The organism is Streptomyces sp. NPDC001530 (genome assembly GCF_042894545.1).
GTDB lineage: Bacteria > Actinomycetota > Actinomycetes > Streptomycetales > Streptomycetaceae > Streptomyces.
In genome coordinates, this window is the sequence record NZ_JBIAVS010000034.1 from 1 (window position 1) to 54,987 (window position 54,987).

General features: G+C 70.2%; 58 protein-coding genes and 2 pseudogenes (1 of these 60 only partly in view). 41 read left to right on the forward strand and 19 right to left on the reverse strand.

What is annotated here, in order from left to right; translation table 11 throughout:
- Positions 1-203 precede the first annotated feature (203 nt).
- From ACFY0T_RS44670 to ACFY0T_RS44685, 4 genes are all read right to left on the reverse strand, one after another.
- Positions 204-1,667 (reverse strand): ATP-binding protein, encoded by a 1,464-nt coding sequence (locus ACFY0T_RS44670; protein WP_388884285.1) that lies wholly within the window; start codon positions 1,665-1,667, stop codon positions 204-206.
- Positions 1,664-2,395: a response regulator transcription factor gene (locus tag ACFY0T_RS44675; RefSeq protein WP_388884286.1), complete on the reverse strand. Its 732-nt coding sequence runs from the start codon at positions 2,393-2,395 to the stop codon at positions 1,664-1,666. The genes ACFY0T_RS44670 and ACFY0T_RS44675 overlap by 4 nt, the downstream gene beginning before the upstream one ends.
- A 98-nt stretch (positions 2,396-2,493) precedes the next feature.
- Positions 2,494-2,769, reverse strand: coding sequence for a hypothetical protein (locus tag ACFY0T_RS44680; RefSeq protein WP_388884287.1), 276 nt, complete (start codon positions 2,767-2,769; stop codon positions 2,494-2,496).
- Positions 2,770-2,795: 26 nt separating this feature from the next.
- Positions 2,796-3,998: a S1C family serine protease gene (locus ACFY0T_RS44685; protein ID WP_388884288.1), complete on the reverse strand. Its 1,203-nt coding sequence runs from the start codon at positions 3,996-3,998 to the stop codon at positions 2,796-2,798.
- Between the two features lie 386 nt (positions 3,999-4,384).
- On the opposite strand from ACFY0T_RS44685, the gene ACFY0T_RS44690 reads away from it, so the two are divergent.
- Positions 4,385-6,136 carry a trypsin-like serine protease gene (locus ACFY0T_RS44690; RefSeq protein ID WP_388884289.1) on the forward strand — a complete coding sequence of 584 codons (1,752 nt, stop codon included), beginning with the start codon at positions 4,385-4,387 and terminating at the stop codon, positions 6,134-6,136.
- A 78-nt stretch (positions 6,137-6,214) separates the two neighbouring features.
- On the opposite strand, the gene ACFY0T_RS44695 is transcribed toward ACFY0T_RS44690, so the two are convergent.
- Both ACFY0T_RS44695 and ACFY0T_RS44700 read right to left on the reverse strand, forming a co-directional pair.
- Positions 6,215-7,237: a LacI family DNA-binding transcriptional regulator gene (locus tag ACFY0T_RS44695; RefSeq protein ID WP_388884290.1), complete on the reverse strand. Its 1,023-nt coding sequence runs from the start codon at positions 7,235-7,237 to the stop codon at positions 6,215-6,217.
- 23 nt (positions 7,238-7,260) lie between these two features.
- On the reverse strand, positions 7,261-8,079 hold the full coding sequence (locus tag ACFY0T_RS44700; protein ID WP_388884291.1) for a response regulator transcription factor: 819 nt from the start codon (positions 8,077-8,079) through the stop codon (positions 7,261-7,263).
- 252 nt (positions 8,080-8,331) lie between these two features.
- Between ACFY0T_RS44700 and ACFY0T_RS44705 the strand changes: the two genes are divergently transcribed.
- The 9 genes from ACFY0T_RS44705 (at position 8,332) to ACFY0T_RS44745 (ending at position 14,218) form a co-directional block, all read left to right on the forward strand.
- Entirely contained in the window at positions 8,332-9,183 is an 852-nt protein-coding gene (locus ACFY0T_RS44705) for an alpha/beta hydrolase (RefSeq protein WP_388884292.1), read from the forward strand.
- Positions 9,184-9,239: 56 nt separating this feature from the next.
- Positions 9,240-9,494: a MoaD/ThiS family protein gene (locus ACFY0T_RS44710; RefSeq protein WP_388884293.1), complete on the forward strand. Its 255-nt coding sequence runs from the start codon at positions 9,240-9,242 to the stop codon at positions 9,492-9,494.
- An 8-nt stretch (positions 9,495-9,502) separates the two neighbouring features.
- Complete coding sequence (locus tag ACFY0T_RS44715) at positions 9,503-10,684, forward strand: hypothetical protein (RefSeq protein WP_388884294.1); 1,182 nt, start codon at positions 9,503-9,505, stop codon at positions 10,682-10,684.
- 166 nt (positions 10,685-10,850) lie between these two features.
- Complete coding sequence (locus ACFY0T_RS44720; RefSeq protein WP_388884295.1) at positions 10,851-11,594, forward strand: DUF2993 domain-containing protein; 744 nt, start codon at positions 10,851-10,853, stop codon at positions 11,592-11,594.
- A gap of 210 nt (positions 11,595-11,804) precedes the next feature.
- Positions 11,805-11,885 carry a putative leader peptide gene (locus ACFY0T_RS44725; RefSeq protein WP_350310325.1) on the forward strand — a complete coding sequence of 27 codons (81 nt, stop codon included), beginning with the start codon at positions 11,805-11,807 and terminating at the stop codon, positions 11,883-11,885.
- Positions 11,886-12,029: 144 nt separating this feature from the next.
- A complete protein-coding gene (locus tag ACFY0T_RS44730) occupies positions 12,030-12,875 on the forward strand; it encodes a sulfurtransferase (protein WP_388884296.1) in 846 nt (281 codons plus the stop codon).
- A gap of 38 nt (positions 12,876-12,913) precedes the next feature.
- On the forward strand, positions 12,914-13,201 hold the full coding sequence (locus ACFY0T_RS44735; RefSeq protein WP_054232391.1) for a DUF1416 domain-containing protein: 288 nt from the start codon (positions 12,914-12,916) through the stop codon (positions 13,199-13,201).
- Positions 13,202-13,456: 255 nt separating this feature from the next.
- On the forward strand, positions 13,457-13,717 hold the full coding sequence (locus ACFY0T_RS44740) for a DUF3099 domain-containing protein (protein ID WP_388884297.1): 261 nt from the start codon (positions 13,457-13,459) through the stop codon (positions 13,715-13,717).
- 63 nt (positions 13,718-13,780) lie between these two features.
- Positions 13,781-14,218 (forward strand): VOC family protein, encoded by a 438-nt coding sequence (locus ACFY0T_RS44745; protein WP_388884298.1) that lies wholly within the window; start codon positions 13,781-13,783, stop codon positions 14,216-14,218.
- On the opposite strand, the gene ACFY0T_RS44750 is transcribed toward ACFY0T_RS44745, so the two are convergent.
- Positions 14,212-14,574 carry a DsrE family protein gene (locus ACFY0T_RS44750; RefSeq protein WP_388884299.1) on the reverse strand — a complete coding sequence of 121 codons (363 nt, stop codon included), beginning with the start codon at positions 14,572-14,574 and terminating at the stop codon, positions 14,212-14,214. The two genes, ACFY0T_RS44745 and ACFY0T_RS44750, sit on opposite strands and share 7 nt — an antisense overlap.
- A 234-nt stretch (positions 14,575-14,808) precedes the next feature.
- Here ACFY0T_RS44750 and ACFY0T_RS44755 point away from each other — a divergent pair, with 234 nt between their 5' ends.
- The 6 genes from ACFY0T_RS44755 (at position 14,809) to ACFY0T_RS44780 (ending at position 19,555) form a co-directional block, all read left to right on the forward strand.
- Complete coding sequence (locus ACFY0T_RS44755; RefSeq protein ID WP_388884300.1) at positions 14,809-15,501, forward strand: hypothetical protein; 693 nt, start codon at positions 14,809-14,811, stop codon at positions 15,499-15,501.
- A gap of 50 nt (positions 15,502-15,551) precedes the next feature.
- Entirely contained in the window at positions 15,552-16,388 is an 837-nt protein-coding gene (locus ACFY0T_RS44760) for a hypothetical protein (protein ID WP_388884301.1), read from the forward strand.
- Positions 16,385-17,239: a hypothetical protein gene (locus tag ACFY0T_RS44765; RefSeq protein WP_388884302.1), complete on the forward strand. Its 855-nt coding sequence runs from the start codon at positions 16,385-16,387 to the stop codon at positions 17,237-17,239. The genes ACFY0T_RS44760 and ACFY0T_RS44765 overlap by 4 nt, the downstream gene beginning before the upstream one ends.
- 235 nt (positions 17,240-17,474) lie before the next feature.
- The gene (locus ACFY0T_RS44770) at positions 17,475-18,050 is read left to right on the forward strand and encodes an FABP family protein (protein ID WP_388884303.1); all 576 of its coding nucleotides are present in this window, start codon (positions 17,475-17,477) and stop codon (positions 18,048-18,050) included.
- Between the two features lie 79 nt (positions 18,051-18,129).
- Positions 18,130-18,555: a Fur family transcriptional regulator gene (locus ACFY0T_RS44775; RefSeq protein ID WP_388884304.1), complete on the forward strand. Its 426-nt coding sequence runs from the start codon at positions 18,130-18,132 to the stop codon at positions 18,553-18,555.
- Positions 18,556-18,589: 34 nt separating this feature from the next.
- Positions 18,590-19,555 (forward strand): YgfZ/GcvT domain-containing protein, encoded by a 966-nt coding sequence (locus tag ACFY0T_RS44780; RefSeq protein ID WP_388884305.1) that lies wholly within the window; start codon positions 18,590-18,592, stop codon positions 19,553-19,555.
- 81 nt (positions 19,556-19,636) lie between these two features.
- Here the strand turns inward: ACFY0T_RS44780 and dtd are convergent, their stop codons facing one another.
- Positions 19,637-20,062: a D-aminoacyl-tRNA deacylase gene (gene dtd, locus ACFY0T_RS44785; protein WP_388884306.1), complete on the reverse strand. Its 426-nt coding sequence runs from the start codon at positions 20,060-20,062 to the stop codon at positions 19,637-19,639.
- A gap of 195 nt (positions 20,063-20,257) precedes the next feature.
- Between dtd and ACFY0T_RS44790 the strand changes: the two genes are divergently transcribed.
- Positions 20,258-20,923 carry a hypothetical protein gene (locus ACFY0T_RS44790; protein WP_388884307.1) on the forward strand — a complete coding sequence of 222 codons (666 nt, stop codon included), beginning with the start codon at positions 20,258-20,260 and terminating at the stop codon, positions 20,921-20,923.
- Positions 20,924-21,345: 422 nt separating this feature from the next.
- Complete coding sequence (locus ACFY0T_RS44795) at positions 21,346-22,386, forward strand: asparaginase (protein WP_388884308.1); 1,041 nt, start codon at positions 21,346-21,348, stop codon at positions 22,384-22,386.
- 432 nt (positions 22,387-22,818) lie between these two features.
- On the opposite strand, the gene ACFY0T_RS44800 is transcribed toward ACFY0T_RS44795, so the two are convergent.
- Complete coding sequence (locus tag ACFY0T_RS44800) at positions 22,819-23,004, reverse strand: hypothetical protein (protein ID WP_388884309.1); 186 nt, start codon at positions 23,002-23,004, stop codon at positions 22,819-22,821.
- Between the two features lie 215 nt (positions 23,005-23,219).
- On the opposite strand from ACFY0T_RS44800, the gene ACFY0T_RS44805 reads away from it, so the two are divergent.
- Positions 23,220-24,128, forward strand: a complete 909-nt coding sequence (locus ACFY0T_RS44805; RefSeq protein ID WP_388884310.1) for a FadR/GntR family transcriptional regulator — start codon at positions 23,220-23,222, stop codon at positions 24,126-24,128.
- Positions 24,129-24,179: 51 nt separating this feature from the next.
- On the opposite strand, the gene ACFY0T_RS44810 is transcribed toward ACFY0T_RS44805, so the two are convergent.
- Positions 24,180-24,368: a hypothetical protein gene (locus ACFY0T_RS44810; protein WP_388884311.1), complete on the reverse strand. Its 189-nt coding sequence runs from the start codon at positions 24,366-24,368 to the stop codon at positions 24,180-24,182.
- Between the two features lie 187 nt (positions 24,369-24,555).
- Between ACFY0T_RS44810 and ACFY0T_RS44815 the strand changes: the two genes are divergently transcribed.
- From ACFY0T_RS44815 to ACFY0T_RS44860, 10 genes and pseudogenes are all read left to right on the forward strand, one after another.
- The gene (locus ACFY0T_RS44815; RefSeq protein ID WP_388884312.1) at positions 24,556-25,434 is read left to right on the forward strand and encodes a GntR family transcriptional regulator; all 879 of its coding nucleotides are present in this window, start codon (positions 24,556-24,558) and stop codon (positions 25,432-25,434) included.
- Positions 25,383-26,174 (forward strand): HAD family hydrolase, encoded by a 792-nt coding sequence (locus ACFY0T_RS44820; RefSeq protein ID WP_388884313.1) that lies wholly within the window; start codon positions 25,383-25,385, stop codon positions 26,172-26,174. The genes ACFY0T_RS44815 and ACFY0T_RS44820 overlap by 52 nt, the downstream gene beginning before the upstream one ends.
- A gap of 52 nt (positions 26,175-26,226) precedes the next feature.
- Positions 26,227-26,391: pseudogene (locus tag ACFY0T_RS44825) on the forward strand (winged helix-turn-helix domain-containing protein); the annotation flags it as partial.
- Between the two features lie 66 nt (positions 26,392-26,457).
- Positions 26,458-27,045, forward strand: a complete 588-nt coding sequence (locus tag ACFY0T_RS44830) for a hypothetical protein (protein WP_388884369.1) — start codon at positions 26,458-26,460, stop codon at positions 27,043-27,045.
- An 89-nt stretch (positions 27,046-27,134) separates the two neighbouring features.
- The gene (locus ACFY0T_RS44835) at positions 27,135-28,001 is read left to right on the forward strand and encodes a GntR family transcriptional regulator (RefSeq protein ID WP_388884314.1); all 867 of its coding nucleotides are present in this window, start codon (positions 27,135-27,137) and stop codon (positions 27,999-28,001) included.
- 213 nt (positions 28,002-28,214) lie between these two features.
- Positions 28,215-29,345: a phosphotransferase gene (locus tag ACFY0T_RS44840; RefSeq protein WP_388884315.1), complete on the forward strand. Its 1,131-nt coding sequence runs from the start codon at positions 28,215-28,217 to the stop codon at positions 29,343-29,345.
- 154 nt (positions 29,346-29,499) lie between these two features.
- Positions 29,500-30,198 carry an HAD family hydrolase gene (locus ACFY0T_RS44845; protein ID WP_388884316.1) on the forward strand — a complete coding sequence of 233 codons (699 nt, stop codon included), beginning with the start codon at positions 29,500-29,502 and terminating at the stop codon, positions 30,196-30,198.
- A 63-nt stretch (positions 30,199-30,261) separates the two neighbouring features.
- On the forward strand, positions 30,262-31,239 hold the full coding sequence (locus ACFY0T_RS44850) for an ATP/GTP-binding protein (protein ID WP_388884317.1): 978 nt from the start codon (positions 30,262-30,264) through the stop codon (positions 31,237-31,239).
- Positions 31,240-31,299: 60 nt separating this feature from the next.
- A pseudogene (locus tag ACFY0T_RS44855) lies at positions 31,300-31,815 on the forward strand (phosphotransferase); the annotation flags it as partial.
- A gap of 55 nt (positions 31,816-31,870) precedes the next feature.
- On the forward strand, positions 31,871-32,509 hold the full coding sequence (locus tag ACFY0T_RS44860; protein ID WP_388884370.1) for a hypothetical protein: 639 nt from the start codon (positions 31,871-31,873) through the stop codon (positions 32,507-32,509).
- Here ACFY0T_RS44860 and ACFY0T_RS44865 read toward each other — a convergent pair.
- Positions 32,463-33,434, reverse strand: coding sequence for a zinc-binding dehydrogenase (locus ACFY0T_RS44865; protein WP_388884318.1), 972 nt, complete (start codon positions 33,432-33,434; stop codon positions 32,463-32,465). The genes ACFY0T_RS44860 and ACFY0T_RS44865 overlap by 47 nt on opposite strands.
- A 133-nt stretch (positions 33,435-33,567) precedes the next feature.
- Here ACFY0T_RS44865 and ACFY0T_RS44870 point away from each other — a divergent pair, with 133 nt between their 5' ends.
- Positions 33,568-34,173, forward strand: coding sequence for a TetR family transcriptional regulator (locus tag ACFY0T_RS44870; RefSeq protein ID WP_388884319.1), 606 nt, complete (start codon positions 33,568-33,570; stop codon positions 34,171-34,173).
- 78 nt (positions 34,174-34,251) lie between these two features.
- Positions 34,252-36,360, forward strand: a complete 2,109-nt coding sequence (locus tag ACFY0T_RS44875) for a HelD family protein (protein WP_388884320.1) — start codon at positions 34,252-34,254, stop codon at positions 36,358-36,360.
- A gap of 67 nt (positions 36,361-36,427) precedes the next feature.
- On the opposite strand, the gene ACFY0T_RS44880 is transcribed toward ACFY0T_RS44875, so the two are convergent.
- The 3 genes from ACFY0T_RS44880 to ACFY0T_RS44890 form a co-directional block, all read right to left on the reverse strand.
- Positions 36,428-37,096: an SDR family NAD(P)-dependent oxidoreductase gene (locus ACFY0T_RS44880; RefSeq protein ID WP_388884321.1), complete on the reverse strand. Its 669-nt coding sequence runs from the start codon at positions 37,094-37,096 to the stop codon at positions 36,428-36,430.
- On the reverse strand, positions 37,093-37,953 hold the full coding sequence (locus ACFY0T_RS44885; RefSeq protein ID WP_388884322.1) for a nitroreductase/quinone reductase family protein: 861 nt from the start codon (positions 37,951-37,953) through the stop codon (positions 37,093-37,095). The genes ACFY0T_RS44880 and ACFY0T_RS44885 overlap by 4 nt, the downstream gene beginning before the upstream one ends.
- Positions 37,954-38,331: 378 nt before the next feature.
- A complete protein-coding gene (locus tag ACFY0T_RS44890; protein ID WP_388884323.1) occupies positions 38,332-39,219 on the reverse strand; it encodes a sigma-70 family RNA polymerase sigma factor in 888 nt (295 codons plus the stop codon).
- A gap of 105 nt (positions 39,220-39,324) precedes the next feature.
- Between ACFY0T_RS44890 and ACFY0T_RS44895 the strand changes: the two genes are divergently transcribed.
- From ACFY0T_RS44895 to ACFY0T_RS44905, 3 genes are all read left to right on the forward strand, one after another.
- Entirely contained in the window at positions 39,325-40,122 is a 798-nt protein-coding gene (locus ACFY0T_RS44895; protein ID WP_388884324.1) for an SDR family oxidoreductase, read from the forward strand.
- Between the two features lie 200 nt (positions 40,123-40,322).
- Positions 40,323-40,730, forward strand: a complete 408-nt coding sequence (locus ACFY0T_RS44900; RefSeq protein WP_388884325.1) for a GNAT family N-acetyltransferase — start codon at positions 40,323-40,325, stop codon at positions 40,728-40,730.
- A gap of 89 nt (positions 40,731-40,819) precedes the next feature.
- Positions 40,820-41,425 (forward strand): DUF4240 domain-containing protein, encoded by a 606-nt coding sequence (locus ACFY0T_RS44905; RefSeq protein WP_388884326.1) that lies wholly within the window; start codon positions 40,820-40,822, stop codon positions 41,423-41,425.
- A gap of 60 nt (positions 41,426-41,485) precedes the next feature.
- Here the strand turns inward: ACFY0T_RS44905 and ACFY0T_RS44910 are convergent, their stop codons facing one another.
- The gene (locus ACFY0T_RS44910) at positions 41,486-43,897 is read right to left on the reverse strand and encodes an ATP-binding cassette domain-containing protein (protein ID WP_388884327.1); all 2,412 of its coding nucleotides are present in this window, start codon (positions 43,895-43,897) and stop codon (positions 41,486-41,488) included.
- Between the two features lie 363 nt (positions 43,898-44,260).
- Positions 44,261-45,481 carry an MFS transporter gene (locus tag ACFY0T_RS44915; RefSeq protein WP_388884328.1) on the reverse strand — a complete coding sequence of 407 codons (1,221 nt, stop codon included), beginning with the start codon at positions 45,479-45,481 and terminating at the stop codon, positions 44,261-44,263.
- Positions 45,482-45,549: 68 nt separating this feature from the next.
- On the opposite strand from ACFY0T_RS44915, the gene ACFY0T_RS44920 reads away from it, so the two are divergent.
- The 4 genes from ACFY0T_RS44920 (at position 45,550) to ACFY0T_RS44935 (ending at position 48,590) form a co-directional block, all read left to right on the forward strand.
- On the forward strand, positions 45,550-46,554 hold the full coding sequence (locus tag ACFY0T_RS44920) for an ArsR/SmtB family transcription factor (protein ID WP_388884329.1): 1,005 nt from the start codon (positions 45,550-45,552) through the stop codon (positions 46,552-46,554).
- Positions 46,555-46,891: 337 nt separating this feature from the next.
- Positions 46,892-47,419: a helix-turn-helix domain-containing protein gene (locus ACFY0T_RS44925; RefSeq protein WP_388884330.1), complete on the forward strand. Its 528-nt coding sequence runs from the start codon at positions 46,892-46,894 to the stop codon at positions 47,417-47,419.
- A gap of 90 nt (positions 47,420-47,509) precedes the next feature.
- Positions 47,510-48,133: a hypothetical protein gene (locus ACFY0T_RS44930; protein WP_388884331.1), complete on the forward strand. Its 624-nt coding sequence runs from the start codon at positions 47,510-47,512 to the stop codon at positions 48,131-48,133.
- Positions 48,134-48,257: 124 nt separating this feature from the next.
- On the forward strand, positions 48,258-48,590 hold the full coding sequence (locus ACFY0T_RS44935) for a DUF2516 family protein (protein ID WP_388884332.1): 333 nt from the start codon (positions 48,258-48,260) through the stop codon (positions 48,588-48,590).
- Positions 48,591-48,712: 122 nt separating this feature from the next.
- Here ACFY0T_RS44935 and ACFY0T_RS44940 read toward each other — a convergent pair whose 3' ends face one another.
- The 3 genes from ACFY0T_RS44940 to ACFY0T_RS44950 all read right to left on the reverse strand — a co-directional run bounded on the left by ACFY0T_RS44940 (position 48,713) and on the right by ACFY0T_RS44950 (position 52,488).
- Positions 48,713-50,044 (reverse strand): PP2C family protein-serine/threonine phosphatase, encoded by a 1,332-nt coding sequence (locus ACFY0T_RS44940; RefSeq protein ID WP_388884333.1) that lies wholly within the window; start codon positions 50,042-50,044, stop codon positions 48,713-48,715.
- A gap of 301 nt (positions 50,045-50,345) precedes the next feature.
- On the reverse strand, positions 50,346-51,443 hold the full coding sequence (locus ACFY0T_RS44945) for an NlpC/P60 family protein (protein ID WP_388884334.1): 1,098 nt from the start codon (positions 51,441-51,443) through the stop codon (positions 50,346-50,348).
- 232 nt (positions 51,444-51,675) lie between these two features.
- Complete coding sequence (locus ACFY0T_RS44950; protein ID WP_388884335.1) at positions 51,676-52,488, reverse strand: class I SAM-dependent methyltransferase; 813 nt, start codon at positions 52,486-52,488, stop codon at positions 51,676-51,678.
- A 376-nt stretch (positions 52,489-52,864) separates the two neighbouring features.
- On the opposite strand from ACFY0T_RS44950, the gene mshA reads away from it, so the two are divergent.
- The 3 genes from mshA to ACFY0T_RS44965 all read left to right on the forward strand — a co-directional run.
- Positions 52,865-54,202 carry a D-inositol-3-phosphate glycosyltransferase gene (gene mshA / locus ACFY0T_RS44955; protein WP_388884336.1) on the forward strand — a complete coding sequence of 446 codons (1,338 nt, stop codon included), beginning with the start codon at positions 52,865-52,867 and terminating at the stop codon, positions 54,200-54,202.
- Positions 54,195-54,695 (forward strand): YbjN domain-containing protein, encoded by a 501-nt coding sequence (locus ACFY0T_RS44960; protein ID WP_388884337.1) that lies wholly within the window; start codon positions 54,195-54,197, stop codon positions 54,693-54,695. The genes mshA and ACFY0T_RS44960 overlap by 8 nt, the downstream gene beginning before the upstream one ends.
- 131 nt (positions 54,696-54,826) lie before the next feature.
- On the forward strand, positions 54,827-54,987 hold the 5' end (the start) of the coding sequence (locus tag ACFY0T_RS44965) for a glycosyl hydrolase family 28-related protein (RefSeq protein WP_388884338.1). The gene runs 1,582 nt beyond the window's last position; the window shows 161 of its 1,743 coding nt (coding positions 1-161); it begins with the start codon at positions 54,827-54,829; its stop codon lies beyond the right edge, outside the window.

The following is a 54,987-nucleotide window of genomic DNA, read 5'->3' on the forward strand; positions in this document are numbered from 1 at the left end:
CAGAACACCGGCACGGAGGCCCTCATCAAGCCCGGCACCGTGAAGTTCACCAGCGCCATCATGAACCGCGCCGTCGTCGACGGCATCAAGCAGACGCCGTCACAGGCAGGCTGAGACGGGTTGCTGGGCCCTGCCGGGGTGGTCGGCGGGGCCCGGACTTGGCGTTGCCCCGTCGGATTCACTGACGTTCATCAGGGGCGAGCTCATGACGGGAGGTCGGGTGGGGCCGTGGGGGCGCCTGGCAGGCGGATTGTTGCCACTGTGCCGCCGCCCGCGGCGGGGGTCAGCGACACCTCGCCGCCCGACTGCTGCACCGTGCGGGCCACGATGGACAGGCCGAGGCCCGAGCCAGGCAGGGCGCGGGCGCTCGGGGAGCGCCAGAAGCGGTCGAAGACGTGCGGGAGTTCGTCGGAGGGGATGCCGGGGCCGTGGTCGCGGACGGTCAGTTCGCCTTCCTTGAGCACGATGTCGACGGTGCCGCCCTCGGGGCTGAACTTCACCGCGTTGTCCAGGATGTTCACGATGGCCCGCTCAAGGGCCGACGGTTCCGCCCGTACGAACCAGGGCCGCACGTCCGCCGTGATCGTCAGCTCCGGGCCACGCAGCCGGGCGCGGCGCAGCGCCGCCTCGACCGTGTCCTGCAACGCGACCACCTGTACGCCGTTGGTCGGCGTCCCCGCATCCGAGCGGGACAGCGTCTGCAAGTCGCCGATCAGGGCCGCCAGTTCCGTCATCTGCGCGGTGACGGAGGCGAGGAGTGCCTTGCGGTCCGCCGGGGGGATCGGGCGGCCCATCTCCTCGCTGCGGGTGAGGAGTTCGATGTTCGTGCGCAGCGACGTCAGCGGCGTACGGAGTTCGTGGCCCGCGTCCGCGATGAGTTGTTGCTGGAGCTCGCGGGAGCTTGCCAGGGAGGCTGTCATCGAGTTGAAGGACTCGGACAGGCGCGCGATCTCGTCGTCGCCCTCCACCGGGATACGGACGGTGAGGTCCTCGGTGCGGGCCACGTGTTCCACGGCCTCGGTGAGCTTGTCGACGGGGCGCAGACCCGCGCGGGCCACGGCGAGGCCCGCGGCTCCGGCGCCGACGACTCCTATGCCGCCGACGAAGAGGAGGAGCAGGGCCAGTTCGTTGAGGGTGGAGTTGGTGGCCTTGAGGGGGAAGGCGTACTGGAGCGCGGCATCGTCGATCACCGTCGGGGCTCCGGCGCCGGGGTCGTTGATCACCAGGGGAACCGTGAATACCCGAACGGGGTTGCCCTTGGTGTCCGTGCCATTGCGGTAGATGCCGCGGTTCGGGTTCCTGGCCAGGTCGGTGTCGCTACTGGTGACCTTGACTGTGCCCGGCGTGTTGGAGGCGACGCAGGTCTCGCCGTTCGCCTTGACCACCTGGAGGTAGTACTCACTCCCCGCACGGAAGCCGCCCTGATCCGTCGGCGATTCGTCGGACTGGTCGGACGACTGCCCGCAATTGGTGATGGTGTCGAGGAGTTTGCCTCCCTGCGGACGGGTCGCCGCCGACTCCAACTGGTTGTCGACCTCGTCGTACAACTTCCCCCGCACGATGAACCAACACGTCACCGACACCGCCGCCACCGCGAAGGCCACCGCCGCCGCCACCAGCAGCGCCAGCCGGGACCGCAGCGGAAGTGACCTGAACCTGCGGATCACTCCGCGCCGCCCGACCGGAGCACGTACCCCACGCCCCGCACGGTGTGCACGAGGCGCGGCTCGCCGCCCGCCTCGGTCTTGCGGCGCAGGTACATGACGTACACGTCGAGGGAGTTGGAGGAGGGCTCGAAGTCGAAGCCCCAGACCGCCTTGAGGATCTGTTCGCGGGTGAGGACCTGGCGCGGGTGGGCCAGGAACATCTCCAGGAGGGTGAATTCGGTACGCGTCAGTTCGACGGGGCGGCCCGCGCGGGTGACCTCGCGGGTCGCCAGGTCCATGCGGAGGTCGCCGAAGATGAGCGCGTCGTCCTCCTGTGTGCCGACCGCCGCGGCCGCGTAGGAACTGCGGCGCAGCAGGGCCCGGACGCGGGCGAAGAGTTCGTCGAGTTCGAAGGGCTTGACGAGGTAGTCGTCGGCGCCCGCGTCGAGGCCCGTCACCCGGTCGCCGACCGTGTCGCGGGCCGTCAGCATCAGGATAGGTGTCGTCGTCCCCGCGCCCCGCATCCGGCGGGCCGCCGTCAGGCCGTCCATGCGGGGCATCTGGATGTCCAGGACGACCAGGTCGGGCTGGTAGGCCGTCGCCTTCTCCAGGGCGTCCGCGCCGTCGACCGCGACCTCGGTGTCGTATCCCTCGAACGCGAGGCTGCGCTGGAGTGCTTCGCGCACGGCCGGCTCGTCGTCGACGATCAGGATGCGCTGGGATTCACGGTCGCCATCGGCGGGGCTCATGGGCTCGGGTTCCTCGGGTGGGGTGGGACGGGGCCGGACTCTCAGCCTCGCATGTTTCCGGGCTGGTTCGTAAAGGATCAGCGGGGGCCGGGCGCGGCTCAGCGCGCCAGCAGGCTGAGCCGGTTCAACGGGACCCTGCGGCGGTGCGGGTGCCCGGCGGACATCCGCAGACCCATCATCTGCGGGACCGGGACCGGGACCGGGGCCGAGGCCGGGGCATGGGCATGGGCATGAGCCTGGGCCGGGACCTGGACCGCGACCGCCACCTCAGGCGCCCGCGTCGCCGGGGCGTGCAGCTCGCACGCCACTTCCAGGGCCAGGGAGAATCCGGCCGGGTTGCTGTCCGTCACGGTGTGGGAGACGCGCTTGATCATGACGACCTCCTGGTGGGTTCGTTGCGTCAGCTGTCCGAGCCGCCGGCCCGCAGGTCGGCCAGGTCGGACTTGACGGTGTTGATCGGGATGGCAAAGCCGAGGCCGACGCTGCCCGCGCTCGACGAGGACGAGGACGAGTCCGAAGCGGCCGAGTACATCGCGGAGTTGATGCCGATGATGTTGCCGTTCATGTCGATGAGGGCGCCGCCCGAGTTGCCCGGGTTCAGCGAGGCGTCGGTCTGGAGGGCCTTGTACGTCGTCGTGGACGAGCCGGTGTCGCCGTTGAACTGCCGGCCGCCGAACTCGAACGGCCACTGGCCGTTGCCGCCGCCCTGCTGTTGCTGGCCCTGGCTCTCGTCCGTCGAGACGGTGACGTCACGGTCCAGCGCGGAGACGATGCCGCTGGTGACGGTGCCGGTCAGCCCCTCGGGGGAGCCGATCGCGACGACCTGGTCGCCGACCTGGACGCCGTCGGAGTTGCCCAGCGTCGCCGCCGTGAGGCCGGACGGCGCGTTCTCGATCTTGATGAGGGCGAGGTCCTTCTTGCTGTCGGTGCCGACGACCTGCGCGGTGTACGACTTGCCGTTGCTCAGCTGCACCTTGATCTCGGAAGCGCCCGAGACGACGTGGTTGTTGGTGATGATCTCGCCGCCGGTCGTGATGATCACGCCGGAACCGGTGGACGAGCCCGCGTTCGAGGTCGCGCTGATCTCGACGATGCTCGGGCTGACCGCCTGGGCGACCCCGGCGACGGTGCCCTTCTTGGCCGTCGGCACCACGTTGGTGCTGGTGCTGCTCGACGTGGTGTCCTTGCCGGTCAGCTCCTGGATGCCGTACGCCGTACCGCCTCCGATGGCCGCGGCGACTATCGCGACGGCGGCGAGCAGGGCGAGCGGGCCCCTCGCGCGCTTCTTGGCGGGAGCGGAGGAGGGGGCCTCCGCCTGGACCGGGGCCGCGGCGAGCACCGCGGTGGAGCCGGCGGCCGGCTCGGGGTAACCCGCGTAGCCACCACCGCCGTGGCCCTCGCCACCGTTCCCACCCTGACCGGAGCCCGAGCCCGGCCACACGGTGGTGCCCGGCTCGACGGCGACCGGCGCGACCGGCTGGTACGCCGGCGGGGGAGGCCATTCCGGGTTCACGGGGGAGGAAGAGTGCTGCTGCTGGGGGTACGGGGACTGGTGGTCGTCCCTCTGGGGGTACTCGCCGCTGCGGCGGAAGCTCTCGGTCATGGAAAGAGACTGTCCCCCGATCATGAGAGCTCCCTGAGTCCCCGCTGAGAAGCCCGACAGAACCTCGTATGCCCGATATAAAGGCGCTCGGGAAGGTGTCGGGCCCGGGAAACAGGGGGTTGCGGCGGGGTGATGACAGGGAGCGCGGCGGACGAACACTTGTCTGCCTGCTGTGAAGCCCGTGTGCGCCGGGACGTGTGAGGCCTACGATCTCCGCGCCGGAGGGGGGCTCCGCGGTTACGCCTGAATCGATGCAAGCGATAGCGAGCAAGCGCACGCGCGTGCAAGCGGTTGCTGTCGCTGTCGTCGACCGGGCCGGTGCGTCGTACGCCCTTCTCGGGCCTCTTACGACACCACACGCACCCATCTCACCCCAGGAGCCCTGAGTGATACGTGCACTGCGCGGCCGTCTGAGACGCCCTGTCACGGCGTTGCCCGCGGCCGCCCTCGCGCTGGCGCTGTCCTGCGCCGGCGCCCTCGCGGCGCAGCCCGCGACCGCGGCCGACAACCCGCCAAGACTGCCCGACGCAAGCGTCGCCCAGTCCGCGAACCCCACGCCGACCGCCTCCGACAAGGAACTGCGCGACCGCGTCATCGAGGCCGCCAAGGGCCAGGCGACCCCGGAGACGACCCCGGAGAAGACTCCCTTCATCATCGGCGGCAGCGAGACGACGATCTCCTCCGCCCCCTGGATGGTCCAGCTCGCCTACTACGACGACTCCACCGGCGCGGGCTACTTCTGCGGCGGCACCCTCGTCGCCCCGAACAAGGTCCTGACGGCGGCCCACTGCGTCGCGGGCCTGGACTGGGTGAAGAACGGTGCCGTGCTGGCCGGGGCCACCGACCTGTACGACGACACCAACGGCACCGTCGCGGGCGTCTGGCGGCAGTGGAACCACCCGCGCTACAACTCCACGACCATCCAGAACGACATCGCGGTCCTCACCCTGGACCGCCCGCTGGAACAGAAGTGGATGCGGCTGGCGTACCTCAACGACCTCGCGTACGTCAGCCCGGGTGCGACCGCCACGGTCTACGGCTGGGGCCTGACCTCAGGCACCGGAACCGAGCTGTCCGCGAAGCTGCGCAAGGCCGACCTCCCGATCGTCGACGACGCCACCTGCAACAGCGCCATGCAGACCGTCCTCGGTGAGGACGACTTCATCGAGGGCTCGATGTTCTGCGCGGGCACCCCGGCCTCCGGCACCGACGAGGGCACCACGAGCCCCTGCAACGGTGACTCCGGCGGCCCGGTGATCGCCGGCAACAAGATCATCGGCATCGTCTCCTGGGGTGTCGAGGGCTGCACCGCCAAGGGCGCCTACCCGGTCTTCACCAAGGTCGGCTCGTACGCCTGGGCCGCCCAGCCGCGCATCGACGACACCGACCTGTCCTACGACGGCAAGGCCGACATCCTCGAGCGCACGCCCTCCGGCGGCCTGTTCGAGCAGGACAGCAAGGGCACCTCGCTCGCGCAGCGCGCCTTCCAGGGCACCGGCTGGCAGGGCATCAGCTGGGGCCTGCAGGCCGACCTGGACCGGGACTTCTTCCAGGACCTGATCGTCCGCGACAAGGGCGACGGCAAGCTGTACCGCAGCTACATGAACCACTCCAGCGGCGAGTACGAGTGGATGCAGATCAGCACGGTGTGGGGCGGCTACAAGTCGTATGCCATCCCCGGCGACATGACCGGTGACGCCCGCCCCGACCTCCTCGCGGTGGACGCCGACGGCTCGGTCTACCTCTACCCGGGCAAGGGCACCGGCCAGTTCTACGGCCGCGTCAAGGTCGTCGACAGGGCCTGGAAGAACGTCAAGATCTTCGGCCACGGCGACCTGTCCGGCGACGGCCGCGCCGACCTGCTGGTCCGCAACAGCTCCGGCGTCCTCTACCTCTACAGGGGCACCCAGGTGGAGCACGCGCCGTTCGCCGCGCGAATCCAGGCGCGTACGGGCTGGAACTTCACCTCGTACGTCTCCAACGGCGACGTGACGGGCGACGGCATCGCCGACGTCATCACCCGCGACTCGGGCGGCACGCTCTGGCTCTACCCCGGCACCAACAAGGCATCCAGCAGCCTCTTCGGCTCCCGAAAGAGCCTGGGCACGGGCTTCAACCAGTACAACCTGCTGTTCTAGGAATCCCGGAGTTCCCCGGGCCTCGTACGGGGCCTGGGGAACTGCGCGACCAGCCACAGGCGGCCCGCAGATAGCCGACTACTCGCAGCCGCAGGACCTTCGTACAACCAACCGCGACGGGAACAGCTTCAGCCGCTCGCGCCGCGAGCCCGCGACCCGTAGCCCATCGTCCAGAACAAGATCCACCGCGGCACGAGCCATGGCAGACCGGTCCGATGCAATCGTTGTCAGAGGCGGGTCGGTCAGCGCGGCTTCCTTGACGTCGTCGAAGCCGGCCACCGCCAGCTCCCCGGGCACGTCGATGCGCAGCTCGCGCGCGGCCCGCAGCAGACCGATCGCCTGGTCGTCCGTGGAGCAGAAAATGGCCGGCGGCCGGTCCGGCCCGGCGAGCAGCCCCAGGGCGACCTGGTACGCGTCGTAGCGGTTGTACGGCGCCTCGAAGAGGCGCCCCTCCGTGGAGATCCCGGCCTCCTGCATCGCGCGCCGCCAGCCCTCGACGTGGTCGGAGACCGGGTCGCCGACAGCGGGTGTCTCCGCCGTACCACCGAGACAGGCGACGTAGTCGTACCCGTGCTCAAGGAGGTGGCGGACGGCGAGCTGGGCGCCGCCGAGGTCGTCCGTGACGACCGCGACGTCGTCGATCGCCTCGGGCCGCTCGTGCAGCAGCACCACGCGGGCGTCCCAGGCGTCGATCTCGGCGGCCGCGTGGTCGTTCAGCGCGTGGCTGACGAGGATCAGCCCGGAGACCCGCATGCCGAGGAAGGCCCGCAGATAGTGGACCTCGCGCTCGGCGATGTAGTCGGTGTTGCCGACGAGCACCATTTTTCCGCGCTCGGCGGCGGCCTGTTCGACCGCGTGCGCCATCTCGCCGAAGAACGGCTGGCGCGCATCCGGGATGATCAGGCCTATGAGCTCGGTCCGCCGCGACGCCATGGCCTGGGCGACCCGGTCGGGCCGGTACCCCAGCTCCTTGATCGCGGCGAGAACGCGCTCGCGCGTGGCCGGGGCAACCGGCCTCGGTCCGTTGTTGATGACATAGCTGACGACGGCGGTGGAAGTACCCGCCAGCCGCGCCACATCATCCCTAGTCACCTTGGCCACGCGCGGAGTCTACGCGGATGGACCTACCTCTGGGCAGGGCGTACGGCGGCTTCCTGTGCCTCCGCGGTGGCCTCCACCGCGCCGACGGCGTCCAGGTGCGCCGTCTCGTCCGCATCATCCGGCTTTGGCTGGGCCGCCTTGGCCCTCGCCTCGTCCGCCGCGCGGTCCACCTTCTCAGGCGTAACGAATCGATAACCGACGTTCCGGACGGTTCCGATCAGCGACTCGTGCTCGGGTCCGAGCTTCGCGCGCAGCCGTCGTACGTGGACGTCGACCGTCCGCGTGCCACCGAAGTAGTCGTAGCCCCAGACCTCCTGGAGCAGCTGGGCGCGGGTGAAGACGCGGCCCGGGTGCTGTGCGAGGTACTTCAGGAGCTCGAACTCCTTGAAGGTCAGGTCGAGGACCCGGCCCTTGAGCTTCGCGCTGTACGTCGCCTCGTCGACGGAGAGGTCGCCGTTGCGGATCTCCATGGGGGAGTCGTCGTTGACGATCTGCTGGCGTCCCATGGCGAGCCGGAGCCGGGCCTCGACCTCCGCGGGACCGGCCGTGTCGAGCAGGACGTCGTCGATGCCCCAGTCGGCGGTGACGGCCGCGAGACCGCCCTCGGTGACCACGAGGATGAGCGGGCAGCCGGGGCCCGTGGACCGCAGCAGCTGACACAGGCTGCGGACCTGCGGGAGATCCCGCCGTCCGTCGATCAGGATGACGTCGGCACCCGGGGTGTCGACGAGTGCGGGGCCTTCCGCCGGAGCCACTCGCACGTTGTGCAGGAGCAGGCCGAGAGCGGGAAGCACCTCCGTCGACGGCTGAAGGGCATTGGTAAGGAGCAGCAGAGAACTCATCGCGCCCCACCTGCCTGGGTCGTCCTACGTTCGTGCACGGTTCGCTCGCCCATAACGTCTGGTTCCTCCTCGGTCCCTGCGAGGACGTTTGCGGCACTGCTCTGTACGTGCGGCTCCCGCGCCCCTGGGATCCGCGATGCTTCCGAGGCCCCGTACACCTGCGGTTTCCCGCTTCGTATACAACGCTTCCGAAAGCACAAAAGGACCCGGGGGCTACGCTGCCCGAGTCCTCTGCCCAGCAGAATAGCCCACATGAGCTCAGGTCCGGCAGGTCAAGTGACGCGATCTTCCAATAGTCCACACCTTGAGACAGCGCCGCGCACCCCTTTGCGGAGGTTTCTGCGCACGGTCGACGGGGTGACGATCGATGCGGCGTACGCCCCTGGAACGCGGCCTTCTGGCAACCTCGCGATCGTCGTCGCGCACGGCTTCACGGGCGACCTGGACCGCCCGCACGTGCGCCGCGCGGCGGGCGTCCTCGGGCGCGGTGCGGCGGTCGTCACCTTCTCCTTCCGTGGTCACGGCGCCTCCGGCGGCCGCTCCACCGTCGGCGACCGCGAGGTCCACGACCTGGCGGCCGCGGTGGCCTGGGCGCGGGAGCTGGGGCACACGCGGGTCGCGACCGTCGGCTTCTCGATGGGCGGGTCGGTGGTGCTGCGGCACGCCGCCATCCACCGGGGCACGGCGCAGAAGCACGAGGGGCGCACGGAAGCGCATACGGACGCGGTGGTTTCGGTGAGCGCACCGGCCCGTTGGTACTACCGGGGGACGGCCCCTATGCGACGGGTGCACTGGCTGGTAACGCGGCCGGTGGGGCGGGTCGTGGGCCGCTACGGGCTGCGTACCCGGATCCACCACCGGGAGTGGGATCCGGTGCCTGCCTCTCCCGTCGAATCGGTCCCCCTCATCGCGCCCACACCGCTTCTGATCGTCCATGGCGACCAGGACGGCTACTTCCCCGTCGACCACCCGCGGATGCTCGCCGCCGCCTCCGGGGACCACGCCGAGCTGTGGCTGGAACACGGCATGGGCCACGCCGAGAACGCGGCCGACGACGAGCTGCTGGCCCGCATCGGGGACTGGGCCGCCGCGCACGCGGGCTAGCCTGACGGTGTTCACAGAAACCACTGATCACTGATCACTGATTACCGAGGAACGAGATGGCAAAGGGCACGGTGCGTTACTGGGCCGCCGCCAAGGCCGCGGCAGGCGTCGCCGAGGAGCCGTACGACGCGAGCACGCTCGCCGAGGCGCTCGACGCGGCCCGTGAGCGACACCCCGGCGAACTCGTCCGCGTCCTGCGGCGATGCTCGTTCCTCATCGACGGCGACCCCGTGGGGACCCGCGAGCATGAGACGGTACGGCTGGCCGAGGGCGGCACGGTCGAGGTGCTCCCGCCGTTCGCAGGAGGGTGAGCGAGACGATGAGCAACCAGCCGTATGAGCCCCCGTACGAGGGGTACGACCCGTATCAGCAGCCTCAGCAGCCCGCGCAGCAGCAGCCCGAGTGGCAGCAGTACACGCAGCAGTGGGAGGGGCAGACCTGGGAGACGCAGGCGCAGGCGCCGGTGTCGGCTGCGGATACGGCGTATCTGCCGCCGCAGGGGTACGGCGAGCCGTCTTCCTACGGCGCTTACGCCCAGCCCCTGCCGCCGGAGGCGCCGGCGCCCGAGTGGACGCCCGGGTACGAGCCGCCTGCTCACGAGGCACCCGGCGCTGGTGGCTTTGCCCAAGGGACGACTGCCCAAAGCGGTAGTGCCTACGGCACCGGCGCTCCGGCCCCTCAAAACGCGCCCATCTCCCCGGACACCCCTGACTACGGGCCCCCGACCGTCACTGGTAACTCCCGGGTCACCGATGCCCAGCGGGCGCGGGCCGAAGGGCGGTCGCCGATCATCGAGCCCGGGATGCAGCCTGCGGCGCTCACGGCGGTGCTCGGGCTGCTGTTGTCGGGTGCGGCGGCGATCGGGGAGTACGCGCTTGTCGTGCCGCTCGTGCTGTTGCAGGCCGTCACCGCGGCGGGATGGTTCCGGCTGAACGGGATGTGGCCGGCCCGGCAGGGCATCGCGCTGGCGTTCCTGGGCGCGGTGACCGCGGACGTGGCGCTGCTCGCCGCGGGCCGGGAGAACGCGCCCGCCGCGATCCTCGGCACCCTCGGTGTGTGGGTCCTGCTCAGCCTGGTCCTGCAGCTGCGCAGCCACGCCGACCCGGACACCCGGATGTACGGCCTGATGGCGACCGTCGCCTCGGCGGCGCTCGCGATCGTCGCGGCCGGACACCTCGCGGCGGAGCCGGACGCCGTCACGGTGGGCGCGGCCGCCGTCGCCGTGGCGATCCTCGCCCGCGCGCTGCCGCTGCCCACGGCGGCTTCCGTGGCGGTGGCGCTGCTGGCCGCCGCGGGCGCCGGTGTCGCGGTCGGCGGGATGACCGACCTGGGCACGCAGGGCGCCTTCCTCGGTCTCGGCGCGGGCGTCTGCGCGCTGATCGGCCACCGGGTCGCGAGCTACGACTACCCGTCCCGGTTCGTCCACTTCACCGCGGGCGTGGCCCTTCCGCTGGCCGCCGCGGCCCCGGCGGTCTACCTCCTGGGCCGCGCGCTGAGCTAGGCGCCGCGCTTCGTCACAGGTGATCGACAACCCTGCTGAAGGGCCCCCTTTCCGGGGGCCCTTCGGGGTTAGGCTCGCGATCGGCGGCCACTCGGTCGTCGAGACCAGACCAAGGTCGCTGAGATCCAGACCAGACCGGGCCGTCCTAGGTGGGGGAACACCCAGCATGCGCGCACTGCGAATAATCCTGATCGTCGTCGTGATTCTGGGCGGCCTGTTCGTGATCGCGGACCGGGTGGCGGTCGGGTTCGCGGAGGACGAGGCGGCGGACCGGATCAAGAGCACCGAGGGCCTGGCCAGCACCCCTGACGTGTCCATCGAGGGCTTCCCCTTCCTCACCCAGGTCGTCGGCGGCGAGCTCGACGACGTGAAGATCGGCATCAAGAACTACGAGGCCCCGACGGGCGGTACGAACGCCGCCGCCTCCACGATCCGCATCGACGACCTCAGCGCCGAGATGCACGGCGTCGCCTTCAGCGGCGACTACAGCTCCGCCACGGCCAGCAGCGCCACCGGCACCGCGACCATCGCGTACGACGAGCTGCTCAAGGCCGCCAAGGCCGAGCCCACCCAGGTCGCCTCAGGTGTCACCGCCCAGGTGATCGGCCTCTCCGACGGCGGCAACGGCAAGATCAAGGTCACGGTCGAGGCCACCGTCCTCGGCACCAAGCTGCCCCAGCCGGTCTCCGTCCTCAGCTCCGTCACGGTCTCGGGCGACACGGTGAGGGTGCACGCCGACTCCCTGCCCAAGCTGGGCGTCGAGCTCGCCGAGGGCCGGATCCGCGCGATCACCGACTTCCAGCAGAAGATCGACGAACTGCCCGGCGGCATCCAGCTGGACAAGGTCCAGGCGGCGAAGAACGGCGTCGACATCTCGGTGAAGGGTTCGGACGTCAAGCTGGTCGGGTAGGAAGCGCCGGGGAGGAGGGCCGGTTGTCCGAAAGGCGAGACGGCCCCGTCCGATCAGCAGATGCGATGTCGATGTGACGACGGCTACAGGCGCTCGGAACCGGGGCGGGCGCGACCTCGACCTTCCTCGCGTCTCGCATTGCGGACGATCGCGTCTCAGGATCCGACACGCCGGTGACATGGCCGCCTGTCCGTCCCTACGATCGACGTCATGAAGCGACAGGCGGATCTCACGAAGCGGCGGGCAGTCGACCTGTGCCGCGTCGCCGCCATGCTCTGTCGCACCTTCTGAGCGGAAGCGTTCGTCCTTCCGCGAGCCGGGCCCTTCGACCCCTCTTGTCAGGGCCGCCCCTGCGCCTCACGGCCGTCACCGGCATGACCGCGCACCCCTCTCTAACGCACCGCCCCGCCGCAACTGCCCCGGAGGAGAAAGAGCATGAGCCGCAGCGACGTCCTGGTAGACGCCGACTGGGTCCAGGACCACCTGGACGACCCGAGCGTGGCCATCGTCGAGGTCGACGAGGACACGTCCGCGTACGAGAAGAACCACATCAAGAACGCCATCCGGATCGACTGGACCAAGGACCTCCAGGACCCGGTCCGCCGTGACTTCATCGACCAGGAGGGCTTCGAGAAGCTCCTCTCGTCGAAGGGCATCGGCAACGACACCCTGGTCGTCCTCTACGGCGGCAACAACAACTGGTTCGCCTCGTACGCCTACTGGTACTTCAAGCTGTACGGCCACGAGAACGTGAAGCTCCTCGACGGCGGCCGCAAGAAGTGGGAGCTCGACTCCCGCGACCTGGTCGACGGCTCGCAGCTGCCCGACCGCGCCGCCACCGACTACAAGGCCAAGGCGCAGAACACCGCGATCCGCGCCTTCCGTGACGACGTCGTCGCCGCGATCGGCTCGCAGAACCTGGTCGACGTCCGCTCGCCCGACGAGTTCAGCGGCAAGCTGCTCGCCCCGGCCCACCTGCCGCAGGAGCAGTCGCAGCGTCCGGGTCACGTCCCGACCGCCCGCAACATCCCGTGGTCGAAGAACGCCAACGACGACGGCACCTTCAAGTCGGACGACGAGCTCAAGGAGCTCTACGCCGCGGAGCAGGTCGACCTCGCCACGGACACCATCGCGTACTGCCGCATCGGTGAGCGTTCCGCGCTCACCTGGTTCGTGCTGCACGAGCTGCTCGGCGTGGAGAACGTCAAGAACTACGACGGCTCCTGGACCGAGTACGGCTCCCTGGTCGGCGTCCCGATCGAGCTCGGCGCCAACAAGTAACCCTCAAGGCCTGAAGGACTGAAGGACGGAATCGAAATATGTGTGGAGCGAAGGCAGGCGGCCCCGACGCCTCGACGATCAAGCCCGGTGAGACCACGATCCAGGGCCAGGTGACCCGGGACGGCGAGCCGGTGACGGGTTACGTCCGCCTCCTGGACTCGACCGGCGAGTTCACCGCCGAGGTCCCGACCTCGGCCACCGGACAGTTCCGCTTCTACGCGGCCGAGGGCACGTGGACCGTGCGGGCCCTGGTGCCCGGCGGCACCGCCGACCGTACGGTCGTCGCCCAGACGGGTGGCCTCGCGGAGGTCGCGATCGCCGTCTGACGCGCAAAGAACGGCCGAAGGGCCGCACCCCCGGGGGTTGGACGCTTACCGGATCGGGGTGCGGCCCTTCGGCTTGTCAGGCCCGCGACGGCGGCAGGTGACCCCTCTTTGACGCGCCTCTCGCACTGCTTCGCAGGCTTCCGGGCGCTGCGCCGGACTCTGTCCGTCGGGGGTGGTCCGGTGCGCCCGTGAGGTGGGAGCTGTCGGCCTGCGCGGCCTTGTGCCGGACAGCTTTCCCGGGCCTACGCTGGATGCATGTACGCGCGACGGCGGCATGTGTACTTCGCCATGATGGGGACGTGCATCGGGCTCTTCGTCCTGGCCTGGGGAGTCGTGCGGCTGTGGTCGGTTCCCGTGGCTGTCGGGATGTGTGTGGTGGCCATGGTGATTCCGCCGCTGGCCGCGATGGTAGCCAATCGGCGCGGGCCGGAGGACCGGTGGTGGGACGACCCGTCCGGTGACCCCAAGTCCGACGAGTGGTGGGACGAGCTGGACGGCAAGAAGCCGCGGCAGTAGACGGGCGACAGCGGCGGTAGCAGGCCGGTAGCGGCGGCAGTAGACGGCATGAGAAAGGCGCATATGTCGCTTACGAGATTGTCCACCGTGGTGCTCGACGCGCCCGACGCGCACGCGCTGGCCGACTTCTACATGCGGTTGCTCGGCTACGTGAAGCGCGCGGAGGAGCCGGACTGGGTGCTCATCGGCCCGTCGTACGGCGGCACCGCGCTCGCCTTCGAGACCGAGCGGCTCTACACGCCGCCCGTGTGGCCGGCGGGCCCCGGCGACCAGCGGATGATGATGCACCTCGACATCGAGGTCGACGACCTGGCCTCGGAGACGGCGCGCGCCCTCGCCGAGGGGGCCAGGCTCGCCGAATACCAGCCCCAGGAGCACGTACGGGTCTTCTTCGACCCGGCGGGGCACCCCTTCTGCCTCTGGGTGCACACGCATGAGAAGCACGGGAGGCGTCGGCCGCGGCACACGCGTCACGCGACCAATAATCGGGCGACTCAGTAGACGAGTGCCTGCGTCTCGTCCCCCAGCGCCTCCTGCACGAACACCTGGGCGCCAGCGATGCGTACGCCCTCCAGGACGTCCTTCTCCGTGATCGCGCGGCGGGCCGCGCACTGCGTGCAGAGCGTGATGCGCCCTGCGGCCAGGATCGAGTCGATCAGGTCGGGCAGCGGCGCCGCGTGCGGAAGCTCGAACTCTGCGGCGCGGCCCGGCAGCGCGAACCACGAGGACTCGCCGGTCAGCCAGAGAGAGACATCGACGCCACTGGCCACGGCCACGGCCGCGACGGTGAACGCCTGTGAGCAGCGCTCCGGGGCATCGGCCCCCGCCGTCACCTTGATCACGAGCTTCTTCGCCATGGCCGAATGGTAGTCCGAATCGTAATCAACTCCCGTGCAACTTCATGCGTCAGCCATGGGTCTCCTGTGCGCGCGGATACGGAATCCGCGCTTCACGTTCCGTGGGGGGACGTCTTGGAAGTCTCGGAAACACCAGAAGTACCTGAAAGACCTGAAACACCCGCGGCACCTGAAGTACTTCAGGTGCCGCAAGAGTCGGAAGCGCCAAAAGCACCGGAGGTGCCTGAAGCGCGCGTGCGTCGACGCGGGCGTACGACCCTGCTGATCGCCACCGCCGCCGTGCTCGGGCTCGTCGCCGGTACCTGTGCCGGCTATCTGGTCCAAGCCGACCGCGAGCCCACCAAGCTGGCGTCCCTGTCCCAGCCGGTGGTCGCGCAGGCCAAGGGCGCGGGCCCCGAGCCCCTGTCGGCCGCCCAGGACCGTCGGGTGAAGACCGACGGCGACCTGCGCAAGCTGCTGATCAAGCGGCCTAAGGGGGCGCGGGACCCGCAGTTCCCGGCGGGCGATGACGGCTGGCTGGACACCGCCGACTACGCGGACCAGCTCAAGAACTCGGACGGCGAGTTCAGAGGCCTGCTCGCCGACCAGTTCCGTCGTGCGGCGGGTGTCGAGTGGCGCATGGGCACCACTCAGACCGTCGAGATCCGGCTCGTGCAGTACCGCCAGGAGGAGAGCCTCGCCGCCGCCGACAGGGTCGGCGACTGGAACGTGGACGACACCAGCGCCTGGCCCATTCCCGGCACGGGCGACGGCATGGCCTACGTCAGCGACCAGCCCGAGCGGAAGGCCGGGTACCTGCCGCTGTACAAGGCGCAGGCGCACGCCTGGCGCGGTGACATCGCCATGGAGATCTGGATCTACGACGCCAAGCCGATCTCCAAGGCGAAGATCATGGACCTGGCCAAGCGGCAGATGGAGCGGCTGTGACGACCGAGGAGCAATCGACAACACCGGGACCCGTGGAGCCCGTACAGCCCGTGGATTCCGTACCTGAGGCACCTGAGGCACCTGAGGTCACTCCGGAGCCCGCGCCCGAAGCCGCTCCGGAGACGAAGAAGCCCGGCCGTCGCGGCCGTATCGCCGCCGTCGCCGCTTCCGTCCTCCTCGTCGGCGCCGTCATCGGTGGCACCGGCTACACCGTCGTGACCGTCCAGGACGCCGACCGTGACGCGGGCGCGCCGGTCTGGAAGTTCCCGAAGGCCGCGAAGCAGGACGCCAAGAAGGCGAAGGCGGCCTCGGGGCTCGCGGCCATGCTCGTGCCGTACGAGACCGACGGCTGGAGCCGGGGCCCGGACATCGCCGAGTTCGGCTCCGACGCCGCGCTCAGCGGGGGCGAGGCCGCCGCCCTGCGCAAGGAGTCGATCCGCGATCTGCCCCGCTCCCAGCGGCGGCGGCTGGAGAAGCAGATCGACAAGCAGCACACCAAGGGCATGGTGATGCGCAGCTACCTGAGCACGGCGAACGCGGGCGATTCCCCGGTCTACGCCGAGCGGGCCTTCACCGTGAGCGTCGAGCTGATGCAGATGGAGGACAAGAGGGCGGTCCGGAACATGTCGACGTTCCAGAACGAGTTCCTCGACGCTCTCTCCATCTTCCGCAAGGGACCGAAGATCGAGGGCCACAAGAACGCCGAGTGCTTCCTGCCGCCCAAGGACGCCGACGACGAGATCGACGTGATGTACTGCTCCGCCTACGAGGGCGACGTGCTGGTCAGCGTCACGGCGGAGGCGGCCAAGCCACTGAACACCAAGGGGGTCGCGGCGCTCCTGCGCGAGCAGCTCGACCGCATCGTTGAGCCGGGGGAGGCGGTATGACCGAGCAGACCGAGCAACAGGCGTACCTGCCGCCGATGCCCGAGGCCCCGCCCATGGCCGTCGAACCCCCGGCACCCCGGGTGAAGAAGGACCGCCGGGTCCTGCGCGCCGTGCTGCGCTGGACCGCCGCCGTGGTGGTTTTCGGCGCGGTCGGCACGTCGGCCGCGTACGGCATCACGCGGATGGAGCGCACCGGCGTACCCGGTCTGGCGACGGAGTCGGACGGCCGCTGGGACTACCCGACCATCGTCAAGCCGCCGCTGCCGTCCGGCAGTCCCGGCCCGCTCGTCGAGGCGAACAAGGCCGGCACCCACTACGCCGACCTGCGCAAGCTGCTCCTCCCCGCCCCCAAGGGCGCGAAGGGCGACGCGGCGCTGCGCGGCGAGGACGGCTGGCTGGCGAGGAAGACCTTCCTGGCGGAGTACGCCGAGAAGGCGGACCGGGAGACCGTCGGGCAGAAGATGACCGACTACGGTCTGCGGCACATCGCCGCGCGCGGCTGGACCACCGAGGACGGTACGCGTACGCGGATCTACCTGCTGCAGTTCGACACCGCGGCCGTCGCGGACGAGCTGATCAGCACCGAGCTCGCGAACTACGACTCCCCGCAGTACGCGGTGCGCGGGGCCGCGGAGACCGAGCGGGACGAGCAGTTCCCGGAGCGTGCCGCAGTCGACGACATCACGCGGTTCTCGTACGTGGAGAGCAAGCCGTACGGCGCCGAACAGGTCCGTCAGGCGTATCTCTCCGCCGGGGACACCCTCGCGCTGATCGTCCAGTCCCGGAAGGGCACCGCGCGGGCGGTCCCGTTCCAGCAGACGGTGATCCTGCAGAGCCAGCTGCTCGGCTGAGCCCGCCTGGGTGCACTTGGGTGCACCTGACAAAGAGGGCCGGGCCCCGGCCGCGTAAGCTGGGGCCCGGCTCTTGTGTACACCGCAACCCCGCTCATCCGAGGAGCACCCGTGGAGATCTTCTTCGAAACCCTGCTGGTCCTGGTCTGCGTCGGCGTGCTCGCCTTCGCCGGGCTGGCCGTGAAGAAGCTGTACCAGGGCCAGCGCTGACCCCCATCAAGGAATTTCCGAGCTCATGATCGAGATCCCGTCCGACCTCCACAAGGACCTGGTCCCCCTCGCCTTCCTGCTCGGCAACTGGGCCGGCGCCGGCGTCCACGATTTCCCCGGCTCCGAGAAGTGCAACTTCGGGCAGGAGCTCACCTTCACCCACGACGGGCGGGACTTCCTGGAGTACCACTCGCACACCTGGGTGCTCGACGCGGTCGGGAACAAGGTCAGGCCGCTGGAGAGCGAGTCCGGCTTCTGGCGCGTCGACGGCAACCGCAAGGTCGAGGTCGTCATGACCCGCGACGACGGTGTCGTCGAGATCTGGTACGGCGAGCTGGCCGACAAGAAGCCGCAGATCGACCTGGTCACGGACGCGGTCGCGCGCACGGCGGCCTCGGGTCCGTACAGCGGCGGCAAGCGCCTGTACGGGTACGTGAACAGCGACCTCATGTGGGTCGGCGAGAAGCAGACCCCCGAGGTCGAGCTGCGCCCCTACATGTCCGCGCACCTGAAGAAGGTCGTCACCCCGGAGGACGTCGAGCGCTGGGCGAAGGCCCTGCCGGACGACATGCCGGACGACGGCATCGCGTTCTTCAAGTAGGTCTTCAAGCAGCTCTTCAAGTAGCTCTCCGAGTACTTCATCCGGTCGGCAGCACCTGGAATGGTCCTAGACTTCCAGTGTGGTGAGCACCGACTGGAAGAGCGACCTGAGGCAGCGCGGCTACCGGCTGACGCCGCAGCGCCAGCTTGTCCTCGAAGCCGTGGACACCCTGGAGCACGCGACCCCCGACGACATCCTCATCGAGGTGAGGAAGACGGCGTCGGGGGTCAACATTTCCACGGTCTACCGGACCCTTGAGCTCCTGGAGGAGCTCGGGCTGGTCTCGCACGCCCACCTGGGGCACGGCGCGCCGACGTACCACCTCGCCGACCGGCACCACCACCTCCACCTGGTGTGCCGCGACTGCACGAACGTCATCGAGGCCGATGTCTCGGTCGCCGCCGAGTTCACGGCGAAGCTGCGCGAGACGTTCGGCTTCGAGACGGACATGAAGCACTTCGCGATCTTCGGCCGCTGCAAGGACTGCGCGGCCAAGAAGAAATAAAATCGGCAGCTACCGGGTCGTAGGCTGTGTGGATATGAAGAGCCCCCTCCTGTCCCTGCCCGGCGCCGTTCCCGCCGAGGGCGTGGACGAACCCGTCGCCGCCCACTACGGCGACCTGTTCCGAGAGCAACGTGCCCTCGCCGACGGCACCGGCTTCGTGGATCTCTCCCACCGCGCCGTGGTCACGGTCACCGGTGAGGACCGGCTCAGCTGGCTGCACCTGCTGCTCACGCAGCACGTCTCGGACCTGCCGGCGGGCCGCGCCACGGAGGCGCTGATCCTCTCCGCGCACGGCCACATCGAGCACGCGCTGTATCTCGTCGACGACGGCGAGACGGTCTGGATGCACGCCGAACCCGGCACCCAGGAGGCGCTGATCGCGTACCTGGAGTCGATGAAGTTCTTCTACCGGGTCGAAGTCGCCGACCGCACGCCCGACTTCGCGATCGTGCACCTCCCGGCCGGTTCCATCGCCGAGGTCCCCGAGGGCGTCGTCGTACGCGAGACGCCGTACGGGCGTGACCTCTTCCTGCCGCGTACGGACCTGGAGTCGTACGCGGAGCAGCACGGCCCCCCGGCCGGACTGCTGGCCTACGAGGCGCTGCGCGTCGAGCACCACCGCCCGCGCCTCGGCTTCGAGACCGACCACCGCACCATCCCGCACGAGCTGGGCTGGATCGGCAGCGCGGTGCACCTCCAGAAGGGCTGCTACCGCGGCCAGGAGACCGTCGCCCGCGTCCAGAACCTGGGCAAGCCGCCGCGCCGCCTCGTCTTCCTGCACCTCGACGGCAGCGAGGTCCATCTGCCGCCGCACGGCACCGAACTGCGCCTCGCCGACGAAGGCCCCGAAGGCCGCAAGATCGGCTTCATCACCACCTCCGTACGCCACCACGAACTGGGCCCGATCGCCCTGGCCCTGGTGAAGCGGAACGTACCGGTGGACGCACGCCTGGTAGCGGACTCGACGGCGGCGGCACAGGAGGTCGTGGTCGAGCCGTAGCCGTCGTAGGGGTGGGCGCAGCGGCACCCTGTCAGCGCCGGAAGCGCACCCACCCCGACGGCAACCCCGACGCCGGGTGCCTCACATCTCCAGCAGCACCGTGAAGGGCCCGTCGTTCGTCAGGGACACCCGCATCTGCGCACCGAAGCGCCCCGTCGCCACCGTCGCGCCCAGCGCGCGGAGTTGAGCGACGACCTCCTCGACGAGGGGCTCGGCCACATCGCCGGGAGCGGCGGCGTTCCACGTGGGCCGGCGGCCCTTGCGGGCATCCCCGTACAGGGTGAACTGGCTGATGACGAGCAGCGGCGCGTCGATGTCGGAGCATGACTTCTCGTCGGCCAGCATCCGAAGGGACCAGAGTTTGCGGGCGAGTTGGGCCGCCTTCTCCTTGGTGTCCTCGTGCGTGACCCCGACGAGGACGCACAGCCCCTCACCGTTGATCTCGCCGACCGTCTCGCCGTCCACGACGACGCTCGCACCGTCCACCCTCTGCACCACCGCACGCATACGGACCATGATGCCGTGCGGCGCCGAAGGTCCGTCGTGCGGGCCCTTCGCGTGATTTCCGGGGGTCACTAACCCCCCATCTGGGGCTTATCGGGGGCACTCGGTCACATAGCGACCACTCGGGGTGGCACGATGCGGTGTGTTGCGGTGTATCCATGGGGTGGACCGCGCCGGTCGAGGGGACGGTAGAGGCACATGAGCACACCGAGTACCGGGCAGCCGCCCGGGGCCGTGTCATTGACCCGTACGAGCCCACGGGCTGGGCGGGCGGGAGGGATGACGGTCCGGCCGCCGGTGCAGCGCACCGACAGCAGCCCGCTGTCCGCCGACCCGCCCCCTCACGACCTCGCCGAGCTCCGGCTGCCCGAGCTGCGGACGCTGCGTCGGGACGCCCAACGGGACGAGGCCGACCTCAGCTATGTGCGGCGGCTGCTCCAGGGACGTATCGACATCCTGCGGGCGGAGCTGGCGCGCCGCGGAGAGCAGCGGGCGCCTTCCCCGGCTTCGGGGCGGCTGTCGGTCGTCGGCCCCGGGCAGCCGTCGGTCGTCGAACGGCTCTCGGAGATCCTGACGGACGCGCCCGCCCGGCACCGTTCGTCGGCTCGCCATGTGACAGTGGGCACACCGCACGGCGAGGAGTACCGGGCGCTGGCCGCGGACATGCTCGCGGAGGTGGAGCTGTCCGACCTGGGCGCCCGCACGGACGACGAGCTGTGCGCGGGCATGGGACGGCTCGTCCGCTACGAGCAGCAGGTCTCCCGGCGGCGCCAGCAGCTGCAGCGCACGGCCGACGATTGCAGCGCCGAGATCGCTCGCAGGTACCGTGAAGGCGAAGCACAAGTAGACGACCTGCTCATGTGACGCGGCGGCCCCGGCGATCCCGGGGCCGTACGGCGGTCACGGCGGCCTTCAGGGGCCGGTCCGGGGCCGGGGGTGTGTTCCCCGGTCGACCGCCCGGTTCTTCGGTCCCGTGGCTCTGCCTGGGGAGTCCTGGTTTGTTGGTTGCGGTGGCTGTGTCTCGGTCCGGTGGATCCGGTTCGTGGGGATGTGGTGGCTGAGCCTCGGGCCTGGCGGCGCTGGTTCGTGGTTGCGGTGGTCGCGCGCGGTTCGGGGAGACCCGGTTCGGCGGCGCGGTGGCCGTGCCCGGCCGGCAGCGCCCTTCCGTCGTCGCGGCGGCCGTGTCCGGGGCCCGCAAGGCCCGGATCGCGGACGCGTGGGGGCGCGGGACCGGGATGCCCGGGCCGGCCGCCTGGGTGGGTCCCCGTCCCGGAAGGCCACCGCCGATGTCCGCCGCCCCTCTCGCAGACTCGTCCACACCCGACATACCCGGCGTACCCGACATACCCGCCGCACGCTCCGTCCCCTCTGTCCCCTCCGTCTCCTCCGTGTCCCCTGTCCTCGCCGAGGTCGTACGTTCCGGCTTCGTCGAGGGCCGCCATCGCGGCAGCCTGGTGCTGCTGGCCGCGGACGGGTCCATCGAGCTGGCGCTCGGCGAGGTGGCGACGCCGGTCTTCCCGCGTTCGTCGAACAAGCCCATGCAGGCGGCGGGTGTGCTGCGCGCGGGGCTCGACCTGGCCGGGGAGCGTCTCGCCCTCGCCGCCGCGAGCCACTCCGGGGAGGCCTTCCACCGCGATCTTGTCCAGAAGATGCTGGCTGAGCACGGGCTGACGACCGGGCAGCTCCAGTGCCCGCCCGATCTGCCGCTCGACCCCGCCGAGGTGGAGACCTACCTCGCCGCGGGTGCCGTCCGCGACCGGGTCACCATGAACTGCTCCGGCAAGCACGCGGCGATGCTCGCGGTGTGCGCGCTGCGGGGCTGGCCGACGGAGTCGTACCTCGACCCCGGGCACCCGCTCCAGGAGCTGATCCACTCCGTGGTCGAGGAGGTGGCCGGGGAGTCCGTCGCCGCGGTCGGCACGGACGGCTGTGGGGCGCCCCTGATGGCCATCAGCCTCACGGGCCTCGCCCGCGCCTTCCGGTCCTTCGTCCTCGCCGCTCCCGGCTCCGCCGAACGCCGCGTCGCCGACGCCATGCGTGCCCACCCCGAGTACGTCGCCGGTACGCGGCGTCCCGACACCTGGCTCATGCGGGAGGTGCCGGGCGCCCTCTCCAAGATGGGCGCGGAGGCCGTCCAGGCGGTCGCCCTTCCGGACGGGCGGGCCCTCGCCTTCAAGATCGACGACGGTGGGGGCCGGGCGTTGGGGCCCGTCCTGGCACGGGCGCTGGGCCTGCTGGGGGTGGACGCACCGGTGGTGTCGCGGATCGGGCGGGCGCCGCTGCTGGGTGGGGGGCGCGAGGTGGGGGAGATCCGGGCGACGTTCTGAGCGGGCGTGGGCGTGGGCGGGGGCTGGAGCGCCGAGTTTTCGCCCCCTCCGCCCCTGCCCGTCCCGTATCTGGGGCTCCGCCCCAGACCCCGTGGGTGGTTCTTCTGCTGCGGGTAGGTGGGGGCTTGTCGCGCAGTTCCCCGCGCCCCTGACGGGGCGCACCGAACAAACGCTGGGCCGGGGGCGGGCAAAACGAGCGGGCGCCGCCATCGTTGGCGACGCCCTGCTCCCCCACGTCCAGGCGACCGTGGGTCCTGGACACCTTCTGATCCTTCTCCTTCCGCGCGGGCGATGACTTGTGATCCGTAGCGATTCAGTTGTGGCTGCGCATTCAGTTGTGGCTGTGCTGTGCGGTGGTGCGGACTGACCGAGCTCCCGGCTCCCCTCCGGAAGGGAGCCCGGCCAGCCGGACTGCCGGACGACGGGGCCCGGTCAGCCGGACTGGGCGAGCAGCATCACGAGGATCACCGCTCCGATGCCGCTGATCACGGTGTTCTTGGCCTTGAGGCCGATGGACAGTGCGACGAACGCGATGATGCCCATCGGCCCGTACTTCCACTGGATGAGCTGTTCGAATCCGATGGCGAGGGCGGCGACGGCGAGGGCGATGAGCGGCATGACGGTCCCTCCTTCGGGACGGGGAGGTGGACCCCCGCTGAGGACCGTCCGCCCGGTCCACCTGGCTGACAGGTGCGACTCCGGCGGCCAACCCCCGGGAAGTTTGACCATGTTGCGCAAGTTGGCGACCAACTCAATGGTACTTATCTCCGCGTTGGGTCGACTCATAACCACCTATCAAGTAACTGCCCAAAGATGGCGGGAAGTTGTAGTGTTTGGTCGTGGAGCCGGAACACGCCGCCGTCAGTGGGCGGAACAGGTCACCACGGCCACAGAGGTCACACCGAGAGGTGGCCGACGAGCTGCGCAGCCGGATCAGGTCCGGTCAGCTGCGGGCGGGTCAGCGCATGCCCACGCAGGCCAAGCTCGCCGACGAGTTCGGCGTCGAGCGCGGTGCCGTACGCCAGGCCCTGCGCATCCTGCAGTCGGAGCATCTGCTCGTCAACGTGTCCAAGGGGAGCCCCGCGACCGTCGCCGACCACCCGGAAACCGCTCTGACCGGCCCGGAAGCCCCGCCGCAGCCCACCACGGTGGCACTCGGCGCGCGGATAGCGGCCGCCTTCGCGGCCCCTCATGTGGAGATCGACGCGCTGTGTCTGACGTCGATCTCGCTGACCCTCGCCATGGGCGAGCCCCTGCGCCAGATCCACGCGGGGCGTATAAAACCAGCCAGGGTCGACGTCCGTGTGCTGCTGCCGAGCAGCGATATCGACCTCGCCTTCCCTGCCCCTGTCGACCCCTCCGCCGACGGCCGGCTCCAGCGCAACTGGCTGGCCAACCGTAATGCCCAGGGTCAGGTGCTGCGCCACAATCTGCTCGCCCTGAGGTTCACACACGGCATCGACGTGAACGTCACCTTCCGGGCGCTGCCCTTCACCCCGCCCGTGAAGCTGTATCTGCTCAACGGCACCGAGGCCCTCTTCGCGTATTACACCCTGACCAAGCGCGAGGAGGAGATCGACGATGTGCACCTGGAGATGTACGACGTCCAGGGCACGCAGTCCATGCTCTTCCCCTTCACTCAGGGCGCCGGTCTGCGGGACACCACGTTCGTGGAGCAGTCCCACCTGTGGTTCAACGCGCTGTGGGAGACCATCAGCTCGGAGCTGCTGCTCACGAACTGATGGCCTCCGAGGCTGCTTCGAGGCTTCCTGGGCGGGAGGCGTCGCAGCAGCTCACAGGGCGGGTCCGGCGACCATCAGGGCGAGCACGACCGCCCCGATGGAGCTGCACATAGGACTCTTCGCCTTGATCCCGATGGTGAGCAGCAGCAGTCCGACGATGCCCATCGGACCGTAGTGCCACTGGACGAGCTGCTCGAAGCCGACGACGAAGACGGCGGAGAGGAGGGCGATGGCGGGCATGGTGGTACCTCCTGCTTCTTCTGTGACCTGCTCGGGGTGGTACGTGCCACGGATGGGCGAGGGGGAGGCAAAACTTCCGCCATCTTGGCCAAGTTGGTAACCAACTCTTGTTATGTTGTCCCCACTTGGTCCTATGTCATAAACAACTTTCAAACAACTCCCGTTAGATGGAGCAGAGTTGTAGCGTTTGGTCGTGACCCAGGAGAACGTCGCAGTGAACGGCAACAGAAGGCTCTCGCCCCAGGAGATCGCCGACGCCCTGCGGGACCGGATCCGCAGCGGAGACCTGAAGGCAGGGGACCGCCTGCCCACCCAGGCCGAGTTGGCGGACGAGTTCGGCGTCGAGCGCGGCACCGTCCGGCAAGCCCTGCGCGCTCTCCAGGAGGACGGCCTCCTCAGCAACGTCAGCAAGGGCAGCCCACCGCGGATCGCGGAGGTTCCCCAGCCCCGGGACGAGCCTCAGCCACCGATGGTGGGACTGGCGCCGCGCCTCGCCGAGGCGTTCGCGGCGCCGCACGTCCGCGTGGACGCCGCGTGCCTGACCGCGGAGACCCTGATGCTGGCTCTCGGTGAACCGGTGCGCCTGATCCATGAGGGCAGGATCCGTCCTGAGTCGATCGACGTACGGATCCTGCTGCCCTCCCGAGACATCAACCTCGCGTTCCCGGTCCCGGTCGAGGGACGCGGCGAGGACGACTCGGTCCACGAACGGTGGCTGGCCCAGCGCAATGCCCAGGGGCACGTCCTGCGCCACAACCTCCACTCCCTGCGCTCCTCCCACGGCATCGATGTCCGCGTGACCTTCCGCGCCCTGCCGTTCACCCCGCCGGTGAAGCTGTACCTCCTCAACGAGTCGGAGGCACTGATCTCGTACTACATGATCACCAAGCGGGAGGAGGAGTGGGACAGCGAAACCCTCGAGATGTACGACACTCTCGGCTCCGCCTCCCTCCTCTTCTCCTTCGAGAAGCGAGCCGGCCAACGGGACGCCGCCTTCGTGGAGGAATCACAGAAGTGGTTCAACGCCCTCTGGGAAACCATCACCACGGACCTGACACTCTCCTAGTGACTTCAGAAACGGCGACGCAGACTGATCCGGTGGCGAAAGAGACTGAATCCCTCCGGGAATTGATCAAGAGCGCGCGGTTCGTGCTCTTCGACTTCGACGGGCCGATCTGCCGGCTGTTCGCGGGGCTCCCGGCGCAGCGAGTGGCCAGGGAGCTGGTGCAGTGGCTCGAGGACCTGGGGCTGCGCGAGCTGCTGACAGAGGAGGAGCGGGTGCATCCGGACCCGCACGTCGTCGTGCAGGCGGTCAATCGCAGACATCCCGACAGCGACCTGGTGATGGAGCTGGAAGAGCGTCTCACCCTGCTGGAGCTCAAGGCCGCGGCGACGGCGTATCCCACCCCTTACGCGGATCCGCTGATCAGGACGTGGGCCGCTGTGGGTTCCCGGCTGGCCATCACCACCAACAACTCCCCGTTGGTGGCGGCCCAGTATCTGGAGAGCCGTGGCCTCACGGAGTGTTTCGCGCCGCACGTCTACGGCCGCACCCAGAACCTGGCCCTCATGAAGCCGAACCCGTACTGCCTGACCCGGGCGCTGAACGCGATGGGCGCCGCGCCGTCCGAGGCCCTGATGATCGGCGACGCACCCTCCGACTTCGACGCGGCCGAGGCAGCCGGCGTGCCCTTCTTGGGCTACGCGCGTAACGAGCGCAAGGAGCGGGAACTTCGGGCCTCCGGGGCCACGCACACGGTGTCGTCCCTGGACACGGTGCTGGGTCTGCTGCGCTCCGAGGGGTGAGTGCGTGAGCGGGGGCCAAGGGGATTACGGCGGGCGAGAATGCCGGCGGGTCGTGGAGACGCTGCTCGAGCGCATAACCAGCGGGGCCTATCCCCTGCGGACCATGTTGCCGCCGCAGCGAGAACTGGCCGCGGAGTTCGCCGTCTCCAGGGATACCGTGCAGCGGGCGTTGAGGGCGTTGGCCGACGAAGGATGGATCGAGTCCCGCCAGGGCAGTGGGTCGCGTGTGATCAGAACGGCACGAGTGGCTCGGACTACGAGCGGCACGGCTCGGGGTCGCCCCGTGTCGGCGGGTGAGGTCATCGGCCGGGCCTTCGAGCGCTCCGAAGTCACCCTTGACGTCTTCTCGCTCACGTCCGAGTCCCTTGACGCGCACGTCCGCCTGCAGGCGGAACGGATCGGGGCCCGGGAGATCGCGCCGGAGCGGATCGCCCTGCGCGTACTGCTGCCGTCCGAGGGCCTGGACCTGCCCTATCCGCGGGCCAGGGACGACGCGGAAGACCCCCGCCCGCAGGAGCGCCTGAGGGAGATCAGGCGCCGACACACCGAGTCGCTGCGACGTCTCGTGCAGGATCTGAAGGTATGGGGCCTGCCCTCGTCCGTCAGTCTGGAGATGCGCAGCGCACCCCTCACGCCCGCGTTCAGGCTCTGGCTCCTCAATGGCACCGAAGTGCTCTTCGCTCCGTACGAGGCGGTGGAGAGGGTCGTCGTGGTCGATGACGGCGAGGAGATCGAGGTGATCGACGTCCTGGGACTCGGGGCCACTTGCACGCACCACATCAGCGACGACGACCCGTACTCCCAAGGTTCCGTCTTCGTGAGCAGCATGCAGGCCTGGTTCGACTCCGTCTGGAAGCTGCTGGCGCGATAGAGGTTGTGCAACGCAAGGGTGAGTTGGTTGCCAACCGACGTAGAGTTGTCCTGAGTTGGCGCGAGGTTGAGACCCAGGAGAACGTTGCGGTGAACGGCAGCAGAAAGTACTCGCCCGAGGAGATCGCCGACACCCTGCGCAGGCGCATACGGGGCGGCGAGCTGAAACCGGGCACCAAGCTGCCGACCCAGGCCGCGCTGGCGGAGGAGTTCGGGGTGGAGCGGGGCGCCGTACGCCAGGCCCTGACCAGCCTTCATACAGAGGGTCTGCTCAGCAACGTCACCAAGGGCAGGCCCCCCACCGTGGCCACACCGCCGGTCGCCGTCGAGACGGAACCCCAGCCCACGCTGGTCGGCCTGGCACCGCGCCTGGAGGCCGCGTTCGCGGTGCCGCATGTGCGGCTGGACGCGGTCTGTCTCACCGCGGAGACGCTGATGCTGTCGATGGACGCCCCCATGCGGCTGATCGAAGAGGGCCGCGTGCGCCCCGAGTCGGTCACGGCCCGCATCGTGCTGCCGAGCAAGGAGCAGCGACTGCTCTACCCCGCGCCCGCCGACGGCTGGGGGCACGACGAGGAGGTCGACGAGGCCGTGCACGACCGCTCCATGACCCAGCACGAGTACCAGATCAATGTGCTCAGCCAGCACTTCCGGCGTCTCAAGCGCCGGTACGAGATCCCCGTCACCGCCGCCTTCCGCGTGGTGGACAACACCCCGTACAGCAAGGTGTATCTGCTCAACAACACCGAAGTCCTCCTCGCTCACTACACGATCGGGAAGCGCGAGGAGGAGGTCGACGGGGAGCCGATGCTGCTGCGCGATGCCTCGGGTACGCGCTCCACGCTCTTCTCCTTCAACAAGGAGTACGGCGCCCGGGACGAGCAGTTCGTCGACGACACGCAGAGCTGGTTCGACGCGTTGTGGGAGGCATTGGAACCCGACTACCTGACGGTCTAGAGACGGGACCAAACCCGTGTGGCCACGGCTCCGAATGGGTTGTGTCGTCAGCCGCCTTCCGGGAGTCGGGACCATGAGCCGTTCAGGGGATGCGCCGCCACGCGGACGTGCGGGAACAGGACGCGGCCAACAGCGGGCAACCGTGGCGGCGGAGTTGACAGTGTCCGACCCGGTGCCTGGTGCGCGCGGTACGAGGCGCTAGATTCTGCGACCATGCCGTCCCCTCTGCCACGCAGAGCGCATCAGGCGCTCGTTCACCGGCTCGCGGAGTCCAGAAGACTGCGCGGAAACGGTGAGGTGCTCAGGGGCCACCACAACATCAACTACATCCTGCCGCTCGGCGTCGGACTCGCCCTCTTGCTCGGCACCGTGCCCTTCGCCCGGGCGAAACTGCGGATCCCGCTGGACACGGTGGAGGTGGTGCCGCGCATCTGGCCGAGCGAGGCGGAGGTGCTGCGGGTCGTCTCCCGCCATCTGCGGGAAGTGCCACGCTGCCTCGCCGACTTCGGAGACCACTCTCTGCACGCCTACCGAAGAGGCCGGGCGCTCAGCGAAGAGATTCACGACGATGACGTGAACGACGACCTGATGCGCGCGTTCGCGGACTTCTTCGTCAGGACCGCGCGGATCCCCGTCACCGAACTGCCGCCCCGCCCCGCCGACTGGCCGGACGACGGCGACAGCGAAAGATTCCTGCACTGGCTCGTCGATTTCACCGAGGAGCGGGTGCACCGGGCCAACCGGGACACCTTCGGCTCCCTCTTCGATGACGTCCTGATCCCCGAGGACGCGATGGCCACCTTCAAGCGGAACCACACCGGGCTCACCTCGCGCCCCTTCAGACTCCTCCACACCGATGTCCACCGGGCCAACGTCGTCCGGCGCAACCGTCGACTCACCGTCATCGACTGGGAGTTGGCGATATACGGAGACCCCCTGCACGAACTCGCGACGCACATGGTGCGCATGGGGTACGGGAAGCAGGACAGGGACCGTATGACGGCGCTGTGGGCCGAGGCCATGCGGCGTGCCGGACATGACGAGCTGACGGCCGGGCTCGACCACGATCTGCCCGTGTACGTGGCCTTCGAATACGCGCAGTCCGTGTTTCCGGACGTCATGCGCGCGGCACTCGGTCTCCCGGAAGAGCCGGACGAACTGGACTTCAGGGCGGCGGGCCGCAGGATCTGCGTGGCGATAGGACTGGCACGGGAGCCCCTGCAGCTCATCGACGTGCCGGATCTGGAGCGCACGGTGAAGGCGCTGCGCAGGTGGCACGAGACACACGTCGCCGGTCGCTCGACGGGCCGCCCGGCTGATGGCGACGGAATGACGGCGGAATGACGGAACGACGGAACGACGGGATGCTGTGACGCGGGACGACGAGGTCGGGCGTACTCGGGCCGGTCAGGACGATCGGATCGGGCGCCCTCAAGAGCACGGTCAGGCCGATCAGGGCCGTCAGGCCGGACGCAGGAGGCTGAACGACCTCCGCGGCATGCGGGAGGTCGCGCGGTTCGTGACGAGCGGCCGTTGCGTGCTCTTCGACTTCGACGGCCCGCTCTGCCGACTCTTCCCGGACCAGTCATCCGCACCCCTGGCCAAGGAGCTGCGCGGTGTCGTCGCGTTGCGCGGCGCCGGAGAGCTGCTCACGCCGGAGGTCCGCGCGTCCATCGATCCACAGGTGGTGCTGCGGGCTGTGGACCGAGCCCGCCCCGGCAGCGACCTGGTCGCGGAGCTGGAGGACCGGCTCGCGGAGGGCGAGGCCGCCGCGGCGGCGATCGCGCCGCCCACACCCGGTGCGGATCTGCTGGTCCGCCGCTTGGTGGACGCCGGGGTGCGCGTCGCCGTGGCCACGAACAATTCGCCCGAAGCCGTGGCCACGTACCTGCGCAGGGTGAACCTCCACGAGTGCTTCGCGGGCCACATCCATGGCCGTACCGACGATCCGAAGCGGCTGAAACCCGACCCCGACTCTCTGCACCGGGCGCTCCAGGGCCTGGAGGCCGAGGCGTACAACGCCCTGATGATCGGGGACATGCCCACGGATCTGGACGCGGCACGCGAGGCCAAGGTGGCCTTTGTGGGCTACGCCCGCGATGACACGGAGGCCGGCCCGCTCTGGGACGCCGGTGCCCAACTCGTCGTCTCCCGCCTTGTGTTGTTGTCGGCCGTGATTCCGTTGTCCCTTTCCTGACGGCCCCTGCGGCAGGCACCATGAGCAGGCTCGGTTCAACACAGGTGCCAACAGGGGGATTTGGTGTCCGAAGCAAGGTCGTCGCTGAGTAGCAGGGTGGCCGCGGGATGGGCGCGTGCCGAGAGTGTGGTGACCAAGGTCCTGCTCCTGGTCATCTTCGGCATCGGACTCATCGCGCAGTTCGTGAAACCGGTCGGCGACGCACTCGAAGGAAAGGCCTACCTGGGCGGGGCGCTGCTCAGCCTGGTGGGATACGTGCTGTATGCCGAGGTGCAGCGGCTGAACGGGGCGCATCAGGCGCAGCGGGAGCACACGGAAAATCTGTATGAAACCGTCCAGCGCCTGAATTCGATGCTCCGCCCCCAGGCGGGGGTGATGGTCACCCCCGCCGATCTGGAGGCAGAGTTCAAGGAAGCCCTGCAGGCCGGCGGGGAGATCCACCTCGCGGCCATGGGCTTCACGGGAGAGACCTTCGCCACGCCGCTGAAGCGCATTCTGGAGCGGCTTCCGCCCAATAGTCGTCGCATCGTGCACATACGGGTTCTGGTACCGGACTTCACCAAGGAGATAGAAGTCCCCGGCTTGCTGGGAGCGGACGGCAAGGTCGGGGACGCCCCCGATTTCCGTCACGAGCTGGTGCGGCAGATCGCGGGGTACCAAGCCCTGCTGAAGTCGATGATCATCAGGATGCGGGACAAGGACCAGGGGAAACTGACCGTGAGTTTCCGAGTGATGCACATGTCGCCCTCACTCAAGCTCTATCTCATCAACGACGACCAGGCCTTCGAGGGCATATACGACAAGATCGAGCTCCGTCGCGACCAGTACCGCTCGCCGGAGCCGGCCGGGGAAGGAATCGAGACGAACGGCCGGCTCCTCGACCCCCAGGGATACGACTCGCTCCTGACACGCTGGAGCAGAGACGACGGCGAGCGCGCCCGCGAGATCATCGTCCGGCGCCGCGAACTCTTCGACACGTTCTGGAATGCCGCGCACGAGCTGTCGGTGGTCTCCGGCACGAACGGGGCACAGCCCTCGTAGGCCGAACCGGCGGTCCGGAAAGGCGCTTTGTCGCCCATCTCGCGCGAGGGGGCGGCTAAGGTGTCCGCCAACTTCGAGCCGCTGCGAGATGCCTTGGGAGCGCAAGTGGCCGTTCGTACCTGGCTGTCCTCGTCCATCGCGCCTGCCGTCGCCACCGTCCTCGGGCGAGCTGCCCCCGTGGAGGGAACGCCACTCGCCCATTGGTCTGACCCAGGAAAGCCCGTGGATCCTTTGGTGATCGACGAGCTGGCCGTACTGATGGCGAGGCTGATGTGCGTCCGCAAGGAACTCCTGCCCGCGCTCCCGCCCGGCTGGCCGCGCAACGAAAGGGACAGCAGAGCGTTTCTGACGTCCTTCGCCGGCTTGACGGAGCAGCACCTCATCCGCCCCAACTGGCATGAGTGCGGAGGCCTGTTCGCCGTACTCGGCGTACCGGAGGACGGCCTGACCCGGTTCGCCGAGGGGGTGCCCGCCATGGCGCGCCGCCCCTACGGCCTGCTGCACACCGATCTCCACCGGGACAATGTGCTCCTCGCGGACGGCGCCGAGTATCCCTTCGTGGACCTGCCGCGACTGGTCCGCGGCGACGTACGGGGACCCTCTGTACGGTCTCGCCAGCCACCTGGTGCGCATGCGGTACCCGCAATCGCAGTGGGACGAGGTGGTCGCCGCCTGGGCCCAGGCCGTACAGCGGACCAGACCTGCCGCGCTGAACGGCCTCACCAAGGACCTCCGCCACTACGTCGCCTTCGAGCGGGCCAGTGCCGCCTACGCCGACGTGATCACAGCCGCGCGGTCGCTCGGGACGTCGTACGACGCCGAGCGGCTGCGGTTCGCCGCCGCGAGGGTGCGCGGCGCTCTGGAAGCCGCCACCGACGCCCTGCGTCTGACGCGCGTGCCGGGGGAGGATGAGATCGAGCGTGCGCTACGGCGGTGGCAGCTGGCCCGCGTCGCCCGGCACGGCGGCACGCTGCCGGGCATGGCATTCGAGTGGAAGCCGGACGAGCGTGTCCCGGAGCGCTCGGACTTTCCCCGTACCGCCGTGACGTCGGCGCTGGCCCGGGAAGGCTCCGTGCCCGCGGGCCGGGTGTTCACCGGGACCGCGCACCTCAATATGGCCGCCGCCACGGCCGCGCTGGGCCTCCGGGCAAGAGGCCAGGGAGGTCAGAGCGGTCAGGGAGGCCAGGGAAGTCAGGGCGGACGGGGAGGACGGCAGACCCCGGTCACACCTTCAGCACCACCTTCCCCACCAGCCCCCGCCCCTCAATAGCCGCATGGGCATCCCCCGCCCGCTCCAGCGCAAACACCTCGCCGATCACCGGACGGAGGCGCCCCGCCGCGGCCTCCGCGAGCGCGTCGGAGGTGTAGCGGTGCAGGTCGGCGGGGCTGAACTGGACGTCCCCGATGCCGAAGAGCTTGATGGCGCGGCGGGTGGCTTCGTCCGGGTCGATGGGGGAGAAGCCGCCCGACGGTGCCCCGTGGGCCGAGAAGCGGCCGCCGTCGGCCGTCAGCGCGAAGGCGGTGGCGCCGAGTTCGCCGCCCACGCCGTCCAGGACGACGTCCGCGGCTTCGGTGGAGCCGCCCAGCGCGTGGCGGGCGGCCCGCGGCCAGTCGGCGTCGGTGGCGTCGATCGCCGCGTCCGCGCCCAACTCCCGTACCAGGGCGAGTTTCGCGTCGCCCCGGGCCACTGCGACCACCCGCGCCCCGCGCGCGTGGGCCAGCTGGATGAGCAGCGTGCCCATGCCTCCGGAGGCGCCGAGGACGAGTACGCGGTCGATGGGGCGGACGTCGGTCAGTTCGAGCAGGCCTGAGGCGGTGACGCCGTCGTGGACCAGGGCCGCGGCCTGGAGGAGGTCCAGGGAGTCCGGCACGGGCGTCAGGGCCGAGACCGGGGCGATGGCTCGCTCCGCGTAGCTGCCCGTCACGAAGGAGACGACCCGGCGGCCCAGCCACTCGGCGGGTACGTCCGGGCCGACGGCGCCGACCACACCCGATACGCCGCCGCCGGGGACGTACGGAGGTGTCACAGGGAAGAAGTCGCGGCCCCAGCCCGCCCTCACCTGGGTCTCCACGAAGATCGTGTCCGCGTACGCCACGTCGATCACGACCTCGCCGGGCGCCGGGACCGGGTCCGGCACCTCCACCGGGACGAGAACCTCGGGGCCGCCGAACGCCTTCACGTGCACTGCTCGCATCGGTCACTCCTGAGCCTGGGGAATCGGGATATCTCCATACCGGGCTGCCGCACCGGGTACTGCTCGCAGTCTTCGACCTCGAGTTCGGTTGAGGTCAAGGATCGATCGTCCGGAGGGTGCGTAGGCTCGGGGCATGGGTGAGATCGGACTGCGCGAGCGCAAGAAGCAGCGGATGTACCAGGCCGTCTCCGACCTCGCGATCGGGCTCTTCCTGGAGAAGGGCTTCGACGCGGTGTCCGTCGCCGAGGTCGCGGCCGCGGCCGAGATCTCCAAGCCGACCCTCTTCCGGTACTTCCCGGCCAAGGAGGACCTGGTCCTCCATCGGTTCGCCGATCACGAGGACGAGGCCGCGCGTGTGGCCGTGCGGGGCCCCTCCCCGGTGGAGGCGCTGCGGCGGCACTTCCTCGACGGGCTGGAGCGGTGCGATCCCATCACCGGGCTCAACGACCACCCGGACGTCCTCGCCTTCCACCGGCTGCTCTACGGGACGCCCTCGCTGGTCGCCCGGGCGTACGCGTATCTGGAGCGGTCCGAGGCCGCCCTCGCCGAGGCACTCGGCGGTGACCTCGGCGCCCGGCTCGCCGCCGGGCAGATCGTCGCCGTACAGCGCGTCCTTGCGCTGGAGAACTGGCGGCGGATCGCACAGGGGGAGGCCGTCGAGCAGGTGCGGCCCGATGCCGTCGCCGCGGCTGAGGAGGCGTTCGCGCGGTTGGGGGCGGGGCTTCCGCAGTACGCGTAAGGGGGCCCTGCCCCGGCAGTGCTGGGCAACCCAGTAAAAAATGTAACTCGGTTACGTTATTCCGTTATCCTTCATGGAATGACGTCACCCGACCCTGCCCACGGACCGTCCCTCACCCGCTCCCTGATCCGCTCCCTCACCCACGAACGCACCTACCACAACACCTGCCGCGCCGCCCTCGCCGCCATGGTCGACGGTGCCGAGGAACAGGTCGTCACCGGCGAAGACGTCTCCGCCTCCGGTGCCGACGCCGAAGTGCTCGGATACCGGCTGCGCAGCCAGGCGAAGGAGCTGCGCGAGCTGCCCCAAGGGCCCTTGTTCTTCGGCAAGCTGGAGTTCGTGGGGGACGCGGGTGCGGCCGGTGAGCATGCCGGGCAGAGCTATCACATCGGCCGGTTGCGGATCACCGAGCACCCCTCCGCCCCACCCCTCGTCGTCGACTGGCGCGCGCCCGTCTCGCGCGCCTTCTACCAGGCGAGCGCCCGCGACCCGCAGGGCGTCGCCGTGCGCCGGCGGTTCGGCTGGGCGCCGGGAAGCCGCGGGGAGTCGGCGGACCTCACGGGACTTGAGGACGAGCACATCGGAAAGGGGCAGGCGCCGGACAGCCACATCCTCACGAGTGAGATCGAGCGCCCCCGCGTCGGCCCCATGCGCGACATCGCCGCCACCATCCAGCCCGAGCAGGACGATCTCGTACGAGGTGATCTCGCGGCCTCGGTCTGTGTGCAGGGCGCCCCCGGCACCGGCAAGACGGCCGTCGGCCTGCACCGGGCCGCGTACCTCCTCTACACGCACCCGCAGCGCATCCGCCGCGGCGGTCTGCTGATCCTTGGCCCCAACCGCACGTTCCTCACGTACATCTCGGAGGTGTTGCCCGCGCTGGGTGAGACCGGCGTGCGGCAGTCGACCGTCGGGGACGAGATCGCCCGGCATCCCGTGACGGCACGGGACGACGAGCGCGCCGCCGTCGTCAAGCACGATCCGCGGATGGCGGAGGTGCTGCGCCGGGCCCTGTACGGGAACATCGGCGCCCCCGCCGGCTCCCTCGTCGTACCGGACGGTTCGTACCGCTGGCGCGTGCCGGTCGACGAACTCCGCCGCGTCGTGGACGGCGTACGGGCCGAGGCACCCCCGTACGCCGTCGGGCGCGAGCGCGTACGGACGCGGGTCGTGCGCCACGTACAGGAGCAGGCCGAACGGCGCGCCGGGCCGTGTACGCACGCCTGGGTGCAGAAGATCTCGCGGGCCCGGCCGGTCGGCGCGTACGTCGACGCCGTGTGGCCCAGGGTGCGTCCCGAGGAGCTGCTCGCTCACCTCCTCACCGATGCCGAGGTGTTGGCGACGGCGGCCGACGGGCTCCTCGACGCCGACGAGCAGAAGGCGATCCTGTGGGCGAAGCCACCGCGCTCGTGGAAGTCGGCGCGGTGGTCCGCCGCCGATCTCGTCCTCCTCGACGAGGTCGCCGGGCTCATCGAACACCCTGAGGGATACGGCCACTTGGTCATCGACGAGGCGCAGGATCTGTCGCCGATGGAGTGCCGGGCGATCGCGCGGCGGGCGTCGTTCGGGTCGCTCACCGTGCTCGGGGACCTCGCGCAGGGCACGACACCCTGGGCGGCGCGGGACTGGGGCGAGCTGCTCGGGCACCTGGGGAAACCGGACGCCGGCGTCGTACCGCTGACGACCGGTTTCCGGGTGCCGGCCACCGTCGTCGAACTCGCCAACCGGCTGCTGACGCGACTGGACGTGGCGGTGCCGCCCGCTCAATCCCTGCGCCGGGACGGCGAGGTGAGGATCAGGCGGGCGTCCACCTCCGGCTCCGAGTCCAAGTCCGACTCCGACTCCGACTCCGACTCCGACGTACTGTCCGTGACCGTCGACGCCGTGCGCGGCGCGCTCGCGCACGAGGGCTCCATCGGGGTGATCGCCGCCGACGCCGATGTCGTACGGGTCCGGGAGGCGCTCCACGCCGCCGGGATCGAGACCGCCGGACCCGACGAACTGGGCGCGCGTGTCGCGGTGGTGCCCGCCGGGCTCGCCAAGGGGCTCGAGTACGACCACGTCGTGGCCGTCGAGCCGGCGGCCGTCGCGGAGGCCGAGGCGCGGGGGCTGCACCGGCTGTACGTGGTGCTGACGCGGGCGGTGTCGCGGCTGGACGTGGTGCACGCGCGCCCCCTCCCCTGGTGAGTCGCGCCCACTTCCCTGGTGAGTCACGCCCCCTCTCCTGGTGAGTCGCGCCCTCTTTCCTGGTGAGTTACCAGGGAAGGGGCGCGCCGTCGCGGAAGAAACCGCCGGTGGGGCCGTCGTCTGGGAGGGTGGCCGCCCACACGACGCTCGCGGCGCCCTCCTCGACCGGTCGGCCGCCCGGCCCGCCCATGTCGGTGGCGACCCAGCCCGGGCAGACGGCGTTCACCAGCACCCCGTCGGCGCGCAACTCGGCGGCGAGCATGCGGGTGAGGGCGTTGAGGGCCGCCTTGGACGCGGAGTAGGCGGGGGTGCCGCCGCCCATGCTCGTCAGGGACGCGGCCTCGCTGGAGACGTTCACGACGCGCGGGTGCGCGCTGGCGCGGAGGAGGGGGAGCAGCGCCTGGGTCAGCCGCCAGGGGCCGTACAGATTCGTCTCGGCCGCCTCGCGTACGACGTCCAGGTCGGCGGTGATCGCGCGCTGCCACGTGTCGTACGTGATCGCCGCGTTGTTGATCAGGACGTCGAGGGCGTCGATGTCCCGGGCGGCGGCGGTGATGTCGGCCTCTGAGGTGACGTCCAGGCGGAGGGGGCGCGCGTTCGGTCCGACGGCTCGCGCCGTTTCCTCGGCGGCCTCGGCGGACCGGGCGGTCACGAGCACGGTGTGACCGGCGGCGGCCAGCTGCCGGGCGACCTCGCGGCCGATGCCGCGGTTGGCGCCGGTGACGAGTGCGATCACCGCCACGCTCCCGGGGAGGTCAGGAGGGGCATCAACTGCTCTTCCTCGTAGGTCAGATGGGCTTCGAGTTCGGTGGTGAGGCGTTCCACCTGGGAGAGTACGCGGCCGGCGTCCGCGTCCTGCGGATCCTCGGCGACGACGCGGCGCAGCTCTTCGAGGAGCTCGGCGATCCGCTCGTGTTCCTGGCGCAGGCGGTCCAGGGCCGGGGCGAGTTCGGGGTGACGGTCGGCGAGGAGCGGGAAGATGCCGAGTTCCTCGCCGGTGTGGTGGTTGTGGAGGCCCTGGCAGAGGGTGAGGCAGTTGACGCGGAGCTGGGCGCCGAGGCGGGAGGTGCCGGTGGCCGTGAACTCCTTACGGATCAAGGTGAGTTCACGCCGGAACGCGTCGTGGACAACCTTCAGGCCCTCGGCCATGGAGCCCGCGTTCACGTTCGGCGGGCCGTCCAGGGGGATCGGGTGCAGGGCGACGACGGGGATCACGCGGTCCGTCTTCGCCTGGTACTCCGCCCATCCCGGGTCGTCCTCCACCGCGCGGGCGAAGACGGCGTCACGTTCGGCACGTTCGAGCACGACGGCCTCCGCCTCGTAGGTGAAGACGCCGTCCTCGACGGTCACCCGGGGGTGCGCGACGAGATTGTGGAACCAGTCGGGGTGCTGGGGCGCACCACCGGCCGACGCGACGACGAGCACCCGCTCGCCGCCGTCGGGGTAGAAGCCGACGGGGGTCGTGTGCGGGGTCCCCGTCCGCGCCCCGGTGGTCGTCAGCAGGAGCAGCCGTGCTCCCTCGAAATAACCGCCGACGCGCCCGTTGTTGGCACGGAATTCATCGATGACCTGCTGATTGAAGGGGTTGGGCATTCTCTGCTTTCTTGTTTTTGGGCAGGGGAAATTACCGCGGGGGCGGCGGATACGGTTTCATCGCAGCCCGCGGTGCGAATACGCGCGTGAGGGTGTGCGGGACCCCGAACAAGGGGCGCACAAGGAAGCCGTACGTGGGTGCCGTACGAGTACGTGGGTGCCGTACGAGGGAGAAGTCGTACGCAACTGTCGTACGAGGGAGAAGTCGTACGCAGATGTCGTACGAAGAAAGGGCAGGCGGGGCTCTACCCCGCCCCGGCCTCACTCGGAGGCCGGGCAACCAACTCGCTCACGGCACAAGGCCGACCCGGCAGTCATGGGCGCAACGGTAATGCCAGGAACACCGTTGAAGCAATGCCGTATTCGTTCCGAGTGATTTCAGCCGTCGAGGGTGGCGAATTCGAGTGCGTTGAGGCGATCGCGGTCGGCGATGACCTCGATCTCGGTGATCAGGCCGTCCTCCGCGATGGTGAAGCAGAGGACCAGGCGGAGGTGGCCGCGGGGAGCCATGGCCAGGCCGACCGTTCCGTCGAGGAGGGCGAGGCCGGTGAAGTGGGCGCGGCCGGTGGCGGCCATCGCGCCCTTGGCGACGGTGACGGCGCCGGTGACCACGACCGGTTCGGGGGTCGGGATGACGGACTTGTCGGCGTGCAGGACGACGTCCGGGTGGAGGAGGGCGACCAGGGCGTCGAAGTTTCCGCCGCGGGTGGCGGCGAGGAAGGCCTCGACGACGTGCCGCCGGCGGGTCAGGTCGGCCTCCGGCAGGGGTGAGGCGCCCTTGACCCGGCGTCGGGCGCGGCTCGCGAGCTGGCGTACCGCGGCGGGGGAGCGTTCGAGCATCGGGCCGATCTCGTCGAAGGGCACGGCGAACATGTCGTGCAGGACGAAGGCGAGCCGTTCGGCGGGGGAGAGGGTGTCCAGGACCACCAGCAGCGCCACCCCGACCGAGTCGGCCAGCACCGCTTCCTCTTCGGGGTCGCCGCCGTCCTCGGGGCTGACGGCCGGGTCGGTGAGCAGCGCGTCGAGGGGTTCCTCGCGCTGCCGCTCGCGCGTGCGGAGCATGTTCAGGCACACCCGCGCGACGACCGTGGTCAGCCACCCGGCGAGGTTGTCGACGTCGCTCGTGTCGGCGCGGCTGGCACGCAACCAGGCTTCCTGGAGGGCGTCATCGGCCTCGCTCACCGAGCCGAGCATCCGGTAGGCCACCGCCCGCAGATGCGACCGGTGCTCCTCGAAACGCTCCGTCGGCCATGCGCTCTCGCCCACCGTGTCACATTCCTTCCTCGCGGGGTGTCAGAGAAATAGAACACCGAGAACCCGCTGAGGGGACAGGGATTTCGAACCCTCGCCCCCCACACCCTGGGAGCAGTCATGACGTCAACCATCCTGGTCACCGGCGGTACCGGAACGCTGGGGAGCCTCGTCGTCCCGCTGTTGCGGGAGGCCGGGCGCGAGGTACGGGTGCTGAGCCGGCACGCCCGCGAGGCCACCGGCGGCGTCGAGTACGTGGCCGTCGACCTGCTCAAGGGCGAGGGCATCGACAAGGCTCTGGAGGGCGTCGACACCGTCCTGCACCTCGCGGGCGGCCCCAAGGGCGACGACATCGCGACCCGCAACCTGGTGCGGGCCGCCCGGTCCGCGGGCGTACGGCACCTCGTGTACATCTCGGTCATCGGGGCGGACCGGGTTCCGCTGGCCTGGCTCAGGTCAAAGCTGGACGCCGAGCAGGCCATCGCCGACTCGGGGCTGCCGTGGACGACGCTGCGGGCCGCCCAGTTCCACGAACTGACCCTGAAGATGGTGCAGTCGATGACGAAGATGCCGGTCTTCCCGGTCCCGGGCGGTCTGCGCCTCCAGCCGGTCGACGCACGCGACGTCGCGGCCCGCATCGCGGAACTCACCCTCGGCAGCCCGGCCGGACTGGTGCCCGACCTCGCGGGTCCCAAGGTCTACGGCCTGGACGAGCTGGCCCGCGGCTACCTCAAGACCCGCGGCAAGCGCCGCCCAATGCTGCCGGTCCGCATCCCCGGCAAGGCGGGCCGCGCCTACCGGGCGGGCGACAACCTGACGCTCGACGGGGCGGAGATCGGCAAGCGGACGTGGGAGGACTTCCTGGCGGAGCGGTTGGGCCAGCGCCGCGGCTCAGGGGCTGAGGGACTGAGGGGCTGAGTGGCTCAGAGGGGCGAGGAGGCTCAGCGGGACGGGACCCGGGCTCCCTATGAGCACCCCATGATCGAGGGCAAGTTGGTACGGCTGCGGGCGCTGCGCGCCGAGGATCTGGACGCCCATGTGCGCCGACGCAACGACCCGGAGGCGGTGCACTGGGCACCGGCGGCGACCCGCACTTCGGCCCGGTCACCCGCGAGGCGGTGGCGCACTTCTACGAGGCCCGGCTGCGCGACGACCCGCGCCTGCAGGCCACGTTCACCGTGGACGACCTGGCCGACGGCCGCGCGATCGGCATGGCCGACTACCGCGACCTCGACCCGTTCGCCGGGCGCGCGACGGTCGGCATCACCATCGGCGAACGCGACCGCTGGGGCGGCGGCTACGGCTCCGAGGCCCTGCGCCTCCTCCTGGGCCACCTCTTCGGCCCCCTCCGCCTGCGCCGCATCGAACTGGACACCTGGAGCGGCAACGAACGCGCCCTCCGCACCTTCCGCGCGGCCGGCTTCGTCGAGGAGGGCCGCAGAAGATCCAGCGTCCGCGTGGGCGACGAGTGGCACGACACCGTACTGTTCGGCCTCCTCAACGAGGAGTGGACCCCCGACCACTGAGAGCCGACCGCCGATCGGCCAACCAGTGAGTACGGCCCGCCGGCATGCGCACAACCCAGATGTCAGACCCGCCTGACACAGTGCCGCGCATGGACACGGATTCCTTCTGGGAGCTCATCGAACAGTGCCGGAGGCACAGCCGAAGTCAGGACGAACGGCTCGCGTGGCTCCGGGACCAGCTGTCCCGGAGGCCTCCTGCGGAGGCGGTGCGATTCCAGGTGTGCCTGGACCAGGTGACCCACGAAGCCTTCACCTGGGACTTGTGGGCCGCGGCCGACCGGATCTTCGGCGGCTGGTGTTCGGACGACGGGTTCTGCTACTTCGGCCTGTGGTTGGTGGGGCTCGGCCGGGCAGCCTTCGCACGGGCCGTGGCCGATCCCGACACCCTGGCCGACACCCCTGAGGTCCGGTGTCTGGCGGGACGCCCCCGGGAGGGCTGGAACAACGACGACTGGCCGGGGTGGGAGTCCCTCGACTACATCGCGATGGAGGCGTACGGGCGCCTCACCGGCGTCGACGACGACTGCGGCGACGCTTTTCACGAAGCGGTCGATGCGGTCGAAGCGGAGCAGGGCGGTGCGAACGGCAACCTCGGGCCGCGCGGCGCGCGATGGGACGTGCGGCGCGAGGACGAGGCGGCGCGCAGACTGCCGAAGCTGAGTGCGATGTTCCCGCTGCGGCCGCTGACCCGGTGAACTCGTCGACAGGCGGGTTCAGTTGCTGTGCCACTGGCCGGGCATCCGTGAGGCCCTCGGTCAGGTGCCGACGTAGGTCGCGAGGTGCTCGCCGGTGAGGGTGGAGCGGGCGGCGACGAGGTCGGTGGGGGTGCCCTCGAAGACGATTCGGCCGCCGTCGTGGCCGGCGCCGGGGCCGAGGTCGATGATCCAGTCGGCGTGCGCCATGACCGCCTGGTGGTGCTCGATGACAATGACCGACTTGCCGGCGTCGACGAGCCGGTCGAGCAGGCCGAGCAGCTGCTCGACGTCGGCGAGGTGGAGGCCGGTGGTCGGCTCGTCGAGGACGTAGACGCCGCCCTTCTCGGCCATGTGGGTGGCCAGCTTGAGCCGCTGCCGCTCGCCGCCGGACAGCGTGGTGAGCGGCTGACCGAGGGTGAGGTAGCCGAGCCCGACGTCGGCGAGCCGGTCGAGGATGCGGTGCGCGGCAGGCGTGCGCGCCTCGCCGGCGCCGAAGAACTCCTCGGCTTCGGCCACGGACATCGCGAGCACCTCGCTGATGTCGCGGCCGCCGAGGTGATAGTCCAGTACGGATGCCTCGAAACGCTTACCCTCGCACTCCTCGCAGGTGGTGGCGACACCGGCCATCATCGCCAGGTCGGTGTAGATGACGCCGGCGCCGTTGCAGGTGGGGCAGGCGCCCTCGGAGTTGGCGCTGAACAGCGCCGGCTTCACGCCGTTGGCCTTCGCGAACGCCTTGCGGATCGGGTCGAGCAGTCCGGTGTACGTCGCCGGGTTGCTCCGTCGCGACCCCTTGATCGCTCCTTGGTCGACCGAGACGACATCCGCCCCGGCGGCCCCTGAACTTTTGACCAGCGATCCGTGGATCAGCGAGCTCTTGCCGGAGCCGGCGACGCCGGTGACGACACAGAGCACCCCGAGCGGGATGTCGACGTCGACGTCCCGCAGGTTGTGTGTCGTCGCGCCGCGGATCTCCAGCGTGCCGGTGGGCTTCCGCACCGTCTCCTTGAGGGCGGCCCGGTCGTCGAAATGGCGGCCGGTGATGGTGCCGCCGGCCCGCAGCCCCTCGACGGTGCCCTCGAAGCAGACGGTGCCGCCCGCCGTACCGGCGCCGGGGCCGAGGTCGACGACGTGGTCGGCTATCGCGATCGTCTCCGGCTTGTGCTCCACGACGAGCACGGTGTTGCCCTTGTCCCGCAGCCGCAGCAGCAGGTCGTTCATCCGCTGGATGTCGTGGGGGTGCAGGCCGATGGTGGGCTCGTCGAACACGTAGGTCGTGTCGGTGAGCGAGGAGCCGAGGTGGCGGATCATCTTGACGCGCTGCGCCTCGCCGCCCGACAGCGTGCCCGACGGCCTCTCGAGCGAGAGGTAGCCGAGACCGATCTCCACGAACGAGTCGAGGGTCCCCAGGAGCGCGGCGAGCAACGGCGCCACCGACGGCTCGTCGAGGCCGCGGACCCATTCGGCCAGGTCGCTGATCTGCATCGCGCAGGCGTCGGCGATGCTGATCCCCTTGATCTTCGACGACCGGGCCGCCTCGCTGAGCCGGGTGCCGTCGCACTCGGGGCAGGAGGTGAAGGTGACCGCCCGGTCCACGAACGCCCGGATGTGCGGCTGCATCGCCTCCCGGTCCTTGGAGAGGAACGACTTCTGGATCTTGGGGATCAGCCCCTCGTAGGTGAGGTTGACGCCCTCGACCTTCACCTTGGTCGGCTCCCGGTAGAGGAAGTCCTGCATCTCCTTCTTGGTGAACTTGCGGATCGGCTTGTTCGGGTCGAGGAGGCCCGACTCGGCGTAGACGCGCACGGTCCAAAAGCTGTCCGACTTCCAGCCGGGGATGGTGAACGCGCCCTCGGCGATCGACTTGGAGTCGTCGTAGAGCTGGGTGAGGTCGATGTCGGAGACCGTGCCCCGGCCCTCGCAGCGCGTGCACATGCCGCCGGTGCGGGTGAAGGTCACCTTCTCCGTCCGGGTCTTGTCGGCGCCGCGGTCGACCGTGAACCCACCGCTCGCCCGTACTGAGGCGACGTTGAAGGAGAACGCGCTGGGCGGGCCGATGTGCGGCTTCCCGAGCCGGCTGAAGAGGATGCGCAGCATCGCGTTGGCGTCGGTGGCGGTGCCGACCGTGGAGCGGGGGTCGGCACCCAACCGCTGCTGGTCGACGATGATCGCGGTCGTCAGCCCTTCGAGTACGTCGACCTCGGGCCGCGCCAGCGTGGGCATGAAGCCCTGCACGAAGGCGCTGTAGGTCTCGTTGATCAGCCGCTGCGACTCCGCGGCGATCGTGTTGAACACCAGCGAGCTCTTGCCCGAGCCGGAGACGCCGGTGAACACCGTCAGCCGGCGCTTCGGGATCTCGATGCTGACGTCCTTGAGGTTGTTCACGCGCGCGCCGTGCACGCGGATCAGATCGTGGCTGTCGGCAACGTGCAGTGCAGGCGACTGCGTGTCCGTCCTCGTGGCCATGCTCATCGTGTCTCCATCTGTTGGGCGGACCGCCTGCGCGGTCTCCGTCGGCGTCGCCAGGCTCGATCTAACCAAGCTTCGAGCAGTACGTCTGGTTCTCGTTCGATTCGGCCCGTAGAGCCTCTGGGCCCCGGCCACGCGGCGTGCCCGCCGAGGCGTCAGACCAACCAGCGGCCGTCGCGGTCGAAGCCGGTCCGCGCGGCGAACCGGTCACCTGCTGCTGCGGCAGCGCGTCGATCTCGAGGACCTCGGTCGTGGGTCTGCGGTCACGCTAGATGCGGCTCGGGCGCCGGCGCTTCTCGATTCCTGATCGGTCTGCTCACCTGTTGTCCGTTCCCAATGGATCTGAATTGATGAGATGCCTTTGAGCTAGTCCGTGGCGGCGGGTTCCGACAGGACGCCCGGACGCGTACCGGGGACGGCCGGCTGTCGTTCCTCGCGCCTGCCCAGCGCCGCGAGGGTCAGGGTCACGGTGACCGATCCGACCGCCAGCACCGTCATCGCCGCGGCCGGGGAGGTCAGTTGGGCCACCGTGCCCGCCAGGGCCGCGCTGACGCCCTGCAGGGTGGACATACCGACGAAGTGCAGGCCGAGGGCTTGGCCCGCGAGGTCGTCGGGAGTGAGGGACATCAGGCGTTCCTGCAGGACCAGGCTCGCGCCGAAGCCGACGGAGGCGACGGCGGTGGCCACGGCCGACAGCGCCACTCCCGGCCGTAGGACGAAGAACAGGTACGGCGTCGCCAGCAGCAGGCGCAGCGGGACCGCGAGACGGGGGCGCAACGCGGGCGGTACCAGGCGGCCCACCGTCACGTCGCCCACGAACATGCCCAGCGCCCCGCACGCGAACAGCGTCCCGGCCGCCCCGGGGTCGTAGGAGACGAAGAGCGAATCGCAGCCGACCACCAGGCCGTTGGGGATCCACAGGCCCAGGTACGTCAGGCGGTGGGGGCGCGAGGACCACAGGAGGGCGTTGGTGCGCCAGGTCGCCGAGACCGACGGGCGGCCGGATGAGCGCGGTGGGCGGGCCGTGAGGCCCAGGCGGGTGCCGAGGGCCGACATCACGTACAGCGCCGCCGCCAGGAGCAGGCACGTCCTCGGGGTCAGGAGCGCCAGCAGCGCGCCACCCGTCGCGAAACCGGCCACCTGCATCAGGCCCCAGAGCATGTTGAACACGGAACGGCCCAGGACATAGCCGTCTTTCGACAGGATTTCGTTCAACAGCCCTGCGCGCACTCCCCCGCCCAGGGACGCGATCAGGCCCTGCGCCAGTACGACCGCGAAGACCGCCCCGACCGGCAGGCCGGGCAGCGCCAGCACCGCCGTACCGGCCGCGAAGGCGAGGGCGAGGCCGGAAAGGATCGCGCGCGGGGGCAGGCGGTCGGCGCCCGAGAGCAGGAACGTGGCTCCCAGCAACTGCGCCAGCTGCGGGCCGAACATGCTCACCGCCGACAGGAGCGGGGAGCCGGTGGCCCGGAAGACCAGCGTGCCGAGGGCCAGGCCGCCGATCGTCTGGGCTGCGGCGTAGGCGGCGAAGGAGAGCAGGAACGGGGTGAACTCCGGGGTGCGGAACAGGGTTCGGTAGCTGCGCATGCGTCGGAGTCTCGGAGCGGCCCGGGGGCCGTGTTTACTGTTTCGCCGACACGCGAAAGGTCGTACGCATGGGCTTGTGGCAGATCGACACCGACACCCTCGCCCGCAGCCGGTTCGTGCTCTCGCCGTTCGCCGAGACCTTCGCGAGCCTGAAACTGCTGCACGCGGGGATCGGCGCCCATCCGGGCGAGGAGGCCTGGCTGCGCGCGCACCTGCAGGGCTACCGCGCGCGCCTCGCGGCCGACCCGGTGACCGCGCCGCTCGTGCGGGGGGCACTCGGCACGTCCTGGATCGCCGACTTCTTCTGCCCCACCTCGTGCGTCGGGGAGAGCTTCGAGCAGACCGTGGCCCGGGTGCGGGCGGCCGGAGCCGGGGAGGCGCGCGCCAACCTCCGCGTGTCCCTCCGGGGCCCGCTCCCCGCCGCCCTGGAGCGGGACGACCTGCCCGAGCGGGCGACCGCGCTCCTGACGTACGTCTGGGAGGAGACCGTACGGCCGTACTGGGAGCGTCGGCGGCGCGTCCTGGAGGCCGACGTGGTCGCGCGGACCGCGCGGGTGAGCCAGGGCGGCTGGGCGGCCGTGCTGGACTCGCTGCGGCCGGGGACGCGGTGGCTCGGGGAGAGCCGGTTCCAGGTCAACCTGAACGCGTATCCGCCGCGGGAGATCGCCGCCGGGGCCGAGCTGCTGTTCATGCCGGTGACGCCGAGGACCGGGTGGGTGTCGTGGGAGGGACGTGAGCGGTACGCCGTCGTCTACCCGTGTCTCGGGGTGCTCGCCGAGGACCACGACCGGCGGCCCGTCCCGGCCGGGCTCGGGGCGCTCATCGGGACTGCGCGGGCCGGATTGCTGGTGCTGCTCGGGACTCCCATGAGTACGACCCAGCTGGTCGCCGTGACCGGGCAGGGGCTGGGGTCGGTGGGGCGGCATCTGCGGGTGCTGCTGGACGCGGGGCTGGTGGAGCGGCGGCGGGCCGGGCGGTCGGTGCTGTACGTGCGGACGGCGGCCGGGGAGGTGCTCGTGAAGGCGTCGGGGGCCGGTAGCGGTGACCGGGAGCCGGAACCGGGGATCCACTAGCCAGGTCCGACCGGCGAAAGGGCGCAGGCTGATATGCCCGACGATGACGGTGGATCCTCCGTGCTCGGTCATTCCCAGGGACAGGGGGTCGATGAGCTCCCAGGCGGCCAGGACGGGGATGAGCGTGCTGGCGATCACGAGTTTCTTGGTGATCACCTGGCGGGCAGCCGGAGCGAGGCGAGGAGCCGCGACGGCGGCCCCGAGCTTGGCGGCAGGACAGGTGTCCCGCAAATGCGACACCTATCGTGCTCAGTCTCAGGACGGCATCCCAGTGGCGTGGCGCACTTTTGCAAGCGGGTGCTTGCAATTGTTAGCGGAGGTGCGGCATGGTGGGGGCATGGCATCGCTCAACGTCGGCAACCTTGGTGAGTATCTGCGGGAACAGCGGCGCAACGCGCAGCTGTCACTGCGGCAGCTCGCCGACGCCGCCGGGGTGTCCAATCCGTATCTGAGCCAGATCGAGCGCGGGCTGCGCAAGCCGAGCGCGGAGGTGTTGCAGCAGGTCGCCAAGGCGCTGCGGATCTCCGCCGAGACGCTGTACGTGCGGGCCGGCATCCTCGACGCCGAGCGGGACCGGGACGAGGTGGAGACGCGCGCCGTCATCCTCGCCGATCCCACGCTGAACGAGCGGCAGAAGCAGGTGCTGCTCCAGATCTACGAGTCCTTCCGCAAGGAGAACGGATTCGAGATCACCCAGGCGAGCGAGAACGCGCACGGCACCGAGGCGCATGACACCGAGGCGCCCGGCACCGACGTACGCACGGCTCAGGACATACCGGATGCCGAGCACCCGAAGGACACCGCCGCCCCCGGCCCCCGCACGGCCGACGGCAGCGATGCCGATCCGCAGCAGACCGCCAGTTGACCAGCACCGCCGTAAAAACCGCAGACCACGCGGTCACACCGCGGATCACCAAAACCCTCAGCTGAAAGCGAATACGGGAGGACCATCGCCATGGCCATCACCGACGACATCCGCAAGGCCGCCACGGACCCGACCCCGCTGTACTTCCTCGCCGGCACCGCCGACCTGGCCGTTCAGCAGGCCAAGAAGGTCCCCGGCATCGTGGACCAGATCCGCGCCGAGGCCCCGGCCCGCATCGAGACCGTCAAGAACATCGACCCGAACGCCGTCCAGGAGAAGGCCACCGCCCGCGCCAAGGAGGCGCAGGAGACCCTCCAGGCCAAGGTCACGGAGTTCATCAGCACCCTCGACGCGGACATCAAGAAGCTCGGCACCACCCTCGACACCGACCTGAAGAAGCTCGGTGAGTCCGCTCAGGACCTCGCCCTGCGCGGTGTCGGCGTCGCGGCCGAGTACGCCGTCAAGGCCCGGGAGGCGTACGAGAAGGTCGCCGAGCACGGCGAGCAGACCGTGAAGACCTGGCGCGGCGAGGCCGCCGACGAGATCGAGGAGCTGGCCGCGGCCGTCGAGCCGAAGGCCGAGCCGGTCGAGGTCAAGGACGAGGAGAAGCCGGCCGCGGCCGCCGCCGAGTCCACTCCGGCCAAGAAGGCCGCGGCCAAGAAGGCCCCGGTCCGCAAGACCACCGCCAAGAAGACGACTCCGCCGGCCAAGTGAGCCGCTGAGTCACCCGTAGGGCAAGCAGTGCGGACGGGCCGGGCACTCTCGGAGTTCCCGGCCCGTTCTCCGGGTACGGTGGCCGTAGAGAAACGATTCGACCCAGGCGGTGGGCATTGTGCTGATGACGGCATTCGGCGGCTTCATGTGGCTGATCTTCACTGCCATGCTGGTGCTCGCCGTGGTGGCACTCGTGATGGCCGCGGTGGCCCGCGAGGACGCGTATCGCGCCGCCGACAAGCAGAACAAGATGTTCTGGCTGATCATCCTCGGCGTCACGGTGGCCGTGAACCTCCTGGTGCCGATGCTCTTCCTGCAGATCGCGGGCCTGATCGCGACGATCGTCTTCTTCGTCGACGTCCGCCCCGCCCTCCGCCAGGTCTCCGGCGGCGGCCGCGGCCGCCGCGGCGGAAGCAGCAGCGACGGCCCGTACGGCCCCTACAACGGCGGACGGTAAGCCCGCGGTCGTACGGCTCCTGCCACGCAGCCCGCAGCGGTACGGCTCCTGCAGCGGTGGCCAGTAAGCCCGCTGTCGTACGAGAAGCAGTCGTCGTACGAGAAGCAGGGGGCGTACGGCGCTTACGGCGTCCTGTCCAGCAACAGCACCGCCACGTCGTCCGCCAGCTCCCCGCCGGCGAGTTCGCGTACCTCGTTCACCGCGGCGCGCAGCAACTCCTCGCCCTGGAGGCCCTGGGCGAGCTGGCGGCGGACCATGTCCACCATGCCGTCCTGGCCCAGCCGCTCCTTGCCCTTGCCGATGTGGCCCTCGATCAGACCGTCGGTGTAGAGCATCAGGCTCCAGGCGGCGCCCAGTTCCACCTGCATACGAGGCCAGCGGGCGTGCGGCAGCAGGCCGAGCGCGGGGCCGTTGTTCTCGTACGGCAGCAGTTCGGCGGGCCGGCCCGGGCGGGCGACCAGCGGCGACGGGTGGCCGGCCAGGCAGAGCCCGGCGCGGCGGCCGTCCGGTGCGATGTCCACGGTGCAGACAGTCGCGAAGATCTCTTCGCTCTCGCGCTCGTGCTCCAGGACCTGCTGGAGCGTCGAGAGCAGTTCGTCGCCGCACAGGCCCGCGAGCGTCAGCGCCCGCCAGGCGATGCGCAGCTCCACGCCGAGCGCCGCCTCGTCGGGCCCGTGCCCGCAGACGTCGCCGATCATCGCGTGCACGGTGCCGTCGGGCGTACGGACGGTGTCGTAGAAGTCGCCGCCGAGCAGCGCGCGGGAGCGCCCCGGGCGGTAGCGCGCGGCGAACCGCAGTGGGGAGCCCTCCAGGAGCGGGGTGGGCAGCAGGCCGCGCTCCAGGCGCGCGTTCTCCTGGGCGCGGAGCTTCGACTCGGTCAGCCGTCGTTCGGCCTTGTCGGAACGTTTCCGCTCCACCGCGTACCGGATCGCGCGGCTCAGCAGCCGGCCGTCCAACTCGTCGCGGAAGAGATAGTCCTGGGCGCCGACGCGCACCGCCTCGGCGCCGCGCTCCGCGTCCCCGGACGCGGTGAGCGCGAGGACCGCATGCCGGGGCGCGAGCCGCAGCACGTGCTTGAGCGTGGCGAGCTCGTCCTCGCTGTCACCGGCCCGGCCCGGCGCGGACAGCGCGAGGTCGAGCAGGATGCAGTGGACGTCGTCGGTCAGCAGCCGCTCGGCCTCGGTGAGGTTGCGGGCGGTACGGATACGGATCGGCTTGCCGGCCGCGTCCAGCATTTCGGGCACGCTGAGCGAACCGGCCGGGTCGTCCTCGATGACCAGCAGCATCAGGTTGGTGGTGCTGTCGACAGGGGTCGTGGCGGCACGGGGTGCCGGTACTGCCCCGGCCGGGCCGCCGGTCGCTTCGCCGGATGGGCCGCCGGGTGAGAACGCGGCTTGAGCCTGACCACTTTCCACGGCCGGGATCGCTCTCTGCCGCGGTACGGGTACGGGCATCGTCTGGGTTCCTTCCCTCCCCCCGAGGGCGTGGTGGGGCGAAGGACCTCGACCCACCGACCGGGACCATAGCGTCAGCCGGTGCCGCAACGGAATGGTGTACGGCACGGCGTCCGGCACCCGGCCACCGTCATATGCCGCATCTTGTACCGCACTTGGACAGGATGCGGTTCCCTCCGGGATGACGAACGTCACGTCCCCGGGGTTGAGCGGGGAGGGCAACCGTGCGGTATGTCACGTTGGGCAGGTCACGTGGGGCAGGTCACATGGGGTGCGCCGGCCGAGGGCCCGCGCGCGGGGATCACGCGTCCGGTCGGACAACTGCCAGGATCGGCATGGACCCCGCACCCGTGATCGTCACCGTCCGCCCGGGCCGCGGCGCGTGCACGACCGCGCCGTCGCCTATGTACATCCCGACATGGCTGGCGTCGTCGAAGTAGATGATCAGGTCGCCGGGGCGCATGTCCTTGATGTCGATGCGGGTGAGCTGCTTCCACTGCTCCTGCGAGGTGCGGGGAATGCCGTGTCCGGCGGACGCCCAGGCCTGTGAGGTCAGCCCCGAGCAGTCGTACGACCCCGGGCCCTCGGCGCCCCATTCGTACGGTTTGCCGATCTGGTCGGTCGCGTACTTCACGGCCTTCTTGCCCTGCTCGGACGCCTTGCTGTTGATCTCCGCGAGGACGCCGGAGCTCAGCCACGCCGACTGCGCCCGGTAGGCGGCCTCCTCCTCCAGCTTGGCGAGCCGCTCCTTCTCCTCCTTCTCCAGCTGGGACTCCAGCTTCTCGGCGTCCGCGACCCGCTGCTTGATCTTCTTCTTGGCCTCGGCCTTGGCCTTGCGGTTGGCCTCCAGCTTCTTCCACTGGGCGGAGGCGTCCTTCGCGTACTGCTCCAAGTCCTGCTGGGTGCGCGTCATCTCGGCGAGCAGCCCCTTGGTCGCGTGCTCGCCCTGCCGTACGCGCCCCGCGCCGTCCAGGAACTCCTGCGGGTCCTCGCTCAGCCACAGCCGCGCCTCGGGCGGCAGCCCGCCGCCCCGGTACTGCGCACGGGCCGCGGCGCCCGCGCGGTCCTTCAACTTGTCCAGCTTCTCCTGGCCCTTGACGATCTCGCGGGCCAGCTCGACGATCTCGGCGGACTGCTTCTGGGCCTTCTCCTCCGCCGCGTTGTACTCGTCCGTGGCCACCGCCGCCGCGTGGTAGAGCTTGTCGAGCTTCTTGCGGACCTCTTCAAGGTCCTTGTTGCTCACGGGCGTTGGTGTCGCCGTGGGGGTTGCGGTGGGCGTCCGGGGCGGTGTCGGTGTCGGACTCGCGTACGCCACGCCCGGTGTTGCGAGCACCGCGCAGGCACATGCGCAGGCCAGGGCCATGGCCGTCGTGGTCAGGCTCCGCTTGCCGGATCCCATTACTCCGCCCCCCAACTGATTTACCGTCAGTAACTTACGGACGCCTGGGGGATCGTGCCATGTCGGCGCGCAATGCGACAGAGGTGGGCAAGAACTCCCCTTGCTCCGGCCCGACTCCCCGCCCCTCTCCCTCCCGCTCCCGTCCCACTCCCACGAGACGATCTCCCCGCCTGTGTGACGAACCAGTCAGGGAGATCGTTCCCCGCAGGTCAGAAGCCTTGGCCGACCGGGATCACGCGCGGGGCGCCAACGCCTCCCAGCGCACCGTGACTTCGCCCTGCCGCCAGCGCGTGACGCCGTCCGTCACCGGCCAGTCGGCCGTCAGATCGCGGACCGCGCGTATCCAGCGCTGTCGGGCGCCGTACGAGGCGTAGGGCGCGGCGGCCGCCCAGGCGCGGTCGAAGTCGCGCAGGAAGGCGTGCACGGGCTCGCCCGGGACATTGCGGTGGATGAGGGCCTTCGGCAGGCGCTCCGCGAGGTCGGACGGGCGGTCCAGGGAGCCGAGGCGGGTGGCGAACGTCACCGTGCGGGGGCCCTCCGGGCCGAGGGCGACCCAGACGTGGCGGCGGCCGATCTCGTCGCAGGTGCCCTCGACGAGCAGGCCGCCGCGGGAGCCGGGGGCGGCCGGGGCCAGGCGTGCGCACAGGCGCTGCCAGACCGCGGGGACCTGGTCCTCGTCGTATTGGCGCAGCACGTTGGCCGCGCGGATGAGTGCCGGGGTGCCCTGCGTCGGCACCTCGAATCCGCCGTGCCGGAAGGTGAGGCCGTCGCGCTCGTACGGGCGGGCGGCCGCGACTCGCGCGGGTTCGATCTCGACGCCCACCACGCGCGTGCGTGGAGCGGCCGTGCGCAGGCGCGTCAGCAGCTCCATCGCCGTCCAGGGGGCCGCCCCGTAGCCGAGGTCGACCGCCACGGGGTCGGCGGCGCGGCGCAGTTCGGCGCCGTGCGTCGCCGCGATCCAGCGGTCCATGCGGCGCAGGCGGTTGGGGTTCGTGGTCCCGCGCGTCACCGCTCCCACGGGGCGGGAGGCTGCGCGGGCTGTCATACGTACGAGGGTATGCGCCCTCGCGGGGGGACCCTGCGCTGATGCCGGCGTGGAGTTTTTCGCCCCCTCCGCCCCGCGCCCCTGCAGGGGCGCGGGGAACTGCGCGACAAGCCCCCACCGGTCCGCGCCCAAAAGACGACCCAGGGGGTCTGGGGGGCGAAGCCCCCCCAGGTACGGGAATGGGCAGGGGCGGAGGGGGCGAAATAAACCCACCCCCGCACCGCGAGGCCCCCCACGCACCCCACCCTCGAACGGTTGAGCGAACCACGGCAATGATTAGGCAAAGAGGAAATGGAGCGGCCAGCTCCGGCGTTCCCCCTTGGAGGGTGCTCCGCGCCCTCCGACCGGCATGCCCGCAGCAAGGAGGAAACGCCACGTGAGCCAGTACGTCAGCAGGCTCGGGCGTCGCTCCCCGACGGCGTCCGCACGGCTCAGGCTGCACCGCAGGCCCCGTCGCGTAGCGATGCTCTCCGTGCACACCTCACCGCTGCACCAGCCCGGCACGGGCGACGCGGGCGGCATGAACGTGTACATCGTCGAGCTCGCCCAACGCCTCGCCGCGATCAACATCGAGGTCGAGATCTTCACGCGGGCCACCACGGCCACCCTCCCGCCCACCGTCGAGCTGGCCCCCGGCGTCCTCGTCCGGCACGTCGACGCGGGCCCCTACGAAGGCCTCGCCAAGGAAGACCTGCCCGCCCAGCTGTGCGCCTTCACGCACGGCGTCATGCAGGCCTGGGCCGGCCACCGCCCCGGCTACTACGACCTCGTCCACTCGCACTACTGGCTCTCCGGCCACGTCGGCTGGCTCGCCGCCGAGCGCTGGGGCGCGCCCCTGGTGCACGCGATGCACACCATGGCCAAGGTCAAGAACGCCGCGCTCGCCGAGGGCGACACCCCCGAGCCCGCCGCCCGCGTCATCGGCGAAACCCAGATCGTGCGCGCCGCCGACCGCCTCATCGCGAACACCGCGGAGGAGGCCGACGAGCTCGTACGCCACTACGAGGCCGACCCCGGCAAGGTCGCCGTCGTCCACCCGGGCGTCAACCTCGACCGCTTCCGCCCGGCCGACGGCCGCGCCGCCGCGCGTGCCCGTCTCGGGCTCCCGCAGGACGCCCTGATCCCGCTCTTCGCGGGCCGCATACAGCCCCTGAAGGCCCCCGACGTCCTGCTGCGCGCGGTCGCCGTCCTCCTCGACCAGCGCCCCGAACTGCGCGGCAACATCGTCGTCCCTGTAGTGGGCGGTCCCAGCGGCAGCGGTCTCGCCAAACCCGAAGGGCTGCAGAAGCTCGCCGCGCGGCTCGGCATCGCCGACGTCGTGCGTTTCCGGCCGCCCGTCGGGCAGGAGCAGCTCGCGGACTGGTTCCGGGCGGCGTCGGTGCTGGTCATGCCGTCGTACAGCGAGTCCTTCGGGCTGGTCGCCATCGAGGCGCAGGCGGCCGGTACGCCGGTGCTCGCGGCCGAGGTCGGCGGGCTGCCCGTGGCCGTGCGCCACCAGGAGACCGGCTTCCTCGTCCCCGGGCACCATCCCGTGGACTACGCGCGCGTGCTGCGCGATTTCGCGGACGACGCGGAGCTGTCCGCCCGGATGGGCGCGGCCGCCGCGCGCCACGCGGAGTGCTTCGGCTGGGACACCGCGGCCGCGGCCACAGCGGACGTGTACACGGCGGCGATGCAGGCGCACCGGCGTCGCGTACGCTCCCACCATGGCTGATGTACAGCAGGCGGCGCAGGTCATCGAGGGGGTCCTGAAGGACGCCGAACTCGAATGGGAGAGCCCCGAGCCGGGCAACTACGTGGTGAAACTTCCCGGCACCCGGAAGCTGTCGACGACCGTCTCACTGCTCGTCGGCAGGCACTCCCTGTCGCTGAACGCGTTCGTGATCCGCCACCCCGACGAGAACCAGGAAGCGGTCCACCGCTGGCTCCTGGAGCGCAACCTCAAGCTCTACGGCGTCAGTTACGCGGTCGACTCCCTCGGGGACGTGTACCTGGTCGGCAAGCTGCCGCTCGCCGCGGTCACGCCGGAGGAGATCGACCGGCTGCTCGGCTCGGTCCTGGAAGCCGCCGACGGCTCCTTCAACACCCTCCTTGAGCTCGGTTTCGCCTCCGCGATCCGTAAGGAGTACGCCTGGCGGGTGTCCCGCGGCGAGTCGACCCGCAACCTGGACGCGTTCACCCACCTGACTCAGCGTCCCGCCAACTGACGTCTCCCGCGCCCTAATTAGGCGCTGCACGACCCCTTCCCCGCCTGGGGTCCCCGTGGCATGCTCACCGCCGACGCAGATCTGAACGTCGTTCACATTCATGAAATGCGAACGAGGGAAGGCGGACGGGTATGAGTACGGGCATCACCAGACGGCGCCTGCTCGGCAGCGCCACAGCAGTGGCGGCCGTCGCCGTGACCGGCGGAACGGCGACGGCCGCCGCACGGCCCGAGACGTCGACGGCCGCCGCATCCCCCGCACAAGCTGAGGCATCCCCCGCACAGCAGGGCCA

Bases quoted from the DNA above. Each gene is read 5' to 3' on its own strand.
- ACFY0T_RS44910 (WP_388884327.1), bottom strand. From the start codon at position 43,897: ATGAGCATGGCCACGAGGACGGACACGCAGTCGCCTGCACTGCACGTT.
- ACFY0T_RS44735 (WP_054232391.1), top strand. From the start codon at position 12,914: ATGTGTGGAGCGAAGGCAGGCGGCCCCGACGCCTCGACGATCAAGCCC.
- ACFY0T_RS44745 (WP_388884298.1), top strand. From the start codon at position 13,781: ATGTCGCTTACGAGATTGTCCACCGTGGTGCTCGACGCGCCCGACGCG.
- ACFY0T_RS44740 (WP_388884297.1), top strand. From the start codon at position 13,457: ATGTACGCGCGACGGCGGCATGTGTACTTCGCCATGATGGGGACGTGC.
- ACFY0T_RS44795 (WP_388884308.1), top strand. From the start codon at position 21,346: ATGTCCGCCGCCCCTCTCGCAGACTCGTCCACACCCGACATACCCGGC.
- ACFY0T_RS44875 (WP_388884320.1), top strand. From the start codon at position 34,252: ATGACGTCACCCGACCCTGCCCACGGACCGTCCCTCACCCGCTCCCTG.
- ACFY0T_RS44675 (WP_388884286.1), bottom strand. From the start codon at position 2,395: ATGAGCCCCGCCGATGGCGACCGTGAATCCCAGCGCATCCTGATCGTC.
- ACFY0T_RS44705 (WP_388884292.1), top strand. From the start codon at position 8,332: ATGAGCTCAGGTCCGGCAGGTCAAGTGACGCGATCTTCCAATAGTCCA.
- ACFY0T_RS44790 (WP_388884307.1), top strand. From the start codon at position 20,258: ATGAGCACACCGAGTACCGGGCAGCCGCCCGGGGCCGTGTCATTGACC.
- ACFY0T_RS44935 (WP_388884332.1), top strand. From the start codon at position 48,258: ATGACGGCATTCGGCGGCTTCATGTGGCTGATCTTCACTGCCATGCTG.
- ACFY0T_RS44920 (WP_388884329.1), top strand. From the start codon at position 45,550: ATGGGCTTGTGGCAGATCGACACCGACACCCTCGCCCGCAGCCGGTTC.
- ACFY0T_RS44960 (WP_388884337.1), top strand. From the start codon at position 54,195: ATGGCTGATGTACAGCAGGCGGCGCAGGTCATCGAGGGGGTCCTGAAG.
- ACFY0T_RS44765 (WP_388884302.1), top strand. From the start codon at position 16,385: ATGACCGAGCAGACCGAGCAACAGGCGTACCTGCCGCCGATGCCCGAG.
- ACFY0T_RS44895 (WP_388884324.1), top strand. From the start codon at position 39,325: ATGACGTCAACCATCCTGGTCACCGGCGGTACCGGAACGCTGGGGAGC.
- ACFY0T_RS44700 (WP_388884291.1), bottom strand. From the start codon at position 8,079: ATGAGTTCTCTGCTGCTCCTTACCAATGCCCTTCAGCCGTCGACGGAG.
- ACFY0T_RS44840 (WP_388884315.1), top strand. From the start codon at position 28,215: ATGCCGTCCCCTCTGCCACGCAGAGCGCATCAGGCGCTCGTTCACCGG.
- ACFY0T_RS44800 (WP_388884309.1), bottom strand. From the start codon at position 23,004: ATGCCGCTCATCGCCCTCGCCGTCGCCGCCCTCGCCATCGGATTCGAA.
- ACFY0T_RS44930 (WP_388884331.1), top strand. From the start codon at position 47,510: ATGGCCATCACCGACGACATCCGCAAGGCCGCCACGGACCCGACCCCG.
- ACFY0T_RS44730 (WP_388884296.1), top strand. From the start codon at position 12,030: ATGAGCCGCAGCGACGTCCTGGTAGACGCCGACTGGGTCCAGGACCAC.
- ACFY0T_RS44845 (WP_388884316.1), top strand. From the start codon at position 29,500: ATGCGGGAGGTCGCGCGGTTCGTGACGAGCGGCCGTTGCGTGCTCTTC.
- ACFY0T_RS44680 (WP_388884287.1), bottom strand. From the start codon at position 2,769: ATGATCAAGCGCGTCTCCCACACCGTGACGGACAGCAACCCGGCCGGA.
- ACFY0T_RS44715 (WP_388884294.1), top strand. From the start codon at position 9,503: ATGAGCAACCAGCCGTATGAGCCCCCGTACGAGGGGTACGACCCGTAT.
- ACFY0T_RS44940 (WP_388884333.1), bottom strand. From the start codon at position 50,044: ATGCCCGTACCCGTACCGCGGCAGAGAGCGATCCCGGCCGTGGAAAGT.
- ACFY0T_RS44945 (WP_388884334.1), bottom strand. From the start codon at position 51,443: ATGGGATCCGGCAAGCGGAGCCTGACCACGACGGCCATGGCCCTGGCC.
- ACFY0T_RS44860 (WP_388884370.1), top strand. From the start codon at position 31,871: ATGCGGTACCCGCAATCGCAGTGGGACGAGGTGGTCGCCGCCTGGGCC.
- ACFY0T_RS44950 (WP_388884335.1), bottom strand. From the start codon at position 52,488: ATGACAGCCCGCGCAGCCTCCCGCCCCGTGGGAGCGGTGACGCGCGGG.
- ACFY0T_RS44725 (WP_350310325.1), top strand. From the start codon at position 11,805: ATGAAGCGACAGGCGGATCTCACGAAGCGGCGGGCAGTCGACCTGTGC.
- ACFY0T_RS44770 (WP_388884303.1), top strand. From the start codon at position 17,475: ATGATCGAGATCCCGTCCGACCTCCACAAGGACCTGGTCCCCCTCGCC.
- ACFY0T_RS44905 (WP_388884326.1), top strand. From the start codon at position 40,820: ATGGACACGGATTCCTTCTGGGAGCTCATCGAACAGTGCCGGAGGCAC.
- ACFY0T_RS44780 (WP_388884305.1), top strand. From the start codon at position 18,590: ATGAAGAGCCCCCTCCTGTCCCTGCCCGGCGCCGTTCCCGCCGAGGGC.
- ACFY0T_RS44885 (WP_388884322.1), bottom strand. From the start codon at position 37,953: ATGCCCAACCCCTTCAATCAGCAGGTCATCGATGAATTCCGTGCCAAC.
- ACFY0T_RS44685 (WP_388884288.1), bottom strand. From the start codon at position 3,998: ATGACCGAGAGCTTCCGCCGCAGCGGCGAGTACCCCCAGAGGGACGAC.
- ACFY0T_RS44925 (WP_388884330.1), top strand. From the start codon at position 46,892: ATGGCATCGCTCAACGTCGGCAACCTTGGTGAGTATCTGCGGGAACAG.
- ACFY0T_RS44720 (WP_388884295.1), top strand. From the start codon at position 10,851: ATGCGCGCACTGCGAATAATCCTGATCGTCGTCGTGATTCTGGGCGGC.
- ACFY0T_RS44810 (WP_388884311.1), bottom strand. From the start codon at position 24,368: ATGCCCGCCATCGCCCTCCTCTCCGCCGTCTTCGTCGTCGGCTTCGAG.
- ACFY0T_RS44750 (WP_388884299.1), bottom strand. From the start codon at position 14,574: ATGGCGAAGAAGCTCGTGATCAAGGTGACGGCGGGGGCCGATGCCCCG.
- ACFY0T_RS44915 (WP_388884328.1), bottom strand. From the start codon at position 45,481: ATGCGCAGCTACCGAACCCTGTTCCGCACCCCGGAGTTCACCCCGTTC.
- dtd (WP_388884306.1), bottom strand. From the start codon at position 20,062: ATGCGTGCGGTGGTGCAGAGGGTGGACGGTGCGAGCGTCGTCGTGGAC.
- ACFY0T_RS44865 (WP_388884318.1), bottom strand. From the start codon at position 33,434: ATGCGAGCAGTGCACGTGAAGGCGTTCGGCGGCCCCGAGGTTCTCGTC.
- ACFY0T_RS44870 (WP_388884319.1), top strand. From the start codon at position 33,568: ATGGGTGAGATCGGACTGCGCGAGCGCAAGAAGCAGCGGATGTACCAG.
- ACFY0T_RS44710 (WP_388884293.1), top strand. From the start codon at position 9,240: ATGGCAAAGGGCACGGTGCGTTACTGGGCCGCCGCCAAGGCCGCGGCA.